Annotated in this window: 56 protein-coding genes and 1 other RNA gene (2 of these 57 cut by a window edge); 34 read left to right on the forward strand and 23 right to left on the reverse strand. The window is 66.8% G+C overall.

What is annotated here, in order from left to right; all coding sequences use genetic code 11:
- Positions 1-376: the 5' portion of a ribonuclease P protein component gene (gene rnpA, locus ACSQ3M_RS24365; protein WP_436152661.1), read on the reverse strand. 8 nt of this gene lie to the left of the window's left edge; only the first 376 of its 384 coding nucleotides appear in the window; the start codon lies at positions 374-376; its stop codon lies beyond the left edge, outside the window.
- Between the two features lie 55 nt (positions 377-431).
- Complete coding sequence (gene rpmH / locus ACSQ3M_RS24370; RefSeq protein ID WP_038364779.1) at positions 432-566, reverse strand: 50S ribosomal protein L34; 135 nt, start codon at positions 564-566, stop codon at positions 432-434.
- Between the two features lie 233 nt (positions 567-799).
- Here rpmH and ffs point away from each other — a divergent pair.
- From ffs to recR, 4 genes are all read left to right on the forward strand, one after another.
- An RNA gene (gene ffs, locus ACSQ3M_RS24375) (signal recognition particle sRNA small type) lies at positions 800-896 on the forward strand.
- Between the two features lie 126 nt (positions 897-1,022).
- Positions 1,023-2,864, forward strand: a complete 1,842-nt coding sequence (locus ACSQ3M_RS24380) for a DNA polymerase III subunit gamma/tau (RefSeq protein WP_436152662.1) — start codon at positions 1,023-1,025, stop codon at positions 2,862-2,864.
- A 19-nt stretch (positions 2,865-2,883) separates the two neighbouring features.
- Positions 2,884-3,204 (forward strand): YbaB/EbfC family nucleoid-associated protein, encoded by a 321-nt coding sequence (locus tag ACSQ3M_RS24385; RefSeq protein WP_284167689.1) that lies wholly within the window; start codon positions 2,884-2,886, stop codon positions 3,202-3,204.
- A gap of 105 nt (positions 3,205-3,309) precedes the next feature.
- Positions 3,310-3,915, forward strand: coding sequence for a recombination mediator RecR (recR, locus tag ACSQ3M_RS24390; RefSeq protein WP_436152663.1), 606 nt, complete (start codon positions 3,310-3,312; stop codon positions 3,913-3,915).
- Positions 3,916-3,922: 7 nt separating this feature from the next.
- Here the strand turns inward: recR and ACSQ3M_RS24395 are convergent, their stop codons facing one another.
- The gene (locus ACSQ3M_RS24395; protein WP_436152664.1) at positions 3,923-4,210 is read right to left on the reverse strand and encodes a hypothetical protein; all 288 of its coding nucleotides are present in this window, start codon (positions 4,208-4,210) and stop codon (positions 3,923-3,925) included.
- A gap of 215 nt (positions 4,211-4,425) precedes the next feature.
- Between ACSQ3M_RS24395 and dapD the strand changes: the two genes are divergently transcribed.
- Both dapD and ACSQ3M_RS24405 read left to right on the forward strand, forming a co-directional pair.
- Complete coding sequence (gene dapD / locus ACSQ3M_RS24400) at positions 4,426-5,268, forward strand: 2,3,4,5-tetrahydropyridine-2,6-dicarboxylate N-succinyltransferase (protein WP_436152665.1); 843 nt, start codon at positions 4,426-4,428, stop codon at positions 5,266-5,268.
- Positions 5,269-5,287: 19 nt separating this feature from the next.
- Positions 5,288-5,881: a hypothetical protein gene (locus tag ACSQ3M_RS24405; RefSeq protein ID WP_436152666.1), complete on the forward strand. Its 594-nt coding sequence runs from the start codon at positions 5,288-5,290 to the stop codon at positions 5,879-5,881.
- A gap of 41 nt (positions 5,882-5,922) precedes the next feature.
- Here the strand turns inward: ACSQ3M_RS24405 and ACSQ3M_RS24410 are convergent, their stop codons facing one another.
- The 3 genes from ACSQ3M_RS24410 to ACSQ3M_RS24420 all read right to left on the reverse strand — a co-directional run bounded on the left by ACSQ3M_RS24410 (position 5,923) and on the right by ACSQ3M_RS24420 (position 8,670).
- Complete coding sequence (locus tag ACSQ3M_RS24410) at positions 5,923-6,477, reverse strand: DUF1269 domain-containing protein (RefSeq protein WP_436152667.1); 555 nt, start codon at positions 6,475-6,477, stop codon at positions 5,923-5,925.
- 86 nt (positions 6,478-6,563) lie between these two features.
- Complete coding sequence (locus tag ACSQ3M_RS24415) at positions 6,564-8,057, reverse strand: MDR family MFS transporter (protein WP_436152736.1); 1,494 nt, start codon at positions 8,055-8,057, stop codon at positions 6,564-6,566.
- 160 nt (positions 8,058-8,217) lie between these two features.
- On the reverse strand, positions 8,218-8,670 hold the full coding sequence (locus ACSQ3M_RS24420; protein WP_436152668.1) for a winged helix-turn-helix transcriptional regulator: 453 nt from the start codon (positions 8,668-8,670) through the stop codon (positions 8,218-8,220).
- Positions 8,671-8,785: 115 nt separating this feature from the next.
- Here ACSQ3M_RS24420 and ACSQ3M_RS24425 point away from each other — a divergent pair, with 115 nt between their 5' ends.
- Positions 8,786-10,063 (forward strand): MFS transporter, encoded by a 1,278-nt coding sequence (locus tag ACSQ3M_RS24425; RefSeq protein ID WP_436152669.1) that lies wholly within the window; start codon positions 8,786-8,788, stop codon positions 10,061-10,063.
- 42 nt (positions 10,064-10,105) lie between these two features.
- On the opposite strand, the gene ACSQ3M_RS24430 is transcribed toward ACSQ3M_RS24425, so the two are convergent.
- The 4 genes from ACSQ3M_RS24430 to ACSQ3M_RS24445 all read right to left on the reverse strand — a co-directional run bounded on the left by ACSQ3M_RS24430 (position 10,106) and on the right by ACSQ3M_RS24445 (position 13,861).
- Positions 10,106-10,594 (reverse strand): GlcG/HbpS family heme-binding protein, encoded by a 489-nt coding sequence (locus ACSQ3M_RS24430; RefSeq protein WP_427360489.1) that lies wholly within the window; start codon positions 10,592-10,594, stop codon positions 10,106-10,108.
- A 98-nt stretch (positions 10,595-10,692) separates the two neighbouring features.
- On the reverse strand, positions 10,693-11,301 hold the full coding sequence (locus tag ACSQ3M_RS24435) for a response regulator transcription factor (protein ID WP_436152670.1): 609 nt from the start codon (positions 11,299-11,301) through the stop codon (positions 10,693-10,695).
- Positions 11,298-12,806 carry a sensor histidine kinase gene (locus ACSQ3M_RS24440; RefSeq protein WP_436152671.1) on the reverse strand — a complete coding sequence of 503 codons (1,509 nt, stop codon included), beginning with the start codon at positions 12,804-12,806 and terminating at the stop codon, positions 11,298-11,300. Before ACSQ3M_RS24440 ends, ACSQ3M_RS24435 begins: the two co-directional genes overlap by 4 nt.
- An 80-nt stretch (positions 12,807-12,886) precedes the next feature.
- A complete protein-coding gene (locus tag ACSQ3M_RS24445; RefSeq protein ID WP_436152672.1) occupies positions 12,887-13,861 on the reverse strand; it encodes an HWE histidine kinase domain-containing protein in 975 nt (324 codons plus the stop codon).
- 200 nt (positions 13,862-14,061) lie between these two features.
- Between ACSQ3M_RS24445 and ACSQ3M_RS24450 the strand changes: the two genes are divergently transcribed.
- The 8 genes from ACSQ3M_RS24450 (at position 14,062) to ACSQ3M_RS24485 (ending at position 22,611) form a co-directional block, all read left to right on the forward strand.
- A complete protein-coding gene (locus ACSQ3M_RS24450) occupies positions 14,062-14,865 on the forward strand; it encodes a DeoR/GlpR family DNA-binding transcription regulator (RefSeq protein WP_436152673.1) in 804 nt (267 codons plus the stop codon).
- 101 nt (positions 14,866-14,966) lie between these two features.
- A complete protein-coding gene (glpD, locus tag ACSQ3M_RS24455; protein WP_436152674.1) occupies positions 14,967-16,502 on the forward strand; it encodes a glycerol-3-phosphate dehydrogenase in 1,536 nt (511 codons plus the stop codon).
- Entirely contained in the window at positions 16,499-17,584 is a 1,086-nt protein-coding gene (locus ACSQ3M_RS24460) for an ABC transporter ATP-binding protein (RefSeq protein ID WP_436152675.1), read from the forward strand. Before glpD ends, ACSQ3M_RS24460 begins: the two co-directional genes overlap by 4 nt.
- A 1-nt stretch (position 17,585) precedes the next feature.
- Entirely contained in the window at positions 17,586-18,680 is a 1,095-nt protein-coding gene (locus ACSQ3M_RS24465; protein WP_436152676.1) for an ABC transporter ATP-binding protein, read from the forward strand.
- Positions 18,677-19,576: a carbohydrate ABC transporter permease gene (locus ACSQ3M_RS24470; protein WP_436152677.1), complete on the forward strand. Its 900-nt coding sequence runs from the start codon at positions 18,677-18,679 to the stop codon at positions 19,574-19,576. Before ACSQ3M_RS24465 ends, ACSQ3M_RS24470 begins: the two co-directional genes overlap by 4 nt.
- Positions 19,576-20,373, forward strand: a complete 798-nt coding sequence (locus tag ACSQ3M_RS24475; protein ID WP_284167673.1) for a carbohydrate ABC transporter permease — start codon at positions 19,576-19,578, stop codon at positions 20,371-20,373. The genes ACSQ3M_RS24470 and ACSQ3M_RS24475 overlap by 1 nt, the downstream gene beginning before the upstream one ends.
- Positions 20,373-20,651: a DUF2160 domain-containing protein gene (locus ACSQ3M_RS24480; protein ID WP_436152678.1), complete on the forward strand. Its 279-nt coding sequence runs from the start codon at positions 20,373-20,375 to the stop codon at positions 20,649-20,651. Before ACSQ3M_RS24475 ends, ACSQ3M_RS24480 begins: the two co-directional genes overlap by 1 nt.
- 247 nt (positions 20,652-20,898) lie before the next feature.
- Positions 20,899-22,611 (forward strand): ABC transporter substrate-binding protein, encoded by a 1,713-nt coding sequence (locus ACSQ3M_RS24485; protein ID WP_436152737.1) that lies wholly within the window; start codon positions 20,899-20,901, stop codon positions 22,609-22,611.
- Between the two features lie 83 nt (positions 22,612-22,694).
- Here ACSQ3M_RS24485 and ACSQ3M_RS24490 read toward each other — a convergent pair whose 3' ends face one another.
- Together ACSQ3M_RS24490 and ACSQ3M_RS24495 are read right to left on the reverse strand one after the other, a co-directional pair.
- Entirely contained in the window at positions 22,695-23,099 is a 405-nt protein-coding gene (locus tag ACSQ3M_RS24490; protein ID WP_436152679.1) for a VOC family protein, read from the reverse strand.
- A gap of 67 nt (positions 23,100-23,166) precedes the next feature.
- A complete protein-coding gene (locus ACSQ3M_RS24495) occupies positions 23,167-23,631 on the reverse strand; it encodes a MarR family winged helix-turn-helix transcriptional regulator (RefSeq protein WP_436152680.1) in 465 nt (154 codons plus the stop codon).
- Positions 23,632-23,699: 68 nt separating this feature from the next.
- Here ACSQ3M_RS24495 and ACSQ3M_RS24500 point away from each other — a divergent pair, with 68 nt between their 5' ends.
- Positions 23,700-24,431: a DUF899 domain-containing protein gene (locus ACSQ3M_RS24500; protein ID WP_436152681.1), complete on the forward strand. Its 732-nt coding sequence runs from the start codon at positions 23,700-23,702 to the stop codon at positions 24,429-24,431.
- Positions 24,432-24,626: 195 nt separating this feature from the next.
- On the opposite strand, the gene ACSQ3M_RS24505 is transcribed toward ACSQ3M_RS24500, so the two are convergent.
- Entirely contained in the window at positions 24,627-26,276 is a 1,650-nt protein-coding gene (locus ACSQ3M_RS24505) for an acyl-CoA dehydrogenase family protein (protein ID WP_436152682.1), read from the reverse strand.
- On the reverse strand, positions 26,273-27,805 hold the full coding sequence (locus ACSQ3M_RS24510; RefSeq protein ID WP_436152683.1) for a 4-hydroxyphenylacetate 3-hydroxylase family protein: 1,533 nt from the start codon (positions 27,803-27,805) through the stop codon (positions 26,273-26,275). Before ACSQ3M_RS24510 ends, ACSQ3M_RS24505 begins: the two co-directional genes overlap by 4 nt.
- A gap of 81 nt (positions 27,806-27,886) precedes the next feature.
- Here ACSQ3M_RS24510 and ACSQ3M_RS24515 point away from each other — a divergent pair, with 81 nt between their 5' ends.
- From ACSQ3M_RS24515 to ACSQ3M_RS24535, 5 genes are all read left to right on the forward strand, one after another.
- A complete protein-coding gene (locus ACSQ3M_RS24515; RefSeq protein ID WP_436152684.1) occupies positions 27,887-28,519 on the forward strand; it encodes a TetR/AcrR family transcriptional regulator in 633 nt (210 codons plus the stop codon).
- A gap of 5 nt (positions 28,520-28,524) precedes the next feature.
- Positions 28,525-29,055, forward strand: a complete 531-nt coding sequence (locus tag ACSQ3M_RS24520) for a hydrolase (protein WP_436152685.1) — start codon at positions 28,525-28,527, stop codon at positions 29,053-29,055.
- Between the two features lie 14 nt (positions 29,056-29,069).
- Entirely contained in the window at positions 29,070-29,711 is a 642-nt protein-coding gene (locus ACSQ3M_RS24525) for a 2-hydroxychromene-2-carboxylate isomerase (protein WP_436152738.1), read from the forward strand.
- 109 nt (positions 29,712-29,820) lie between these two features.
- Positions 29,821-30,828 carry a Vgb family protein gene (locus ACSQ3M_RS24530; protein ID WP_436152686.1) on the forward strand — a complete coding sequence of 336 codons (1,008 nt, stop codon included), beginning with the start codon at positions 29,821-29,823 and terminating at the stop codon, positions 30,826-30,828.
- Positions 30,825-31,196: a c-type cytochrome gene (locus ACSQ3M_RS24535; protein ID WP_436152687.1), complete on the forward strand. Its 372-nt coding sequence runs from the start codon at positions 30,825-30,827 to the stop codon at positions 31,194-31,196. The genes ACSQ3M_RS24530 and ACSQ3M_RS24535 overlap by 4 nt, the downstream gene beginning before the upstream one ends.
- A 4-nt stretch (positions 31,197-31,200) precedes the next feature.
- Here the strand turns inward: ACSQ3M_RS24535 and ACSQ3M_RS24540 are convergent, their stop codons facing one another.
- From ACSQ3M_RS24540 to ACSQ3M_RS24565, 6 genes are all read right to left on the reverse strand, one after another.
- Positions 31,201-32,193 (reverse strand): branched-chain amino acid ABC transporter permease, encoded by a 993-nt coding sequence (locus tag ACSQ3M_RS24540; RefSeq protein WP_436152688.1) that lies wholly within the window; start codon positions 32,191-32,193, stop codon positions 31,201-31,203.
- Positions 32,194-32,202: 9 nt separating this feature from the next.
- Entirely contained in the window at positions 32,203-33,090 is an 888-nt protein-coding gene (locus tag ACSQ3M_RS24545; RefSeq protein WP_436097205.1) for a branched-chain amino acid ABC transporter permease, read from the reverse strand.
- A gap of 188 nt (positions 33,091-33,278) precedes the next feature.
- A complete protein-coding gene (locus ACSQ3M_RS24550; protein WP_436152689.1) occupies positions 33,279-34,484 on the reverse strand; it encodes an ABC transporter substrate-binding protein in 1,206 nt (401 codons plus the stop codon).
- 56 nt (positions 34,485-34,540) lie between these two features.
- A complete protein-coding gene (locus ACSQ3M_RS24555; protein WP_436152690.1) occupies positions 34,541-35,284 on the reverse strand; it encodes an ABC transporter ATP-binding protein in 744 nt (247 codons plus the stop codon).
- Positions 35,274-36,038: an ABC transporter ATP-binding protein gene (locus ACSQ3M_RS24560; protein WP_436152691.1), complete on the reverse strand. Its 765-nt coding sequence runs from the start codon at positions 36,036-36,038 to the stop codon at positions 35,274-35,276. The genes ACSQ3M_RS24555 and ACSQ3M_RS24560 overlap by 11 nt, the downstream gene beginning before the upstream one ends.
- Positions 36,039-36,209: 171 nt before the next feature.
- Positions 36,210-36,845: a TetR/AcrR family transcriptional regulator gene (locus ACSQ3M_RS24565; protein WP_436152692.1), complete on the reverse strand. Its 636-nt coding sequence runs from the start codon at positions 36,843-36,845 to the stop codon at positions 36,210-36,212.
- 195 nt (positions 36,846-37,040) lie between these two features.
- Here ACSQ3M_RS24565 and ACSQ3M_RS24570 point away from each other — a divergent pair, with 195 nt between their 5' ends.
- Genes ACSQ3M_RS24570 through ACSQ3M_RS24580 form a run of 3 tightly spaced genes read left to right on the forward strand, consistent with a single transcriptional unit; the run spans position 37,041 to position 40,312 of the window.
- Positions 37,041-37,502, forward strand: coding sequence for a (2Fe-2S)-binding protein (locus tag ACSQ3M_RS24570; protein WP_436152693.1), 462 nt, complete (start codon positions 37,041-37,043; stop codon positions 37,500-37,502).
- A 3-nt stretch (positions 37,503-37,505) separates the two neighbouring features.
- Positions 37,506-39,683, forward strand: a complete 2,178-nt coding sequence (locus tag ACSQ3M_RS24575) for a molybdopterin cofactor-binding domain-containing protein (protein ID WP_436152694.1) — start codon at positions 37,506-37,508, stop codon at positions 39,681-39,683.
- Positions 39,683-40,312: an Isoquinoline 1-oxidoreductase subunit gene (locus ACSQ3M_RS24580; RefSeq protein WP_436152695.1), complete on the forward strand. Its 630-nt coding sequence runs from the start codon at positions 39,683-39,685 to the stop codon at positions 40,310-40,312. Before ACSQ3M_RS24575 ends, ACSQ3M_RS24580 begins: the two co-directional genes overlap by 1 nt.
- Positions 40,313-40,314: 2 nt before the next feature.
- Here ACSQ3M_RS24580 and ACSQ3M_RS24585 read toward each other — a convergent pair whose 3' ends face one another.
- Positions 40,315-41,769, reverse strand: coding sequence for an AMP nucleosidase (locus ACSQ3M_RS24585; RefSeq protein WP_436152696.1), 1,455 nt, complete (start codon positions 41,767-41,769; stop codon positions 40,315-40,317).
- Positions 41,770-41,933: 164 nt separating this feature from the next.
- Between ACSQ3M_RS24585 and ACSQ3M_RS24590 the strand changes: the two genes are divergently transcribed.
- From ACSQ3M_RS24590 to ACSQ3M_RS24600, 3 genes are read left to right on the forward strand one after another with little or no spacing between them, the layout of a single operon-like run.
- The gene (locus tag ACSQ3M_RS24590) at positions 41,934-42,593 is read left to right on the forward strand and encodes a GntR family transcriptional regulator (RefSeq protein WP_436152697.1); all 660 of its coding nucleotides are present in this window, start codon (positions 41,934-41,936) and stop codon (positions 42,591-42,593) included.
- Entirely contained in the window at positions 42,593-43,075 is a 483-nt protein-coding gene (locus ACSQ3M_RS24595; RefSeq protein ID WP_436152698.1) for an OsmC family protein, read from the forward strand. Before ACSQ3M_RS24590 ends, ACSQ3M_RS24595 begins: the two co-directional genes overlap by 1 nt.
- Positions 43,076-43,103: 28 nt before the next feature.
- On the forward strand, positions 43,104-43,481 hold the full coding sequence (locus ACSQ3M_RS24600) for a nuclear transport factor 2 family protein (protein ID WP_436152699.1): 378 nt from the start codon (positions 43,104-43,106) through the stop codon (positions 43,479-43,481).
- Positions 43,482-43,511: 30 nt separating this feature from the next.
- On the opposite strand, the gene ACSQ3M_RS24605 is transcribed toward ACSQ3M_RS24600, so the two are convergent.
- Entirely contained in the window at positions 43,512-44,729 is a 1,218-nt protein-coding gene (locus ACSQ3M_RS24605; protein ID WP_436152700.1) for a glycosyltransferase, read from the reverse strand.
- Positions 44,678-45,187, reverse strand: coding sequence for a MarR family winged helix-turn-helix transcriptional regulator (locus tag ACSQ3M_RS24610; RefSeq protein ID WP_436152701.1), 510 nt, complete (start codon positions 45,185-45,187; stop codon positions 44,678-44,680). The genes ACSQ3M_RS24605 and ACSQ3M_RS24610 overlap by 52 nt, the downstream gene beginning before the upstream one ends.
- 436 nt (positions 45,188-45,623) lie before the next feature.
- Here ACSQ3M_RS24610 and ACSQ3M_RS24615 point away from each other — a divergent pair, with 436 nt between their 5' ends.
- From ACSQ3M_RS24615 to ACSQ3M_RS24645, 7 genes are all read left to right on the forward strand, one after another.
- Positions 45,624-47,366 carry a type I secretion system permease/ATPase gene (locus ACSQ3M_RS24615; protein WP_436152702.1) on the forward strand — a complete coding sequence of 581 codons (1,743 nt, stop codon included), beginning with the start codon at positions 45,624-45,626 and terminating at the stop codon, positions 47,364-47,366.
- Positions 47,363-48,718, forward strand: a complete 1,356-nt coding sequence (locus ACSQ3M_RS24620) for an HlyD family type I secretion periplasmic adaptor subunit (RefSeq protein ID WP_436152703.1) — start codon at positions 47,363-47,365, stop codon at positions 48,716-48,718. Before ACSQ3M_RS24615 ends, ACSQ3M_RS24620 begins: the two co-directional genes overlap by 4 nt.
- Positions 48,719-49,031: 313 nt before the next feature.
- On the forward strand, positions 49,032-49,826 hold the full coding sequence (locus tag ACSQ3M_RS24625; RefSeq protein WP_436152704.1) for a calcium-binding protein: 795 nt from the start codon (positions 49,032-49,034) through the stop codon (positions 49,824-49,826).
- A 71-nt stretch (positions 49,827-49,897) separates the two neighbouring features.
- Positions 49,898-52,195, forward strand: a complete 2,298-nt coding sequence (locus tag ACSQ3M_RS24630; protein ID WP_436152705.1) for a glycosyltransferase — start codon at positions 49,898-49,900, stop codon at positions 52,193-52,195.
- Positions 52,192-53,025 (forward strand): class I SAM-dependent methyltransferase, encoded by an 834-nt coding sequence (locus ACSQ3M_RS24635; RefSeq protein ID WP_436152706.1) that lies wholly within the window; start codon positions 52,192-52,194, stop codon positions 53,023-53,025. The genes ACSQ3M_RS24630 and ACSQ3M_RS24635 overlap by 4 nt, the downstream gene beginning before the upstream one ends.
- Positions 53,022-54,275 carry a glycosyltransferase family 4 protein gene (locus ACSQ3M_RS24640; RefSeq protein ID WP_436152707.1) on the forward strand — a complete coding sequence of 418 codons (1,254 nt, stop codon included), beginning with the start codon at positions 53,022-53,024 and terminating at the stop codon, positions 54,273-54,275. Before ACSQ3M_RS24635 ends, ACSQ3M_RS24640 begins: the two co-directional genes overlap by 4 nt.
- Positions 54,272-54,335 carry the start of a hypothetical protein gene (locus ACSQ3M_RS24645; RefSeq protein ID WP_436152708.1) on the forward strand. The gene runs 704 nt beyond the window's last position, so only the first 64 of its 768 coding nucleotides appear in the window; it begins with the start codon at positions 54,272-54,274; the stop codon falls past the right edge of the window. The genes ACSQ3M_RS24640 and ACSQ3M_RS24645 overlap by 4 nt, the downstream gene beginning before the upstream one ends.

The following is a 54,335-nucleotide window of genomic DNA, read 5'->3' on the forward strand; positions in this document are numbered from 1 at the left end:
CGGGGCGCGAAGGGGAGCGCCGATCGGGGCGGCGCTTGCCGCCGCTCGGGCGGGCACGGTCGAGCGCGACCGCGATATCATCGACCATGGTCGCGAACGCGGCGTTCACGGTTTCGGGCCGGGCGACGATCACGAGATCGCAGGGCTTGCCGGTCTGCTCCGCCAGAGCGAGCGCAGCGGCGGCGCGCAGGCGGCGGCGGATGCGGTTGCGCACCACGGCGTTGCCGGTCTTGCGCGAGGCGGTGAGCCCGAGGCGCAGGCCGTCCTGGGCCGGCTTGTCGAGCACCTGCGCGGTAAATGCGGACGAACGAAAACGGCGGCCGTGCTCGGCCGCCGCGAGAAAGTCCTTGCGTTGCGTCAGACGGGCGAGGCGCATGGCGGTTTGCCAGTCTTCCGGAACGGGCGCGCCTTGACCGCGCGCCTTGAGCTCATCAGGCCGACAGGCGCTTGCGGCCGTGGGCGCGACGAGCGGCGATAACCTTGCGGCCGCCCTTGGTCGCCATACGGGCGCGGTAGCCGTGACGGCGCTTACGCACCAGCTTGCTGGGTTGATAGGTTCTCTTCACGGTCCGTCTCCGGGGCCTTGATCGGCAGGGCAAGCGCAGCTTTCAAAGAAAGCCGATGCCAGCCAGGCCTGTCGTGCAAAAAGGGTCCGCGCCGCCCGGTAGGCAGCGCAGGTGGCGGGCTTATGGCGGATGGGGCAGCCCAAGTCAATGCCGAAACACCTGTGCCGGACCGTCGCAGCAGCGCCTTCCATCGCAGACTTGCGCTCGCGCGCCAAAGCAACGATATAGCCGGCGGGAGGTTGGCGAGGGACGTCTCACTCGCCAACCCGGTCAGATCCGGAAGGAAGCAGCCGTAACGAGACCGAACGGGTCTTCGTCCAACCTCCTACCTTCGCGCAAGCTTATGTCTTTGCGCGTGCGCGCGAGCCGCGCCTCTCTTCACATTCCTGACGCATTCGCGCCCGTCCATGACAGAGTGGCGTTGACCGCCGCGCCGCGATTGGCGAAAGCAGGGGCATGACCGACGAGACCGTCCCCGCCGACGAGCCGGGTTTTCCCGGCATGGCTCCGGCGCCAGCCCCGGCCGCAGCGCCCACCGGCTATCGCGTGCTGGCGCGAAAGTACCGGCCGGCGCATTTCGGCGACCTGATCGGCCAGGACGCCATGGTCAGGACGCTGACCAATGCCTTCGCGGCGGGCCGTATTCCACAGGCCTGGATGCTGACCGGCGTGCGCGGTGTCGGCAAGACCACGACGGCGCGCATCCTGGCGCGGGCGCTGAACTACCAGAACGCCGACGGCAGCGGTGCCCCGACCACCAACCTCACGCAGTTCGGCGTGCATTGCCAGGCGATCGTCGAGGGCCGGCATATCGACGTGATGGAGATCGACGCCGCCTCGAACAACGGCGTCGACAATGTCCGCCAGATCAACGACGCGGTGCGCTACGCCCCGACCAGCGCGCGCTACAAGGTCTACATCATCGACGAGGTCCACATGCTCTCGGGAGGCGCCTTCAACGCCTTCCTGAAGACGCTGGAGGAGCCGCCGCCGCACGCCAAGTTCATCTTCGCCACAACCGAGATCCGCAAGGTTCCGGTGACGGTGCTGTCGCGCTGCCAGCGCTTCGACCTGCGCCGCGTCGACGCCGGCTTGCTGGTCGGGCATCTCGGCAAGATCTGCCAGGCAGAGGGCATCGAGGCCGAGGAGGAGGCGCTCGCCGCCGTGGCGCGGGCCGCCGAGGGCTCGGTGCGCGACTCGCTCTCGATCCTCGACCAGGCCATCGCCCATGCCGGCGGCAGGATCACGCTGGACGAGGTCCGCAGCATGCTCGGCCTCTCCGACCGGGCGCGCGTCATCGACCTGTTCGAGCTGGTGATGAAAGGCGACATCGCCGGAGCGCTGACCGAGCTCAGGGCGCAATACGACGCCGGTGCCGATCCGGCTGTCGTGCTCTCCGACCTCGCCGAGTTCAGCCATCTGGTCACCCGCCTCAAGCTCGTGCCGGATGCCGCCAAGGACAACAGCCTCTCCCAGGCCGAACGGGTGCGCGGCGCCGACTTCGCCCAGCGCCTGTCGGTCCGCGTGCTGGCGCGAGCCTGGCAGATGCTGCTGAAAGCGATCGGCGAAGTCCGCCAGGCCGATCGGCCGGTGCTGGCGGCCGAGATGGCGCTGGTGCGCCTCGCCCATGCCGCCGACCTGCCGACGCCGGACGAAGCACTGCGGATGCTCCGCGACGGCGGCGGCAGCCTTGGCGGCAACGGCTCACCCGCCCCGCGGTCGCCCTCCGGCGGCGGCGCGACCGCGCTCGCGGCCCGCCCGGTGCTCGCCAGCGCCAATCCCATGCCTGTCGCGCAGCCGCGCGCCAGCGCCCTGCCACAGCCGCAGAACCTGGAAGATCTGGTCGCGCTCGCCTCACGCCAGCGCGACATCACCATGAAGCTGGCGCTGGAACGCGACATCAGGCTGGTGCGCTTCGAGCAGGGCCGGATCGAGTTCGCGCTGGCCGAGAGCGGCAACCGCCTTCTCGCCAACGACCTGTCGAAGCGGCTGAAGGAATGGACCGGCCAGACCTGGCTGGTCGCCGTCGTCAACGCCGAGGGAACGGCGACCCTGCGCGAGCAGGCGGTGGCCGCGCGCGACAAGCGCGAGAACGATGCCGCCAGCCACCCCGCCGTGCGCGCCGTGCTGGAACGCTTTCCAGGCGCGCGCATCGTCGATGTCCGCGATCCGCGCGAGCCGGAACCCGAGGCGCCGGCCATGGCAGCGGGCGGCGACGAGGATCTGCCCGAGGCCGAGCCGCTCTTCGACGACAGCGAGCCGGATTTCGAGGGTGTCGAATTCTGGACCGACAACTGAACGCGAAGGGAACGCCGCCATGCGCGACATGATGGGCCTGATGAAGCAGGCGCAGGACATGCAGAAGAAGATGGCCGACATGCAGGCCGAGCTCGAGACGCTCGAATTCGAGGGTTCGGCCGGCGGTGGCCTGGTCAAGGTGGTGATGACCGCCAAGAACGTGCTGAAATCGGTGAAGATCGACCCGAGCCTGATGGTCCAGGGCGAGGAGGAGATCCTCGAGGATCTCGTCCTCTCCGCCAGCAACGATGCCCGCAACAAGGCCGAACGCTCGGTGCAGGAGAGGATGGCCGAGGTCACCCGCGGCCTGCCGATCCCGCCCGGCATGAAGCTGTTCTGAGCTGGCTCCAGCGTCATGCTCGGGCTTGCCCCGAGCATCTCTCGCAGAAGAACCCTCTTGTCCTGAGATGATCGGCTCAAGGCCGATCATGACGCCCAGAGATCCATGTCCCGCAGCATCGCCGGCCCCGAGATCGAGCGCCTGATCCAGCTCCTGGCCAAGCTGCCGGGCCTAGGGCCGCGCTCGGCCAGGCGCGCGGCGCTCCACCTCGTCAAGAAGCGCGAGCAATTGCTCGGCCCGCTCGCCGAGGCGATGGCGGTGGCGCGCGAGCGCATCGTCGTCTGCTCGACCTGCGGCAATGTCGATACCAGCGATCCCTGCGGGCTCTGCCGCGACCCGCGCCGTGACGACAGCCTGATCGTCGTCGTCGCCGATATCGCCGATCTCTGGGCGCTGGAGCGCTCCGGCGCGGTCAGCGGACGCTATCACGTGCTCGGCGGCGTGCTCTCGGCGCTCGACGGCATCCGGCCGGAGAATCTCTCGCTCGACTCACTCGTCGCCCGCGCCTCGGATCCAGCGGTGAAGGAGATCATCCTCGCGCTCAACGCCACGGTCGAGGGCCAGACCACGGCGCATTTCATCACCGATCTCTTGACCCATCTTCAGGTCAAGGTGACCAAGCTCGCCCATGGCGTGCCGGTCGGCGGCGAGCTCGATTATCTCGACGACGGCACGCTGGCGGCAGCTATCCGCCAGCGGACGGGCTTTTAAGTCCGTCTCAGTCGTCCCAGGGCGAGGCGCTCTTGCAACGATAACCGACGAAGCATTGCGGGGTATCACGGGCGGGCACCCAGGCCGGAAAGGCAGTTTCGTCGAACTGGCAGAAGCTGCGGTCGCGGACGAAGCGGTCATAGGTATAACCGCCGGTGCCGAGCACGATCGCGCCATTGGCGATGACGCTCTGGCGGTTGGCCTCGCAACTGCGCACCGGGGATTGCGGCCGCCCCTGGGCTAGCGCCGTGCCGGCGAAGCTCAGAGTGAGAAGGGCGATCAGGATCCGGGTCATCTTTTGCCTCCGCCGCGTTAAGCCTGTTTGCATTGTAACATGCCGGCGCCGCTCGCGTTCCCGCTTTGCCTTGACGACGCCGCAGGCTTCCGCCATCGCTCACCACCGTCATGCTCGGGCTTGTCCCGAGCATCCACGTCTTCCCCTTTTCATCCACGTCGCAAGACGTGGATGGTCGGCACAAGGCCGACCATGACGAGAGAGAGCGCCGCCCCATGTCCCTGACCGATCTCGCCGCCACCATCGACACCGCCTGGGAGAACCGGGCCGAGATCGGCATCAACACCACGGGCGCCGTGCGCGAGGCGGTCGAACAGGCGATCGAACTGCTCGATTCCGGGCAGGCCCGCGTTGCCGAGAAGGTCGGCGGCGAATGGGTCACGAATCAGTGGCTGAAGAAGGCAGTGCTGCTCTCCTTCCGCCTCGCCGACAATGAGGTGATGGCGCATGGTCCCGGCGAGGGCGTGTTCTGGGACAAGGTGCCGTCGAAGTTCGCCGGCTGGGGCGAGAACCGCTTCCGCGCCGCCGGCTTCCGCATCGTGCCGCCGGCCGCTGCCCGCAAGGGCTCCTATCTCGGGCCGAACGTCATCCTGATGCCGTCCTTCGTGAACATCGGCGCCTATGTCGATTCCGGCACGATGGTCGACACCTGGGCGACGGTCGGCTCCTGCGCCCAGATCGGCAAGAATGTGCATCTGTCGGGCGGCGTCGGCATCGGCGGCGTGCTCGAGCCGCTGCAGGCCAATCCGACGATCATCGAGGACAACTGCTTCATCGGCGCCCGTTCCGAGGTCGTCGAGGGCGTCGTCGTCGGCGAGGGCTCGGTGCTGGCCATGGGCGTCTTCATCTCGGCGACGACCAAGATCGTCGACCGCGCCACCGGCCAGGTCCATGTCGGCAAGGTCCCGCCCTATTCGGTGGTGGTCGCCGGCTCGCTGCCAGGCAAGCCACTGAACGACGGCACGCCCGGCCCCTCGCTCTACTGCGCCGTGATCGTCAAGACGGTCGACGCCCAGACCCGTGCCAAGACCGGCATCAACGAGCTGTTGCGCGATTGAGCCCAACGAGGCGGAGCCCATGAAGGCCCTCCTGAGCGCCGCGGCCCTCTCGCTCTTCACCCTCTCCGCGCAGCAGGTGCGCGCCGAGCCGGTCAACCTGACGCTGAAGCTCATCGACGAGGCCGGAAAGCCGATCGCCGGCCAGACGCTCCGGGTCGCGATCGGCTCGGAAATCGAAGCAAGTGCGCCGGACGCAGGCCAGCGCCTGTCGACCGACGCAGGCGGCGTGGTACGCCTGATCGCCGAGGCGACGATCGACCGCCGCAGCGTCTCCTCGACCAGCGCCTTCACCCGTCATCCTGCGGAGCATCTGGTGATCGGCGTCGAACTCGACCTGATCGGCCGGCGCGCGCTCTATCGCGTCAGGCTCGACCAGACCAGGGCCGGCACGGTCGGCCAGATCAATGCTTTCCTGCCGGGCGCCGGCGGCCGCTTCGACCAGCCATTGACCTTCCACGCCGACACGCAGAGCTGGAGCCTGCCCGACGATCCGGCCGGGCTCAGACTGACGGGCATCGGCGCCGAGCTCAAAGCGCACAGCATGGAAGGCTCGGCCGAAACCGGTCGCAGGGTCGCGCTCACCATCGCCAGGCAGGCCTTCAAGCGGCGGTAGCTGGCGCCAGAACGGCACCAGCATCCGGACTACGCCCGAACTTATACGCCAGGGATCGTGTTCGGCGTCGGCTCGGTCGATGCAGGCGCCCGTTCCGGCCGCTGCGCCGCCGGCGAGCCGGCGAGCGCGTCGCGCAGTTTCTGCTCCTGCGAATGGTCGAGCGAGGTCTTGAGCACGACACCGCCGGTGCCCTTCAACGCTTCGAGCACCTTGTCGCCCGTCATCTTCTGGATCAGCACGAAGAGCGCGGCATTGCCTGGCTGCAGATTGGTCGCGAGCTCCTTCATGAAGCCGTCATTGACGCCGTAATCGGTGAGCGCCCCACCGAGCGCCCCGGAGGCTGCGCCGATCGCCGCGCCGAACACCGGCATCAGGAAGATCGCGCCGATCAGCAGGCCCCAGAAGCCGCCTGAGGCGGCGCCAAGCGCCGTGGTGTTGAGCAGCTGGTTGAGCTTGATCTTGCCGCCCTCGTGCATCACCGCGATCGCAGCATCGCTGATCTGGATCAGGTATTCCTTCTGCAGGCCGATGATCTTCTGCCGCATTTCCTCGGCCTTGGCCTCGGTCGGATAGACGATGACGACGAGATCGGACATGGCGCACTCCTCTGACGCGACGGTTTAAAGCTGACGCCGCTCTGTGACGGGCTTGCGGCAAACGCGCGACGAATGCCGACGTTCCGCTACTCTCCGCCCACCTCCTTGGCGGCAGCGAGTGCCGCGCCGCGCAGCGGCAGCTCCTTCATGCGTATCAGGAAGAACAGCGCCAGGGCGAATCCGGCGAAGCTCGCAGCGAAGACATAGCGGAACAGGCCGACCATGGTCGCCCGGTCGACCCCACCCGCCTTGAGCGTCTCGGCCGAGAGCCCGATGCCGCTTGCGCCCAGGCCGCCGAGCACGATCGCACCGAAGATAGCGACGATCAGCGCCCCGCCGATCTGGCGGAAGAAATTCGCCGTACCAGTGGCCGTGCCGAGCTGGTGCATCGGCACCGCGTTCTGGATCGAGACCGTCGCGACCGGCAACAGCGTGCCGAAGCCGACGCTGATGAAAGCCAACACCAGCCCGAAGCCCCACAGCGGCAGCCGGTCGCCATAGGCGATCAGCGCGGCCGTACCGGCGAGCGCGACAACGAGCCCGATGACCGGCACGCGCTTGTAATGCGTGAGCTTGCCCATCGCTCGGCCCGAGGACGTCGCGCCGAGGACCGTGCCACAGGTCAGCGGAATCAGGCCGAGCCCAGAATTGGCGGCCGACAGGCCCGCCACCGTCTCGAAATAGAGCGGCAGATAGATGGTCAGCCCGATGAAGGTGCCCATGCCGAAGCCGGCGGCGATGGTGCCATTGCGGACCACCGGATTGGCAAGGATCGTGAGCGGGATCAGCGGCTCCTCCGCGCTGCGCAGGCGCCAGGCGAAGCAAAGCCAGAGCAGGGCAGAGCCGGCAACGAGGCCAAGGATCGGCGCAGAGACCCACGGGTAATGCGTGCCGCCCCAGGACAGCGCCAGCAGCAGCGTCATCGTCGCACTGGTCATCAGCAGCGCTCCGAGCACGTCGAGCTTATGCGGCCGCTCATGCCGCGGCAGGCGCTGCAAGGCCTTGTCGGTCATCCAGTAGGCGCCGAGCCCGAGCGGGAGGTTGATCCAGAAGATCACCGACCAGTGCAGCGCCTCGGATATCAGGCCTCCAAGTACCGGCCCAAGCAGCGAGGAGGTGAAGAAGACGGTGGCGAAATAGACCTGGTACTTGCCGCGCTCCCGGGGCGGGACCATGTCGCCGACGATGGTCTGCGCCATGGCGATCAGCCCGCCGCCGCCGAGCCCCTGGACGAAACGGGCGGCCACCAGCAGCCAGAGCGAGGAAGCGAGCGCGCAGGCGACCGAGCCGATCACGAAGATCCCGATGCCGCCGAGCATGGTGACGCGCCGGCCATGGATATCGGCGAACTTGCCATAGAGCGGCGTCACCGCTGTCGAGGCAAGCAGGTAGGAGGTGACGACCCAAGGCAGATGGGCGACGTCGCCGAGCTCGCGGCCGATCGTCGGCATGGCGGTGGCGACGATCGTCTGGTCGAGCGCCGCCAGGAACATGGCGAGCATGGTCCCGATCAGGATCGACCGGATATCGGCATGGGAAAGCGCCGCCTGCGCCGGCGGCGTCTCGACCCGCTTGTCCATCGGCACGTGCCTGTCCTGTGCGTGGGGAATACCGGAGGATAGAGCGCAGGCTCGTCATGCACCAGAGGCGGGGACGCAAGGCCGCCGCGAGGTGAGCGCAGCCCGCGCTGACCTCGACACTTTTGGCGTGGGCGAAGCGGCCGGAACAGCCGGTTTCGTCTCAGCCCGTCACCGGCACCTTCAGGATCATGGCCTCACCCGCGCCGATCGGCCGGCCATCCTCGGTCTGCACGGTCAGCGTGACCTTACGGCCGCTGTCGCGCTCGATCAGCGAAGAATGCTTCTCGCCCGGCGCGAACAGATGCTGCTCGCCCCATTGCCTGAGTGCCACCATCACCGGGAAGAGGTCGCGACCCTTGGCGGTCAGCCGGTATTCCTGCCGCGTGCCGCCGGCCGCGGCCGGGACGGTTTCGAGGATGCCGCGCGCTGTCAGCGTGCGCAGCCGCTCGGAGAGGATGTTCCGGGCGATGCCGAGGCTCTTCTGGAACTCGCTGAAGCGGGTCATGCCATCGAAGGCGTCGCGCACGATCAGCATTGACCACCAGTCGCCGATCGCATCGAGCGCCCGCGCGCTCGGGCAATAATCGCTCACCAGGCTGCGGCGTTTCACCATCGTCTCCGGTGTTCTCCTCAAGGCTCCGTGATCGGCATAACGGTTGCAAGATAAAACCGTGGCTGCTATTCCGCAATGAGTTTCATAATGAAACTCTTCTAGCGGAGACCTGCCCATGCGATTGGATCCCGAGGCGGCGCCTGCCGGCGCCGCCAGCGCTGACGCACGCCCATTGCCTCCCCCTGCGACGACACCGCTATCGGCCGGCATGATCCTGCTCTTTGCCGTGGCGAGCGGGCTCGCCGTCGCCAACGCGTATTTCGCCCAGCCGCTGCTCGACATCATCGCCGACGATCTCCAGCTGTCGCGGGCGACGGTCGGCCTGGTCGTCGGCGCGACGCAGCTCGGCTACGGGCTCGGGCTGATCCTTTTGGTGCCGCTCGGCGACCTCCTCGACCGCCGCAAGCTCGTCGTCCTGCAATCCCTGCTCTCGGTCGCGGCGCTGATCGGCGTCGCGTTCTCGGGCTCGGGCGCGATGCTGCTCGCGGCGATGGCGGCGATGGGCTTCCTCGCCGTGGTGACGCAGGCCTTCGTCGCCTATGCGGCGAGCCTGGCGCGGCCGGAGGAGCGCGGCCAGGTGGTTGGTGCCGTCACGAGCGGGATCGTGCTTGGCATCCTGCTGGCCCGCGCCATCGCCGGCGCAATGGGCGATCTGTCGGGCTGGCGGGCGGTCTACGTCCTGTCGGCGGCGGCGACACTCGCCATTGCGCTGGTCCTGTTCAAGGCGCTGCCGCCTGAACGCAAACCCGCGACGCGGCTCCCCTATCCGCGCCTGATCGCCTCGCTTTTCGCCCTGTTCCGCGAGGAGCGCGTCCTGCGCATCCGGGCGATCATCGCCATGCTGATCTTCGCCGACGTCACCACGCTGCTGACGCCGCTGGTGCTGCCGCTGGCCGCCCCGCCCTTCTCGCTGTCGCATACGGCGATCGGCCTGTTCGGCCTCGCCGGTGCGGCGGGTGCGCTCGGCGCGGCGCGGGCCGGCGCCTGGACCGATCGCGGCCACGGCCAGCGCGTCACCGGTATCGCGCTCGGACTGATGCTGTTCGCCTGGCTGCCGATCGGGCTCTTGCCGCAGTCGATCCTGTTCCTGATCGCTGGCGTGCTGATCCTCGATTTCGGCCTGCAGGCGGTGCACGTCACCAATCAGGCGATGATCTACCGGGTCCGACCGGAGGCGCAGAGCCGGCTGACCGCGGGATACATGGTGTTCTATTCGATCGGTAGCGCGTTCGGCTCTTCGAGCTCGACGCTGATCTATGCCTGGGCTGGCTGGACCGGTGTCAGCCTGCTCGGCGCGGCAATCGCGGCAATCGCGCTGGTCTTCTGGGCCGCGACGCTGAAGGCGATGCCGATCGAGGCGACGCGGGCGCTGGCTTCGACCCGCGAAGCCTGAACGAGCAGGGCCGTAGCCTTCCGGCAACGGCCCTGTCTCATCTCACTTCAGTTTGGCGGCGATCGCCTGCAGGCCGGCATTGGCGCATTCCTCGTCGAGGTGACCGCCGGGCGCACCGCCGACGCCGACCGCGGCGATGACCTCGTCGCCGACCTTGACCGGCACGCCGCCGCCGAGCAGCAGGAAGCCCTGAATGTGGACGAGATTGCGCGCGCCGGCATTGTTTGCCGCGGCCTCGGCCATGGCGCCGGTGTTGTTCTTGGCCGAAACCGAGGTGAAGGCCTTGGCGCGACTGGCGTCGATGGTATGCGGGCCGGCGCGGTCGGCCCGGATCGTCGCGAGCACGACGCCGCCGCGGTCGACCACGGTCGCGGCGACGTTGAAGTTCTTGGCGGCGCAGGCGGCGACAGTCGCCTGGGCGAGCTCGACGGCGAGCGCGGTCGGCAAAGCGCGGACCTGGGCGACCTGGGCCTGGGCAAGCGTCGGCAGGGCGATGGCGGCAGACATGATGGCGAGGCGGGCAAACGACATGGCAATCCCTCTGGTGACCACCGTTATGGTGTGAGGGGACGATGCCAAACCCGGCTTGGCGCGTGCATCCGGGTGATCCGCGCGCGGCCTCGGTAATTCTACCGATCTGAGCCGATAAGATGCAGCCGGACCATCTCGGCGACGGAGGTCGTCTCCAGCTTCTCGGCGAGATGGGCGCGGTGCGTGTCGACGGTGCGTGGCGAGATGGCGAGGGCTCGCGCGATCTCCTTGGTCGAGCGCCCTTCGGCGATCAAGGCGAGGATCTCCGCCTCGCGCTGGGACAGGCGTTCGAGCCTCACCCGGAGCGAGGCCGTTCCGCTCTCGGCGGCGAGCATGCCGTCGAGCGTCGCGAGCGCCGCCTGGACGGTATCGATCAGCACCTGCTCGTCGACCGGCTTGGTCAGGAAATCGGCGGCGCCATTGCGGAAAGCGGCACGGCAGGCCTCGACATCGCCATGGCCGGTGATGACCACGACCGGCCAGCGGCAGCGGGCGGCGGCCAAGCGCTCCTGCAGCTTCAGCCCGGTCAGGCGCGGCATGCGGATATCGGTGACGATGCAGCCGGGCGCCAGGCTTGGCAGCGCCTCCAGAAAGGCGGCTGCGTCGACATGCTGCTGGACCTCGAGCCCGACGGTTCGCAGCAGAAAACCGAGTGCCTCGCGTACCTCCCAGTCGTCGTCGATCAGATGGACGAGCTGCCGGCTCATTCGGCGGCCTCCCGTTGGGCCTCGCTGGCGATGCGTGGCAAGCGAACACTGAAGACCGCACCGCCGCCCGCAACATTCTCGCCGGTGATGACGCCGTCGAAGCGCTCGACCAGTCTCGCGCAAAGGGCAAGACCGAGGCCGAGCCCTGCCGGTTTGGTGGTGAAGAACGGTTCGAACAGGCGCGCTTGCACCTCGGGCGACAGGCCTGGACCGCTGTCGCGAACCGCGAGCACAGCGTCGCCGCCCTGCGTGCCGATCTCGATGGTCACGGCTCGCTCGCCGTCGCGGCCCTCGACCGCCTCCAGCCCGTTGCGAGCGAGGTTGAAGACGACCTGTTCGAGCTGAACCCGGTCGGCCCGCACCAGCGGCCGGCTGCCGTCGCCGCTGACCCGCAGCATCGCGCCGGCTCCTTGCGCGTTCGCCGCGAGAAGCTGAACGACCTCGCCGGCGAGCTCCGTCAGGTCGACCGTCTCGACGACGGGCTCGGACTTGCTGATCCAGGCGCGCAGCCGCCCCAGGATATCGCCGGCACGCCGGGCGTTGCGCGCGATCGCCTCGAAGGCGCCGGCCAGCGTCGCCTGGTCAGGCTCCGGCTGCGTCAGCAGGCGCCGCCCGGCTTGGGCTTGGCTGAGGATTGCGGTCAAAGGCTGCGTCAATTCATGGGCGATGCCGGAGGCGAGCTCGCCCATCGCGTTGACGCGCCCGGCATGGGCAAGACGGGCGTCTTGCTCGGCCAGAACGGCCTTCCGCGCCGCCTCGCGCGCCGCAATGCGGGCCTCGAGCAGGCGATCGACCAGCAGCGTGGCGAGCGCGATGAGCACGCCCGCCAGCGCCAGGAAGGTCGGAGGCGGCAGCGGCCAGTCCGGCGCGCTGGTTGTCAGCGTCAAGCGCAGCGGTTGGGTGCGGCTCGCGATATCGGCGCTGAAGTCGGTCGCCGGCTCGTTGCTCGCCTGATCCCTTTCTATCAGGCGCAGATGAGCTTCAACCCCCTCCGGCAGCGGGGTGTCGCTCGCCGAAAGCCGGACCATGTCAATGACGAGGGCAAGCGCATAGCGGCCGACGCCGTCGGTCAAGGCGCGCTTAACCAGAAGCACCTTGCGTCCATCGTCGAAGGCGCGCGTCCGCAGATTTGATCCGACCGCCTGCTGCGCCTCTGCCGCGACGATCGCAGGATCGGCGGCGTTCAGCAGCGAGCGCGGCGGGCTCAGCGCGAGGTCGACGACATCGATACCGACGATGCGCGGATAGAAGCGGATGATGCTGGCCGCCACCTGCTCGACCGTCGCGACCGGGGCGGGATCAGCCGCCTGGACCAGGGCCGAGAGACTGGTCAGATGCGCATCGTGCTGGTCGACCCGCTGCGAGATCAGCCGATGCAGCGTCCGGCCGGCGTCTTCCAGCTCGGCCGCGGCGTGGCTGCGGCGGTTCAGCGAGTAGGCGGCGCAGGCGAGCCCGAACGCGACCAGGCCCGCTACGAGGATGGCGGCGCGGCGCGACCTGATCATGCGCGTGTCGATCTCCTGCTGGAACCCGGCAGCAAGACTAGCCGGTTTCGTGCCGCCATACACCGACTTGCCGACCTGCCCTACCCTTCCGCCAGAGCTGCAGTCGTCGTGTCGAGGGCGAGCACGATCCCGTCCGGCGCGAAGTCGATCCGCGCGGTGCCGCCGAGATAGCCGCCGAGCACCTTCTCGATCATCTGCGAACCGAAGCCCCGCCGCTGCGGCGCCGTCACGCGAGGTCCGCCGCTTTCCTGCCAGCGGAAGTGGAATTCCCCGTCCTCGCTACGCCAGGAGACGTCGACGTGCCCGCCATCCTGCGAAAGCGCGCCGTATTTCACCGCATTGGTCCCGAGCTCGTGCAGAGCAAGCGCCATTGCCAGCGCGCATTTCGAGGAGAGCGTCACCGACGGGCCATCGAAGGCCAGGCGCTCGCCGGAGCGATGCGGCGCCAGAACGACCTCGACTAGCTGCCTGAGATCGGCGCCATGGCGGCTCGCCATCATCAGCACATCCTGTGCCGCCGCCAGCGCCTGCAGCCGATCGGACAGGCGTCGCTTCACCGCATCGAGCGGCTCGTCCTGGCCGCGCAGCGACTGATTGACGATGCCGGAGACCATGGCGAGCAGGTTCTTGATGCGATGATTCAGCTCGGCAGCGAGCAACTGGTAGCGCTCCTCGCCGGCCCGCAAAGCAGTGATGTCGCGCGAGACCGAGAGGATGGCTTCGAGCTTGCCGTCGGATGCGACGATCGGCGAGACCTGCACGTCCCAATAGCGCGGATTGCCCGCAGCGGTATTGGCCGGGCCCTGGAACCTGTAACTCTTGCCGGCCCGCGCCGCAGCCAATGCCGCCTGGGCGTCCGCATTGCCGGCGCCATCCCAGAATTGCAGCCACGGACAACCGCGGATCGCCTCGAAATCCTGGACCTCCATCACACGCTGGCCGCCTTCGCTCATGAATTCGAGCGCGCCGTCGAGGCCAATGACCTTGATGCAGTCGTCCGAGGCCGCGAGCACGGCGCGCAGGAAGCGGACATCCTTGTCGAGCGGTGTCGGCACGGGCAGGCTTTCGAGTCGGGAGTGAGGTGGCACACTTCGACCGCTAGCCCAGCCGCTGTCAAACGCACATGTCTTTTGACAGGTTGCCCGGCAGACGGCACCAGTTGCGATCGCGCGATGATCCTTAGCCGCCGAATGATGCACGGTTGACGCTGCCGGCCGGCGCGGTCAGCTTGGCGCCACGTCACGAGGAGCCGGATATGGAGACCATCACGCCGCGCCAGCGCGAGATCGTGGCGCTGGCCCGGGCACAGGGGCGCGTCAATGTCGAGGAGCTGGCGACGCGCTACGAGGTCAGCGCCCAGACGATCCGCAAGGATCTGAACCAGCTCTGCGACCAGCGCATCATGTCGCGCATTCATGGCGGGGCGGTGGTGGCGTCGGGCGTCGAAAACCTCGCCTATGAGGCGCGCCGCTTCATCGCCCGCGACGAGAAGGCGGCGATCGGACGGGCCGCGGCAGCGTTGATCCCGAACGACGCCTCGCTCTTCATCAACATCGGCACGACGACCGAGGAGGTGGCGCGCGCGCTCGCCGACCATCACGGCCTGCTCGTCATCACCAACAACCTGCATGTCGCGACGCTGCTCTACCCGCATGAGAATATCGAGGTGATCGTCGCCGGCGGACCGGTCCGGCGCTCGGATGGCGGCGTCATCGGCGCTGCCGCCGTCGACCTGATCCGCCAGTTCAAGGTCGACTATGCCGTGATCGGCACCTCCGCCATCGACGAGGAGGGGGCGCTGCTCGATTTCGACTATCGCGAGGTCAGGGTCTCGCAGGCGATCATCGAGAACGCCAGGCAATGCCTGCTCGTCGCCGACAGCACCAAGTTCGAGCGCTCCGCGCCGGTGCGCATCGGCCACCTGCGCGATGTCGACGTCTTCGTCACCGACCGGCTCGATCCGCCGCCCTTGCGGGAGCTCTGCCGCAGCGAGGGCATCACCGTGGTCGAAACCGAAACGCTGGCGGACGCAGCCCTGCGCGCCGAAAGTGAAAGCTAGAATTTTCACTTTCACTTTCGTTTTGCCGTTGCACGCAAGAAAATCACGCTCTACCGTGCGTTGAAGGGGCGCCCGCCAAGGGCGGCCTGCGGGAGGAATGCGTGACGGCTCCGGTGTTCGACATCGCCATTATCGGCGGCGGCGTGAACGGCTGCGGCATCGCGCGCGATGCGGCCGGCCGCGGCGCCTCGGTCGTGCTGTTCGAGCAGGGCGACCTTGCCAGCGCGACATCCTCGGCCTCGACCAAGCTGATCCATGGCGGGCTGCGCTATCTCGAGCACTATGAATTCCGGCTGGTGCGCGAGGCGCTGACCGAGCGCGAGGTGATGTGGCGTGCCGCGCCGCATATCATCCGCCCCCTGCGCTTTGTGCTGCCGCACCATGCCGGCCTGCGGCCCTGGTGGATGCTGCGCCTCGGGCTCTTCCTCTACGACCATCTCGGCGGCCGCAAGCTGCTGCCGGCGACGCGCTCGCTCGACCTACGGCGAGACGCCGCCGGCGAGCCCCTGCAGCCGCGCTTCGACCGCGCTTTCGAATATTCCGATTGCTGGGTCGAGGACGCCCGCCTCGTCGTGCTCAATGCGCGCGACGCCGCCGAGCATGGCGCCTCGATCCTGCCGCGGACCAAGGTCGTTGGCGCGCGCCGGCAGAACGACCATTGGGTCGTCTCGACCGAGAGCGCCGACGGCAGCCATGCCGAGACCAGCGCGCGCGTCTTGGTCAATGCCGCCGGCCCCTGGGTCGCCGATGTCCTCAACGGCATCGTCGCCAGCAACCGTCCGGCTGCGGTGCGCCTGGTCCAGGGCAGCCATATCGTGGTGCCGCGCCTGTTCGAGCACGAGCGCTGCTACATTTTCCAGAATGTCGACGGCCGCATCATCTTCGCCATCCCCTATGAGGGCGACCTGACCCTGATCGGCACCACCGACAAGGACTATGACGGCGATCCGGCCAAGGTCGCCGCCAGCGAGGACGAGATCGCCTATCTCTGCGCCGCGGCGAGCGAGTATTTCCGCAAGCCGATCAAGCGCGAGGACGTGGTCTGGACCTATTCCGGCGTGCGCCCGCTCTACGATGACGGCGCCAGCAAGGCGCAGGAAGCGACGCGCGACTATGTGCTGACGCTGGACGAGCCGGCGGGCTCCGCGCCGCTGCTCTCGGTCTTCGGCGGCAAGATCACCACGGCGCGCCGGCTCGCCGAGGCGGCAGTCGAGAAACTTGCCGCAGCCGTGCCGGCGCTGCGGGCTGCCCCCTGGACGGCTGGAGCGCATCTGCCCGGCGGCGATTTCCCGGTCGAAGGTTTCGAAGGACTGGTCGAGCGCATCTGCGCCGCCCGCCCCTGGCTCGAGCGCAAGCTGGCGCGCCGGCTCGCCCGTGCCTATGGCACCCGTACGGAAGCCCTGCTCGAAGGCGCCAAGGCGATGGCTGATCTCGGGCGCGTCTTCGGCGCCGATCTCACCGAGCGCGAGGTCGCCTGGCTGATAAGCCAGGAATGGGCCGGGAGCGCCGAGGACGTGCTGTTCCGGCGCAGCAAGCTCGGCCTGCGCTTTTCGCCCGAGCAGCGCCGGGCGCTCGACGAGTACATGGCGACGAAGGCCTCGCCACCCGCTTCCGTTAGGATGGAGGCGCGCGGATGAGCCTGACGCTCGACAGCATCGGCCTGACACGCGGCGCGCAAACCCTGCTCGCCGACATCTCGCTGACGCTGGAGAGGGGCTCGCTCAATGTGCTGCTCGGCGCGACGCTGGCCGGCAAGACCTCGCTGATGCGATTGATGGCCGGGCTCGACGCGCCGAGCACCGGCAAAGTCCTGGTCGAGGGCCGCGACGTCACCGGGCTGCCGGTGCAGAAGCGCAATGTCGCGATGGTCTACCAGCAGTTCATCAACTACCCGGCGCTGTCGGTCTACGAGAATATCGCCTCGCCGCTACGCGTCGCCCGCTTGCCCGCGAATGAGATCGACGCCCGGGTCAAGAGCGCGGCGGCTCTGCTGCGGCTCGAGCCCTATCTCCAGCGCAAGCCGCTCGAGCTTTCCGGCGGCCAGCAGCAGCGCACCGCGATCGCCCGCGCGCTGGTGAAGCAGGCCGAACTGGTGCTGCTCGACGAGCCGCTCGCCAATCTCGACTACAAGCTCCGCGAGGAACTGCGCGAGGAGTTGCCGCGCATCTTCGCCGAATCCGGCGCGATCTTCGTCTATGCCACCACCGAGCCGAGCGAAGCGCTGCTGCTCGGCGGCAACACCGCGACCCTGTTCCAGGGAAAGGTCACGCAATTTGGACCGACCGCGCAGGTCTATCGCCAGCCGCACGACCTTACGACCGCGCAGGTCTTCTCCGACCCGCCGCTCAACACGCTCGCCAGCACCAAGCAGGGTGGCGAAGTCAGGCTTTCGACTGGCCAGAGCATTCCGGCCACTGGCGCCTTCGCGAGCGTGCCTGATGGTGTCTACACGATCGGCTTCCGCGCCCATCACCTTGCGCTCGATGCGCTGCCCGCGCCGGCGATCGCGTTGCAGGCGAGCGTCTCCGTCTCCGAGATCACCGGCTCGGAATCCTTCGTCCATCTTGATGTCGGCACGCACCGCCTGATCGCGCTGGTGCCGGGCGTGCGCCGTCTGGAGCCGGGTGCGGCCGTCACGGCCTGGCTCGATCCCGCCCGGATCTTCCTGTTCGATGCCGCAGGCTCACTCGCCGTGGCAGCTCCGGCAAAGGCGGCGTGACATGGCCAGGATCACGCTCGACAAGCTGGCCCACGCCTACAAGCCCAACCCGCAGGGACCGCAGGACTATGCCCTGCGCGAGGTCGACCATGTCTGGCGCCAGGGCGGCGCTTACGCCCTGCTCGGCCCCTCCGGCTGCGGCAAGACCACGCTGCTCAACATCATCTCCGGCCTCGTCGTGCCGACGCGTGGGCGCATCCTCTTCGACGACAAGGACGTGACGCAAGCACCGACCGAGGCGCGCAACATCGCCCAGGTCTTCCAGTTCCCGGTCGTCTACGACACGATGACGGTGCGCGAGAACCTCGCCTTCCCGCTGAAAAATCGCGGCGTCGCGCGGGCCGAGATCGAGACCCGTGTCGCCGAGATCGCCGGCCTGCTCGATCTGACCTCGGCGCTCGACCGCAAGGCGAGCCGGCTCGGGGCCGACGCCAAGCAGAAGATCTCGCTCGGGCGCGGGCTGGTCCGGCCCGACGTCGCCGCGATCCTGTTCGACGAGCCGCTGACCGTCATCGATCCGCATTTGAAATGGCAGTTGCGCTCGATGCTGAAGGAGCTGCACCGCAAGCTCGACCTCACCATGATCTACGTCACCCACGACCAGACGGAGGCGTTGACCTTCGCCGATACCGTGGTGGTCATGCATGATGGCGGCGTGGTGCAGACCGGCACGCCGGAGGAGCTGTTCCAGCACCCGGCCCACACCTTCGTCGGCCATTTCATCGGCTCGCCCGGCATGAACGTGCTGCCCTGCGCCGTCGAGGGCGCGCGTGCGAACCTCGCCGGACAGGAAATCGCGCTGGCGCGGCATTATCCGGCACTCGTCGGCAAGGTCGAGCTCGGCATCCGCCCGGAATACGCGACGCTCGCCCCGCGCGGCGCCGGGCTGCCGGTCAGGATCACCAGGATCGACGATATCGGCCGCGCCCGTATCGCCCGCGTCGAGCTCGGCGGCCTCAAGCTCGCCGCGAGCGTGCCGGAGGATGCCCGCTTCGATGGCGATCAGGCCGCGCTCGCGCTGCAGGCGGGCCAGATCCACATCTACAGCGACGGCCATCTGGTCAAAGGCGAAGCGCTATCGGGGGGCCAGCCATGAAGCCGGTCAACCAGAAGGCCTGGCTGCTCGTCCTGCCGGTGCTGCTGATCGTCGCGTTCTCGGCGGTGATCCCACTGATGACGGTGGTGAATTACTCCGCCCAGGATTCCTTCGGCAACAATCAGTTCTTCTGGAACGGCGTCGGCTGGTTCGCCGAATTGCTCGATCCCAAGAGCGATCTCGGCTCGCGCTTCTACGACTCGCTCTGGCGCAACCTCGCCTTCTCCGCGATCATTCTCGCCATCGAGATCCCGCTCGGCATCGTCGTGGCATTGTCGATGCCGCGCGAGGGTTGGACGGTCTCGGCGACGCTGGTGCTGATGGCGCTGCCGCTGCTGATCCCGTGGAACGTGGTCGGCACGATCTGGCAGATCTTCGCGCGCGGCGACATCGGCCTGTTCGGGGCCGCGATCAACGGGCTCGGCATCCGCTACAACTACGTCTCCGACCCGATCGCCGCCTGGATCACCATCGTCGTGATGGATGTCTGGCACTGGACCTCGCTGGTGGCGCTGCTCTGCTATGCCGGCCTGAAGTCGATCCCAGACGCCTATTACCAGGCGGCGCGCATCGACGGCGCCTCGCGCTGGGCCGTGTTCCGCACCATCCAGCTGCCGAAGATGAGCCGCGTGCTGCTGATCGCCGTGCTGCTGCGCTTCATGGACTCGTTCATGATCTACACCGAGCCCTTCGTCGTCACCGGCGGCGGCCCCGGCAATTCAACGACCTTCCTGTCGATCGAGCTGGTCAAGCTCGCGCTGGGCCAGTTCGACCTCGGCAAGGCCGCGGCGCTCTCGATCGTCTACAACCTGATCATCCTCGCGGTCTGCTGGGTGTTCTACACGGTGATGACCGCGGCCGATGCACGGGCCGACGTTGACGCGGGGAGGGGCTGATGCGCGGCGGCCGATTGATCCTCTCGCTCTACCTGATCGCGCTGATGTTGCCGATCTACTGGCTCGTCAACATGAGCTTCAAGACCAACACCGAGATCACCAACGCGCTGACGCTTTGGCCGCGGACCTTCACCTTCGACAATTACGCCAAGATCTTCACCGACCCGAGCTGGTACAACGGCTACATCAACTCGCTGCAATATGTGGCGCTGAACACCCTGCTCTCGCTCGCCTTCGCGCTGCCGGCGGCTTACGCTTTCTCGCGCTACCGCTTCCTCGGCGACAAGCACCTGTTCTTCTGGCTGCTCTCGAACCGGATGGCGCCGCCGGCGGTGTTCGCGCTGCCCTTCTTCAACCTCTATTCGGCGATCGGCCTGTTCGATACGCCCTGGGCGGTGGCGCTCGCGCACTGCCTGTTCAACGTGCCGCTCGCGGTCTGGATCCTCGAAGGCTTCATGTCCGGCGTGCCGCGCGAGATCGACGAGACGGCAGCGATCGACGGCTATTCCTTCCCGCGCTTCTTCGTGAAGATCTTCATGCCGCTGATCGCGTCCGGCATCGGCGTCGCCGCCTTCTTCTGCTTCATGTTCTCCTGGGTCGAGCTCTTGCTGGCGCGCACGCTGACCAGCGTCAGCGCCAAGCCGATCGCCGCGACCATGACCCGCACCGTCTCAGCCGCCGGCATGGATTGGGGCGTGCTCGCGGCAGCCGGCGTGCTGACGCTGATCCCCGGCGCGCTCGTGATCTGGTTCGTCCGCAACTACATCGCCAAGGGCTTCGCCCTGGGGAGGGTGTGATGGAACTCGCCTGGATGGCCTGGACCTGGCAGACCGGCCTCTTCTTCGCCGGTATCGCCAGCCTGCTCCTGATCCTGACGCTGCTCGCGGTCTTCCGGCCCGAGACCGAGCGCGTCGGCGTGCTCGGCATCGCCACCACCCGCGGCGACCGGCTCTTCATTTCGCTGCTCGGCAGCGCCTTCATTCACCTCGCCTGGCTCGGGATCGTCGGCCAGCCGCTGTGGTGGGCTTCCGGCCTCGCACTCCTCTATGCCGCAGCGGTGTTCCGCTTCGTCTGAGAGGGCCGAGCAGGAGGCGAAAAAGTGGGAACCGGTTTTTCGCGTCGGCTCCTGCTCTGACTTTTAGGTGGGAGACGGATTCAGCTTTCAGGAAAAATCGCGAAGCGATCCTTCCTGAGAGCATCCGGCTCCAGCCCAACAACAAGAAACGACCGGCCCGGAAGAACGGGCGGCACCCCAAGGGAAACGTCGGAGGACAACGATGACGATGCTCAGCAAGACCCTTACCAGCCTTTCCGGCGCGAGCATGTTCGCGCTCGCGCTCGCCGCCGGACCGGCCCTCGCCGGCCCCGAGGAGGCACGCAAATGGATCGACAGCGAGTTCCAACCCTCGACGCTCGACAAGGCGGCCCAGCTCAAGGAGATGGAATGGTTCATCAATGCGGCGAAGCCCTTCGCCGGCATGGAGATCAACATCGTCTCGGAGACGATCACCACGCATGAATACGAGGCCAAGACCCTGGCCAAGGCCTTCAGCGAGATCACCGGCATCAAGCTGACGCACGACCTGATCCAGGAAGGCGACGTGGTCGAGAAGATCCAGACGCAGATGCAGTCCGGCAAGAACATCTATGATGGCTGGATCAACGATTCCGACCTGATCGGCACGCATTTCCGCTACAAGCAGGCGACCAACCTGACCGACTGGATGGCCGGCCCAGGCAAGGACGTCACCAATCCCAGCCTCGACATCGACGACTTCATCGGCAAGTCCTTCGGCACCGGGCCGGACGGCAAGCTCTACCAGCTGCCGGTGCAGCAGTTCGCGAACCTCTACTGGTTCCGCTACGACTGGTTCCAGCGCGCCGACCTCAAGGAAAAGTTCAAGGCCAAGTACGGCTACGAGCTCGGCGTTCCCGTGAACTGGTCGGCCTATGAGGACATCGCCGAGTTCTTCACCAACGACGTCAAGGAGATCGACGGCACCAAGGTCTTCGGCCATATGGACTATGGCAAGAAGGACCCGTCGCTCGGCTGGCGCTTCACCGACGCCTGGCTCTCCATGGCCGGCAATGGCGACAAGGGCATTCCGAACGGCCTGCCGGTCGATGAATGGGGCATCCGCATGGAAGGCTGCCGCCCAGTCGGCTCAGCGGTCGAGCGCGGCGGCGACACCAACGGCCCGGCGGCGGTCTACTCGATCACCAAATATGTCGACTGGCTGAAGAAATACGCCCCGCCGCAGGCGCAAGGCATGACCTTCGGCGAATCAGGGCCCGTGCCGGCGCAGGGCACGATCGCCCAGCAGATGTTCTGGTACACCGCCTTCACCGCCGACATGGTCAAGCCCGGCCTGCCGGTGATGAGCGCGGACGGCAAGCCGAAATGGCGCATGGCCCCCTCGCCCAAGGGTGCCTACTGGAAGGACGGGATGAAACTCGGCTACCAGGACGCCGGCTCGGCGACCCTGCTGAACTCGACCCCGGTCGAGCGCCGCAAGGCGGCCTGGCTCTATCTGCAGTTCATCGTCTCGAAGACGGTCAGCCTGAAGAAGAGCCATGTCGGCCTGACCTTCATCCGCGAGAGCGACATCTGGGACAAGAGCTTCACCGAGCGCGCCCCGCAGCTCGGCGGGCTGATCGAGTTCTACCGCTCGCCGGCGCGCGTGCAGTGGACCCCGACCGGCAACAACGTCCCGGACTATCCGCGCCTCGCCCAGCTCTGGTGGCAGAACATCGGCGACGCCTCCTCCGGCGCCAAGACGCCGCAGGCGGCGATGGATGCGCTCGCCGCAGCGCAGGACTCGGTGATGGAGCGGCTCGAGCGCTCCGGCGTGCAGGGCGATTGCGGGCCGAAGCTCAACCCGCGCACCACGGCGGAAGAGTGGTTCGCCAAGGCCGAGAAGGCCGGCACGCTCGCGCCGCAGCGCAAGCTCGCCAATGAGAAGCCGAAAGGTGAAACGATCGACTATGACACGCTGATCAAGAGCTGGCCGGCGTCTCCTCCTAAGCGCGGCTGAGCCCCCTCCTCCCGGCTCGGAAGCGCGAAAGGGGCGCGGCAGCAATGCCGCGCCCCCGAATTTCCCTAGGTCCCACTCGCTCGCTATTGCTGGGTGGCGGCCTCGTCCATCCACATCACTTCCCAGACATGGCCGTCGAGGTCCTGGAAGCCGTGGGCGTACATGAAGCCGTAATCCTTCGGCTCGCTATAGGTCGTGCCGCCAGCGCCGAGCGCCGCCTTGACGATCGCATCGACAGCCTCGCGGCTGTCGCGCGAAAGCGCGGTGAGGACCTCCAGCGACTGGCTGGTGTCGGCGATCGGCTTGGGCGAGAAGCCTGCGAATTTCTCATGGGTCAGCAGCATGGCGAAGATCGTCTCGCTGATCACCATGCAGGCGGCAGTCTCGTCGGTGAACTGCGGGTTGAAGGAGAAGCCGAGTGCCCCGAAGAAGGCGATCGATTTCGGCAGGTCCTTCACCGGCAAGTTGACGAAGATCATCTGGGGCATTTTGTGCTCCTTAGGTCGGCACCATCTGTCGGATGCGTCGGCAATGGGCCGGGGCGATGTGGCGTGGCTATGACACGGCCAGGAGCGCCTGCCTGAGCTTGGCCGGCTCGATGTCGGTGAGGCGGGCATCGACTGCGTCATGTGTGCGCTGCCAGATCGGCAGGGCGCGGGCGAGCAGGGCAATTCCGTCCGGTGTAATTGCCAGGAGCCGGCTGCGGCGGTCTTTCTCGCCCGCGGCCACGACAACGAGGCCGCGGCGCTCAAGCGGCTTCAGCGCCGCGGTCAGCGTGGTCCGGTCCATGCCGAGCAGATTCGCGACCGGGCCGATCGGCGGCGGCTCCGGCCGGTTTAGCGACATCAGGAGCGAGAATTGCTGATTGGTGAGATCGACCGGACGCAATGCCTCGTCGAACAGCCGCGCCAGTGCGCGGGCCGCACGCTGGACATGCAGGCACAGGCAATGGTCGCGCACGTGCAGCGTCGTGGCGAAGGGGACGAGGGTTTCGAGCGGTGCTTCCGGTGATTTTGACATCGTTCAGATATGTTGATATCAACTCAGCAAGCTTAGGCTGAAGGGCTGGGTGCTGCAAGGAGGCGATGATGGAACATCATGTGGTTCCCCGATCCGAATGGCTGGACGCGCGCAAGGCCCTGCTCAGCCGCGAGAAAGAGTTCAGCCGGCTGCGCGATGAGATCAATGCCGAGCGCCTCGCTTTGCCCTGGGTCAAGGTCGATAAGGACTACGTTTTCGATACGCCGGGCGGCAAGAAGACGCTCGCCGAGCTGTTCGACGGCCGCAGCCAGCTGGTGATCTACCATTTCATGTTCGGGCCGGACTGGGAGGCGGGCTGCCCCGGCTGCTCCTTCATGGCCGACCATTTCGACGGCACGCTGGCGCATCTCAACAATCACGATGTCACGCTGGTCGTGGTCTCGCGCGCGCCGCTCGCCAAGATCGAGGCCTACAAGCAGCGCATGGGCTGGAGCTTCCCCTGGGTCTCGTCCTTCGGCAGCGAGTTCAACTTCGACTTCCATGTCTCCTTCACCAAAGACGAGCTCGCCAAGGGCCCGGTGCTCTACAACTTCACGCAGACACCGGCCGAGCAGGCTCATGACGAGCTTCCGGGCACGAGCGCCTTCATCCGCAACGAGGCCGGCGAAGTCTTCCATACCTACTCGTCCTACGCCCGTGGCGGCGAGGAGATGCTAGCGACGCTGATGATCCTCGACCGGGCGCCGAAGGGCCGCAACGAGAGTTCGACGCTGAGCTTCATCAAACGCCATGACGAGTATGAGGACCAGCCGAAGGTCCATGCCTGCTGCGCCGCCTAAAGGCGCAGCGGGCCCCGAACACGCGCATAGGGTTGGTGGGATGCCCATTCCCGCGAGGGAATGGGCTTGGGGCGCGTGTTTTTCTGGTAGTCCGGCCGCCTACCGTCATTGCGAGGGGGCGAAGCCGAGGAAGCAATCCAGGGGACGGCAGAGTTTCACGTCTTCTGGATTGCTTCGTTTCGCTCGCAGTGACGACTAGCCATGCGCCACGGTCGCACGCCGCACGATCCCCGCCAGTTCCGGCGAAGGATCGAGCGTGCCGAAGACATAGCCCCAATCGGCGTCGAGCCGCGAGCGGCAGAAGGTCTCGAACACCGCCTCGTCGGCGTGCTTTTTCAGCTCCGAGGCCTGCAGCGCATAGGCCATCAGATTGGCGAGCCGGCGGCCATGGCCGTCATCGTTGCGCGGCCTGGCGGCCTCGTCGCCGAGTCGATCGAGCCAGCGGTCGAGGGCGCGGTTGGTGCCGCGCGCCTGACCGACCTCGGCCATGAAGGCCTCCTTGGTGCGCGGTTCGCGATTGAAGGCGCGCAGCACATCCATGCACATCATGTTCGAGGTGCCCTCCCAGATCGCGTTGAGCGGCGCCTCGCGATAGAGCCGCGCCATCGGGTTCTCCTCGATGAAGCCGTTGCCGCCATGGCACTCCAGGGCCTCGACGACGAACGCGGCGGCGCGCTTGCAGTTCCAGAACTTCGCCAGCGGGGTGGTGACGCGGGCGAGATGACGCTCCTCCTCGGAGGTCTCCATCGCATCGGTTGCAGCGGCGACCCTGAAGGCCAGCAGCGTCGAGGCTTCTGAATCGATCGCGAGATCGGCAAGGATATTGGTCATCATCGGCTGCTCGGCCAGCGAGGAGCCGAAGCCCCGGCGCGACTGGGTGTGGTTGAGCGCCAAGGTGAGCGCCTGACGCATCAGCCCGGCCGAGCCGACGGCAAAGTCGAGCCGGGTCAGATGGGCGTGGCTGAGGATTTCCTTGATCCCGCCGCCCTCCTCGCCGACGAGCCAGCCCAGGCAGTCGCGGAACTCGACCTCCGAGGAGGCGTTCGAGCGGTTGCCGGCCTTGTCCTTGAGGCGCTGGATCTGCAGGCGGTTGCGGCTGCCATCGGGCAGGAAACCCGGGCAGAACAGGCAGGAGACGCCGCTTTGCGTCTGCGCCAGGGTAAAGAACCCGTCCGATTGCGGCACCGAGAAGAACCATTTGTGCCCGGTGATCAGGTAGACGCGGCCTTCCGGCGTATCCTCCAGGAAGCGAGCCGTGGTCTGGGTCTGGCGCAGGTCCGAGCCGCCCTGCTTCTCGGTCATCGCATAACCGATGCTGGCGCCGCTCTTCTGCGCCACCGGCAGCGGACGCTTGTCGTAGCGGCCCGAGGTGATCTTCTGCCGCCAGAGCACGAACTCCGGCTGGGCGAGGCCGGGAAAAGCGGCATAGGTCATGCCGGTCGGGCAACCGACGCCGTGCTCGATCTGGTTCCAGAGATAGGACAGGACGGCACGGCCGAGGTGGCCGTTCGGCTCCTTCGTCGTCCAGGCGAGCGAAGGCACCTCATGGGCGAAGGCGAGCGCCATCAATTCGTGCCAGGCCGGGTGGAACTCAATCCAGTCGGTGCGGTTGCCGTAGCGGTCATGGCTCCGAAGCTCCGGCCCATGGCGATTGGCGAGACGGGCGAGCTCCTGCACCTCGGCATCGCCGGCATGAGCGCCCAATGCAGCAGCCTTGGCGGCGACCCAAGGTGCCCCACGGGCGACGATGCCCTGAAGCACGGCGTCGCCGGAAAAGGCATTCCAGCCCGTAGCCGGCCGGGCCTGGTTGAGGACCTGATGAGTGGCGCTCGCGTGGATGTTCATTCCGCCGCCTCCTCTATCGTCATGCGCTCGGGCACCTCGCAGCCGGTCACGCAGCAGCGGCCGGGCTGCTTCGAGGCGCGCGAGCCATCGGCGAGCACGCCGCGATCGAGCAGGCTCTCGACCAGCGCGACCTTCTCCATGACGGGGTAGTTGCGCCAGATTTCGCGCTTCATCGCCTCGGGCGAACCGCCGCCATGCAGCGAGATCACTGAGTACCAGCCGGCCTCCTTGGAGACGGTGAGGTCCTCGATGAAACGGGCGACCTCGGCGCGCTGCTCATAGGGGATGTCCGGCCGCCCGGTCAGCACGGCCGAAAGCGAGGCGGAGGTCTCCGGATTATGGTCCTCGTCCGGGCCGGGCAGCGCCACGATCAAACCTCCCGAGACGTAGTGAGCGATCCTGTGCATGTCGTAGATCTTGGTAGCGAGCAGCAGCTTGCCGATATTGGCGAAAACTGCGTCCGGCATCGCCACGCCGGACGCGTCCTTGCTGCAATAGACCGAAGCCGCCACGCCACAGGCGAAGAAGCTCTCGGTGATGGTTATCAATTCGACCAGCTGCTCGCGGACATGGGAATGCCTGTCGGCATCGAGCCCATTGGCCTCGACCATCAAGGCGCCGGCGCCGATCAGCAGGTCGCCGAAGCCGGCTCGCGCGGCGATGCAGCTATGGCGGTGATGGGTGGCGTAGCTGGTGGTGAGATAGCCGGCCTCCTCGATCTCGCCGGCAAGGAACACCCGTTCCCACGGCACAAAGACGTCGTCGAACATCACCGCGCCGGTCGACTGGCCGTATTTCGCCGAGAATTTCGCCGCGGGATCGCCCGGCCGCCCGGCCGGACGCGCGACGATGGTGACGCCCTCCGCATCGCAAGGCACGGCGCAGCAAACGGCGAAATCCTCGTCGCCCTCGACGTGGGTGCGGCATGGCATCACCAGGAACTCGTGGACGTAAGGCGCACCGGTGACGATCGCCTTGGTGCCGCGGATGACGATGCCGTCGCGCCTGCGTTCCTTGATGTGGACGTAAGAATCGCGATTGGCCTGTGCGCCCGGCCGCAGCGAGCGGTCACCCTTGGCATCGGTCATGGCGATGCCAAGGGTAAGATCGCGCTCCTGCACCTCGTGCAGAAAGGCCTGGAAGCGCTGGGCGTAGTCGGTGCCGTGGTTGGCATCGGCCCGGACCGTCGCCTGGCCCAGCCCGTTGAAGGCGTCGTGGGTCAGGTAGCGCACGGCGCAACCGGCGATCTTGCACATCAGCCGGACGGCCTCGAGCTTGGCGAGGAGATCGCTGGAGCTCTGGTTGAGATGGAGCATCCGGTTGACCGTCTTGCCCGAACTCGCGTCGACCGCCGTCATGATCGGGGCATGGGCCGGGTCATGGGCGAGGTCGTAGCCGACGCCGATACCGTTGATGCCGGGCAGCAGCATCGGCTCGTCGGCGACGTTCTCGACCCTGCGGCCGTTGACGAAAAGGCGCGGAGAATAGGCCCGCAGGGATTCGCGATAGCCGGCGGCGTCCATCAGCATGCTAGCCTCCTCCCGAGCGGTTGTTGCTCCTAAAATTGAACGGCGTTAGATTTTCGTCAAGAGGGTTGGAGGCGTTCCAGAGTGAGCGAGGGATCCGCAGAGCGGAAACGCGGCCGCTATGCCGCGACGGACGCCAAGCGCGAGGGCATTCTCGCTGCGGCGCGCACGGTGTTCGAACGCGAGGGGCTGGACGGCGCTTCGCTGCGAGCGATCGCGGCCGAGGCCGGCTACACGCCGGCAGCGCTCTATTTCCATTTCGACTCGAAGGAAGCGCTCTATGCCGAGGTGCTCGGCCGCTCGATCGCCGTGTTGCAGGCGGCGGTCGATATAGCGGTCGCTGCCGCCGGTACCCCGGCCGAACGCTTCTCGGCCGCCGCGCTCGCCTTCTTCGACTTCTATGCCGAAAACCCGCGCGATCTCGATCTCGGCTTCTACCTGTTCCGCGGCGGCATGCGCCCGCATGGCCTCGGCCGCGAGCGCGACCGGGCCCTGAACGAGGCGCTGGAAGCGAGCCTTGCGCCGATCCGCGCGGCGGCGCAGGCGCTCGGCGCGGATGAAGCGCAGGCCGACTTGATCATGGCCGATGCTTTCGCCCATGCTTCCGGCGTGCTGCTCCTGGCGCATACGCGGCGCATCCGCATGTTCGGGACACCGCCGCGCGCGTTGATGGAACGCCATGTCGACACCGAACTCGACCGGCTCCAGCGGAGATGAAAGCGATGCCTCTGATGAGCGCCCGGCGATCCCGCCTCGTCATCATCGACTTCCAGACGCGGCTGATGCCGGCGATCCATGACGGGCCGCGCCTTCTCGCCAATGCCGGCAAGCTGGTCGCGGCGGCGAAACTGCTCGACGTACCGATCGTGATGACCGAGCAGAACCCGGCCGGGCTCGGCGCGACGGTGCCCGAGCTTGCCGAAGCCGCGCCGGCCATCGCCAAGATGAGCTTCGATTCCTGCGGCGCGCCAGGCTTCATCGACGCCATCACCGGCGACGATGATCTCATCCTCTGCGGCTGCGAGGCGCATGTCTGCGTCGGCCAGACCGCGCTCTCGCTGCTCGAGAACAAGCGCCGCGTCTTCGTCGTGCAGGACGCGATCGGCTCCCGCATGCCCGAGAGCAAGGAGGTGGCTCTGCGCCGGCTCGAACGTAACGGCGCCGAGATCGTCACTACCGAGATGGTGGTGTTCGAGTGGCTGCGCACGGCCGAGCATCCCCAATTCCGCGCTGCTGCCAAGCTGATCAAGTGAGCCCGACTGTGCCTATGCCCGTGCTTGCGCCTGCCTTCTGGTATTTCGACATCATCTCGCCCTTCGCGCATCTGGCGCTGACGCGGCTCGACGCGATCCGCGCGCACCGGCCGGTCCTGCTGAAACCGATCGTCTTCGGCGGGGTCCTCAAGGCCTGGGGCCAGCTCGGGCCAGCCGAGGTCGCACCCAAGCGCGTCCATACCTATCGCCTCGCGACGCACACAGCGCAGGCGATGGGCGTGCCCTTCCGCTTCCCGCCGGCCCATCCCTTCAACCCGCTCGCCATGCTGCGCCTGTTGACCGCGCTCGACGGCAATGAAGCGGCCGTTGCGGCCGCCTTCCACCTCGTCTGGGGCGAGGGACGCGAAGCCAACGATCCGGCGGTTCTGGCGACGGTGGCGGAAGCTGCCGGCCGGCCCGATGCGATGGCGCTGATCGCGGAGCAGGAGATCAAGGATCGCCTGCGCCAGGCGACCGAGGAAGCGGTCGCCGCCGGCGTCTTTGGTGTGCCGAGCCTGGTGATCGACGGCGAAGTCTTCTGGGGCGCCGACGCGATGGCGATGGCGCAGGACTATCTCGCTGATCCCACCGCCTTCCGCAGCGGCGAAATAGCGCGTGTCTCGACCTTGCCCGAAGGCATCCAACGGCAACGTTAGAACGACCTAGGGAACCGTCCGGCCGCAGCCACAGTTTCACGATGTTGTCGGTTTACGTCTGTCTTGGACAGGCAGACCATTCGCTGGCCGACAACGAAAGGAGACGCCCATGCTGCGCCGTTCGTTCCTGAAATTCGGCCTCGCCGGCCTGGCCGCGCCGAATCTGATCCTGCGCAGCGCCGAAGCGACCGGGCAGCCCCAGCCTGGCAGCCCGTTCATCGTCACTTATTTCGAGGTGCCGGAGATCAAGGGCTCACGCGACGTCACCGACGCCGGCGACGGCACGCTCTGGGTCTGCGGCCAGCGCAACGGCGTCCTCGGCCGTTTCGATCCGCGTACCAGCCAGACCAAGGTGATTCCGCTCGGCGATGGCGCCGCGCCGCACGGCGTCGTGCGCGGGCCAGACGGCGCGGCCTGGGTCACCGAGGGCGGCCAGAACGCCATCGCCCGCATCGACGACAAGACGCACAAGGTCGAGCTGTTCAAGCTGCCTCAGGGCCGCGAGCGCGCCAATCTCAACACGCCGGTCTTCGACAAGGCCGGCATGCTCTGGTTCACCGGCCAGAACGGCATCGTCGGCCGGCTCGATCCGAAATCCGGCAAGATGGAGATCTTCGACGCGCCGCGCGGCGCCGGCCCCTATGGCATGACGCGCACGCCGGCCGGCGAAATCTGGTTCGCCTCGCTCGCGGGCAACTACATCGCCCGGATCAACACGCAGAGCGGCGCCTTCACCGTGGTCGACCCGCCGACCGAGGGCCAGGGCGCGCGCCGGGTCTGGTCGGATTCGAAGAACCGGATCTGGGTCAGCGAGTGGAATTCCGGACAGGTCTCATCGTTCGATCCCGAAAGCGGCAGCTGGAAGGGCTGGAAGCTGCCGGGCAACAAGCCGCGGACCTATTCGGTCTATGTCGACGACGCCGACAAGGTCTGGCTGACCGACTTCGCCCTCAACAGCATCGTCCGCTTCGACCCGCTGAACGAGGAATTCAACAGCTTCCCGAGCGACAAGCCCGGCGCCAATGTCCGCCAGATGGATGGGCGCTCCGGTGAGGCCTGGGGCGGCGAGAGCGGCACCAACCGGCTGGTGCGCATCCAGACGGTGAAGCCGGCGTGAGAGCCGGCCTTGCGGCGCTGCTTGCACTCGCGCTGACCCGGACCGAACCGCTTCAGGCGCAGGAGCCGGCAGGAGCGATCGTCTTCAAGACCTGTCAGTCCTGCCATAGCCTGGACCCGGCCAAGACCGGCATGGCCGGGCCGCATCTTGCCGGGTTGAAGGGGCGCGTGCTCGGCTCGGCTGATGGCTTTGACTACTCGCCGGCGTTCAGGGCCGCGAGGGCGCAAGGGCTCAGCTGGGACGACGAGAAGCTGAAAGCCTACCTCGCCGATCCCGACACGATCGTGCCGGGCGGCTGGATGAGTCCGCCCGCCGGTTTCAGCGTGGCGGACCGGGTGGCTGTGGCGGACTATCTGCTGAGCAAATAGCCGCTCACAGCGGCTTCTTGATCCATTTGGCGATCATGCCGACGATGCCTTCGCGGAAGAGCAGGACGCAGATCACGAAGACGACGCCCTGCACGACCGTGACCCAGGCTCCGAGCGTCGCCAGGAAGTTCTGCATCGAGACGATGACGATGGCGCCGACGATCGGGCCGAAGACCGTGCCGAGCCCGCCGACCAGCGTCATCAGCACGACCTCGCCCGACATCGACCAATGCACGTCGGTGAGCGACGCCAGCTGGAAGACGATCGCCTTGGTCGCGCCGGCGAGCCCGGCGATCCCGGCCGAGAGCACGAAGACGGCGAGCTTGTACTGGCTGGCGCGATAGCCGAGCGAGATGGCGCGCGGCTCGTTATCGCGGATCGCCTTGCAGACCTGGCCGAAGGGCGAGTGGATGACGCGGTAGATCAGCAGGAGTCCACCCATGAAGACCGCGGCGACGAGCCAGTAGAGTGCACGGTCGTCAGCGAGGCTGAAGAGGCCGAAGAGCTTGCCGCGCGGCACTGCCTGGATGCCGTCCTCGCCGCCGGTGAAGCGCGGCGTCTGCAGCGAGAAGAAGAACGCCATCTGCGCCAGCGCCAGCGTGATCATGGCGAAGTAGATGCCCTGGCGGCGGATGGCGAGCGCGCCAAAGGCGAGCCCGAGCAGGGCAGCGATAAGCGTGCCGGCGAGGATGGCGAGTTCCGGCGTCAGTCCCCAGTTCTTGGCCGTGTAGGCGCTGACATAGCTCGCCATGCCGAAATAGGCGGCGTGGCCGAAGGAGAGCAGGCCGCCATAGCCGAGCAGAAGATTGAAGGCGAGCGCGAACAGCGCAAAGCACAGCACCTTCATCACGAAGACCGGGTAGGCGACGAAGGGCGCGATCACGAGCGCGATCGCAATGCCGATCATCAGGTTGCGGTGCAGCCGCGCCGTGCTGTCGTCGACCTCGCCAATGGCGAGAGCGGCGGCGGGAGCCTCGGTGGAAGCGATGTCTGCCATCTCAATTCCTCACGCGGCGCGGCCGAACAGGCCGGCCGGCTTCACCAGAAGCACGATCGCCATGATGATGAAGATCACAGTCGCCGAGGCTTCCGGATAGAATACCTTGGTCAGCCCCTCGACCAGACCGAGCGAGAAGCCGGTGACGATCGCGCCCATGATCGAGCCCATGCCGCCGATCACCACCACAGCGAAGACGACGATGATCAGGTCGGCGCCCATGTTCGGGTTGACCGAGTAGATCGGCGCGGCGAGCACCCCGGCGAAGGCGGCGAGCGCGACTCCGAAACCGTAGGTCAGCGTCACCAGCAGCGGCACGTTGATGCCGAAAGCCTGGGTCAGGGTCGGGTTCTCGGTCGCGGCGCGCAAATAGGAGCCGAGCTTGGTCTTCTCGATCATGAACCAGGTGGCGAGGCAGACGATGAGCGAGGCGATCACGACCCAGGCGCGATAGGTCGGCAGGAACATGAAGCCGAGATTGTAGCCGCCGCGCAATTCGGCCGGGATCTGGTAGGGCAGGCCGGAGGAGCCATAGTTGTTGCGGAAGACGCCCTGGATGATCAACGCCAGACCGAAGGTCAAAAGCAGCCCATAGAGATGGTCGACATGGGCGATGCGCTTCAGCAGGAAGCGCTCGATCACCACGCCGGTGATACCGACCGCGATCGGCGCCAGCAGCAGCGCCGCCCAGTAGTTGATGCCGAGATAGTTCAGGCACATCCAGGCGACGAAGGCACCCATCATGTACTGGGCACCGTGGGTGAAGTTGATGATGTTGAGCAGACCGAAGATCACCGCCAGGCCGAGGCTTAGGATCGCATAGAACGAGCCGTTGATCAGGCCGAGCAGAAGCTGGCCGAACAATGCCTGCGGCGGGACACCCAAGAGCTCGAACATGCGATCGACCATTCCGTGAAAGCTGATCCGGGGCTGGAGCCGGATCCGATCAGGTTGGAAACAACCTGATCGGTGAATCCGTCTCCAACTTGGAGATAGAGACCGTTTTTCCGATCGCTTGCGATGCAAGCTGATCGGAACTGGCTCTACCGGCCCCGGCAGAGTGTGTCGTGGGGCTTTTCAGCCCGTCACTTCTTGACGAGCGGGCACTCGCTCTCGGCCAGCGGCTTGAAGGCCTCGTCCGCCTTCAGCACCGCGATCTGCTTGTAGTAATCCCACGGCGCCTTCGATTCCGACGGCTTCTTGACCTCGAACAGGTACATGTCGTGCATCTTGCGGCCGTCGACGCGGACCGAGCCCTTGCCGAACAGCGGATCGTCGGTCGGCAGTTCCTTCATCTTGGCCATGACGGCCGCCGAATCCTTGCTCTTGGCCGCCTCGACCGCCTTCAGATAGTGCAGCATGCCGGAATAGACGCCGGCCTGGACCATGGAAGGCTTCTTGCCGCCGTTGAGCTTGGCGAAACGCTCGGACCAGGCGCGGGTCTGGTCGTTCATGTCCCAGTAGAAGGACTCGGTCAGGACGAGGCCCTGAGCCGTCTGCAGGCCGAGCGCATGCACGTCCGTGGCGAAGACCAAAAGGCCGGCCAGCTTCTGCCCGCCGGCGACGATGCCGAACTCACCCGCCTGCTTGATCGAGTTGATGGTGTCGCCGCCGGCATTGGCGAGGCCGATGACCTTGGCCTTGGATGCCTGCGCCTGCAGCAGGAAGGACGAGAAGTCCGTACCGGGGAACGGCGTGCGGACCACGCCGAGCACCTTGCCGCCGGACTTGGTCACCACTGCCGAGGTATCGCGCTCGAGCGCATGGCCGAAGGCGTAGTCGGCGGTGAGGAAGAACCAGCTGTCGCCGCCGGCCTTGGTCATGGCACCGCCGGTGCCCTGGGCGAGCGCGTAGGTGTCGTAGGTCCAATGGACCGTGTTCGGTGAGCAGGCCTTGCCGGTCAGGTCCGAGGAGGCGGCGCCGGAGTTGATGTGGACCTTGTTCTTCTCGCGGGTGATCTGGTTGACCGCGAGCGCGACCGAGGAGGTCGGCACGTCGAGGATCAGGTCGACGCCGTCCTGATCGTACCATTGCCGGGCGATCGTCGAGCCGACGTCGGGCTTGTTCTGGTGGTCGGCCGAGACGATCTCGACCTTGATGCCCTTATCGGCCGCCTTGAAGTCCTCGACCGCAAGGCGCGCGGCGATCACCGAGCCCTCGCCGGAGAGGTCGGCATAGAGGCCGGAGCGGTCGTTGAGCACGCCGGCCTTGACCGAGATCTGCTGCGCCAGCGCCGGCGAGGCCATCAGCGCGCCGAGCGCCGTGGCCGCGAGCAATGTCTTGAGCTGCATGTTCCTGTCTCCCTGAGATGTCTGGTGTTCGTTAGGTTCTTGTTGGACGCGTTGCGTCAGACGCCGAGATAGCTGTGGAGCTTGTCGATATTAGCGTCGAGTTCCGGATTGGGGATCATGTCGACGATTTTGCCCTGCTCGACGACATAATGCCGGTCCGCCACGGTCTGGGCGAAGCGGAAATTCTGCTCGACCAGGACGATGGTGAAGCCCTTCTGCTTCAGCATGCGGATGGTGGCGCCGATCTGATCGATGATGACGGGCGCCAGCCCTTCGGTCGGCTCGTCAAGCAGCAGCAGATTGGCGCCGGTGCGCAGGATGCGGCCGATCGCCAGCATCTGCTGTTCGCCGCCCGAGAGCTTGGTGCCCTGGCTCTTCAGCCTCTCCTTGAGATTGGGGAAGAGCGTGAAAATCTGCTCGACCGGAAGCCCGCCGGGCTTCACCTGCGGCGGCAGCAAAAGGTTCTCCTCGACCGAGAGCGTCGAGTAGATGCCGCGCTCTTCCGGCACATAACCCAGGCCGAGCCGGGCGATGGCGCGTGAGGGCAGCCCGATCGTCTCCTGCCCAGCGAAGGTGACCGAGCCCTTGCGCTTGCCGATCACGCCCATGATCGACTTCAGCGTCGTGGTCTTGCCGGCGCCGTTGCGGCCGAGCAGCGTCACCACTTCGCCCTCGCTGACATGAAGCTCGATGCCGTGCAGGACATGGCTCTCGCCATACCAGGCCTCGAGCCCGCGCACCGCGAGCAGGGGCTTGGCTCCCACCGTCGCAGGGCGCTCCAGCACCGCTTCAGTGACCATGGCCGACCCCCGATCCGATATAGGCCTCGATCACGCGCGGATCCTTCGAGACGGCGGCATAGTCGCCCTCGGCCAGGACCTGGCCGCGAGCGAGCACGGTGATGCGATCGCAGAGCGAGGCGACGACAGAGAGATTGTGCTCGACCATCAGGATGGTGCGGTCCTTCGAGACCTTGCGGATCAGCGCCTCGATGCGCTCGATGTCCTCGCGGCCCATGCCGGCCATCGGCTCGTCGAGCAGCAGCATCTCGGGCTCGAGCGCCAGCGTCGTCGCGATCTCGAGCGCGCGCTTGCGGCCATAGGAGAGCTCGCCCGCCGGCAGATCGGCGAAAGCCGATAGGCCGACCGCCTCGACCAGGCGCAGCGCCTCGGCATCGAGCGGGGAGAGCACCTTCTCCGAGCGCCAGAAATCGAAGGAGTCGCCGCGCTTTCTCTGCAGCGCCACCCGGACATTGGTCTTGACCGAGAGCTGCGGGAACACCGCCGAAATCTGGAAAGAGCGCACCAGCCCGAGCCGCGCGATCTCGGCCGGCTTCTCACGGGAGATATCGCGGCCGTTATAGACGATCTGGCCCCGTGTCAGCGGCAGGAACTTGGTCAATAGGTTGAAGCAGGTCGTCTTGCCCGCACCGTTCGGGCCGATCAGCGCGTGGATCGACCCGCGCCTGACCTTCAGATCGACGCCATTGACGGCTGTGAAGCCGGCGAATTCTTTTGTGAGGCCTGAGGTCGATAGAATAATATCCTCAGACATCCGCCCTTAACCTTAGTCATTGCTGGATTGTTCGTTTCCCCGGGCGGCATGCTGCACCGCGCATATCGCCCATGTCAACGGCGCGGGTGTGCGCAAAAGCCCATGCCGGGCACGCGAAGCGCTCGCTTCTAGACGAAAGGCTTATGCCTAAAGACCAAGATGCCCCGGGGATCAGGCCCGACGCGCCCCGTCCCTGACAACCGCAGCCGCGAAGACCGAGGCGATCTCGTGCAGGCGGAGCAGATAATCCTCGCAGGACGGCTGCTGGCCATATTTCGCGCCAGCGGCGGCACGCATGATCGTCGCGATCAGGGTGTCCAGCGGAAGGCCGCTGCGTTCGATCGTAATCTCGCCCTGCGCGGCGGCATCCTCGAATAGTTGGCGGGCGAGGTCGATGAAGATCGCCTCGAAGGCGACGAGCTCGGCTCCGGCAATGCTGACCATCACCGCCTTGAGCTCGCCGAGATGTTCGCCGGCGCTGAAAGCACTGAAGGCGGTGCCGTGATGGGCGGCCATCAATGCGGCCAGCCGTTCAGAGAACGGGCCCGGCGTCGCCAACGCCTCGCGGCAACGTGTCTCGACTTGGCCCCCAAGGCCCGCGAGCATGGCCCGGAAGACGTCATCCTTGCCTTTGAAATGGAGGTAGAGCGTGGCGCGGGCAACGCCGGCCTCGCGCGCGATGTCGTCCATCGAGGTGCGCTTGTAGCCATAGCGGGCGAAGAGACGCAGAGCCGCCTCCGCGATCTGCTCGATGCGGCCCTTGCCGTCCTCGCCGGACGTTATGGAACTTTCGCTGCGGTCGCTCATTTGCAGTCTTGACAGAATCCAAACTGTCGGCGACTATTCTAGTTAGACGCAAAACGTCTAACTCGTCTAGTCGCGCGACCCAAGACGACGGATCACCGCCCGCCTTCTGATATGTCAGAACGGGCCTGCGAGCGAGCCTCGATCCGGCTGCCATGGTGCCGCGCTGCGTCATGACCGCGATCCTGCGAGGCAGCCATGGTCCACTCAATCAATATCAACGGCACGACGCATCGCGTCGACGTCGACGACGACACCCCTCTGCTCTGGGTGCTGCGCGACAATCTCGGCCTGACCGGCACCAAGTTCGGCTGCGGCGTCGCCCAATGCGGCGCCTGTACCGTCTACATGGACGGCCAGCCGCTGCGCTCCTGCTCGATACCCGTCTCCGCCATAGGCGAGGCCAAGATCACCACGATCGAGGCGCTCGCCGGCAAGGAGGCGCAAGCCGTGCAGGCCGCCTGGGTCAAGCACGACGTGCCGCAATGCGGCTATTGTCAGTCCGGCCAGGTGATGAGCGCGATCGCGCTGCTCACCGAGATCCGCAAGCCGACCGATCGCGACATCGACCTCGCGATGAACGGCAATCTCTGCCGCTGCGCAACTTACGTCCGCATCCGCGCCGCGATCCACGACGCCGCACGCACGCTGGAGGGCTGAGCCATGACCGCGCACGACATCTCCCTCTCCCGCCGCAATCTGCTGAAGGGCGCCGGCGCCCTCGTCATCGGCCTCAGCCTGCCACAAGCCGGCCGAGCGCAATCGGGCGCCGCGCAGGCCTTCCGGCCGGGCGGTGCCGCGACTTTCGCGCCGAACGCCTTCGTCAGGATCGCCGCCGACGACACGGTCACCGTCCTCGTCAAACATATCGAGTTCGGCCAGGGCCCATTCACCGGCCTCGCCACCCTCGTTGCCGAGGAACTCGACGCCGATTGGGGCCAGATGCGGGCCGAGCACGCGCCGGCCGACGTCAAGCTCTACGCCAACCTCGCTTTCGGCGTGCAGGGCACCGGCGGCTCGACCGCGATCGCCAATTCCTATGAGCAGATGCGCAAGGCCGGCGCCACCGCCCGCGCCATGCTGGTGCAGGCCGCCGCCGAGGCCTGGAAGGTTCCGGCCGGCGAGATCACCGTCGAGAAGGGCGTGCTGAAGCACGCCTCCGGCAAGCAGGGTCGCTTCGGCGAGTTCGCCGAGGCCGCCTCCAAGCTCCAGGCCCCAGCCGACGTCAAACTCAAGGACCCCGCGCAGTTCCAGCTGATCGGCAAGGAAGGCGCGGTCAAGCGCCTCGACAGCCAGGGCAAATCGACCGGCAAGACGCAATTCACCATCGACATCCGCACGCCCGAGATGCTGACCGTCGTCGTCGCCCGGCCGCCGCGCTTCGGCGGCAAGGTCGCCTCCTTCGACGCGACCGAAACGAAGAAAATCAAGGGGGTCGTCGACGTCCAGCAGATCGGCTCGGGCGTCGCCGTCTACGGCACCGGCATGTGGCCGGCACTGAAGGGCCGCGAGGCGCTGAAGGTCACCTGGGACGAGAGCGGCGCCGAAAAGCGTGGCAGCCGTGAGCTCATCGCCGAGTACCGGGCGCTCGCCCGCACACCAGGCACGCTCGCGGGCAAGCACGGCGATGCCGATGCCGTTCTCGCCAAGGCCGAGAAGGTGATCGAAGCGGAGTACGTCTTCCCCTATCTGGCGCATGCGCCGATGGAGCCGCTCGACGGCTACCTCGAATGGAATGCACAGGGCGCACTGGCGCGCTTCGGCAGCCAGTTCCAGACCACCGAGCACCTGACCATCGCCACCGTCCTCGGCCTGCCGCCGGAGAAGGTACAGATCGAGACCATGCTGGCTGGCGGCTCCTTCGGCCGGCGCGCCCAGGTCAGCCAGCATCTGGCGGCGGAGCTCGCCATGGTCGGCAAGGCGATCGGCCCGAACCGGCCGGTCAAGCTGGTCTGGACCCGCGAGGACGACCTCGCTGGCGGCTACTACCGGCCGCTCTTCGTGCATCGCATGCGCGGCGCGGTGAAGGACGGAAAGATCACCGCCTGGAGCAACAGCATCGTCGGCCAGTCCTTCTTCCTCGGCACGCCCTTCGAGGCGATGACGGTGAAGGACGGCATCGACGCCACCATGGTCGAGGGCGCCAATGAACTGCCCTACGAGGTCGCCGATTTCCGCTGCGAGGTGCACGCGACCAAGGTCGGCGTGCCGACGCTGTGGTGGCGCTCGGTCGGCCATACCCACACCGGCTATGCCGTCGAGTGCTTTATCGACCAGCTCCTGCAGGAGGCCGGGCAGGATCCGGTCGCCGGGCGGCTCGCCTTGATGGGCAAGCATCCGCGCCTTGTCGGCGTGCTGAAGGCGGTGGCCGAAATGGCGAAGTGGAACGGCCCGGGCCCGGTCGATGGCCGCGCCCGCGGTGTCGCCGTGGTCGAGAGCTTCAACTCCTATGTCGCGCAGATCGCCGAGGTCTCGCTCGGCGAGGGCGGCGAGCCCAAGGTGCACAAGGTCTGGTGCGCGGTCGATTGCGGCGTCGCGGTCAATCCCGACATCATCCGCGCCCAGATGGAGGGTGGCATCGGCTTTGGGCTCGGCCACATCCTCTATGGCGAGTTGACGCTCGATCAGGGCCGACCGGTCCAGACCAATTTCGACAGCTATCGCTCGCTGCGCATCCACGAGATGCCCGAGGTCGAGGTCAGGATCATAGCCTCGGTCGAGAAGCCGACCGGCGTCGGCGAGCCCGGCGTGCCACCGATCGGGCCGGCTGTCGCCAACGCGCTGGCGCGGCTCGGCCGCGGGCGGCCGCTCTCGCTGCCGATGGTTGGAGGAACGGTGTGATGCGTGGCCTTGCTGTTCCCGTCGCCCTCGCCGGCCTCGGACTGGCGCTCGCCGGCAGCGCGCTGACCTTCGCGCAGACCGCGCCGGCGCCGCAGCCGGGCGGGGCCAGCTTACGCCCGGCTGCGAGCTTCGCCGGCATCGCCAATCAGCGCGACCGCTCGGTCGCGCTGTTCAACGAAATCGGCAAGGTCCTGCAGCATCCGCGTTGCATGAATTGCCACCCCGCAACCGAGCGGCCGCGTCAAACCGACACGAGGCAGCTGCACCAGCCGATGGTGGTGCGCGGCAAAGACGGGCACGGCGCGCCCGGCCTCGCCTGTACCACTTGCCACGGCAAGCAGAACTTCGACCCGGCCGGCGTTCCCGGCGACGGTCACTGGGCGCTGGCCCCGGCTTCGATGGCCTGGGAAGGCAAGACGCTTGGCCAGATCTGCGAGCAGCTCAAGGACCAGAACCGCAACGGCAGCCGGGACCTCGCCGCGATCGTCAAGCACGTCACCAGCGACACGCTGGTGCTCTGGGGCTGGAATCCCGGCAAGGGACGCCAGCCGGCGCCGGGGACGAATGCCCAGTTCGGCGAGTTGATGCAGGCCTGGGCGAATAGCGGAGCAGCCTGCCCGGCGGCTTAGGACTAGCGGAACGGCGGCTCGTCGAAGCTCCTGAGCTTGCGCGAATGGATCTGTGAGCCGGCTTCCTTGAGCTTCTCAAGCGCGGCGAGGCCGATCTTGAGGTGCTCGCCGACGGCGCGCTCATAGAAGGCGTTGGCGGCGCCGGGCAACTTGATCTCGCCGTGCAGCGGTTTGTCGGAGACGCAGAGCAAGGTGCCGTAGGGCACCCGCAAGCGATAGCCCTGCGCCGCAATGGTGCCCGATTCCATGTCGACCGCGATGGCGCGCGAGAGGTTGATGCGCTTGCGCTCCTTGGTCCAGCGCAGCTCCCAGTTGCGATCGTCCTGCGTCACGACGGTACCGGTGCGCAGGCGCTGCTTCAGCCTGTCGCCCTTCTCGCCGGTGACTTCGGCCGCCGCCTCTTGCAAGGCGACCTGGACCTCGGCCAGGGCCGGGACCGGCACGTCGGGCGGCACCAGCTCGTCCAGGATGCCGTCCTGCCGGAGATAGGCGTGGGCGAGGACGTAGTCGCCGATGATCTGCGTCTGGCGGAGCCCACCACAATGGCCGACCATCAGCCAGCAATTGGGTCTCAGCACCGCAAGATGGTCGGTGATGTTCTTGGCGTTGGAGGGGCCGACGCCGATGTTGACGAGAGTCACGCCCTCGCCGCTCTCGCGGAGCAGGTGATAGGCCGGCATCTGGAAGCGGTGCCAGGGCGCCGACATCACCCGCTCGGCGGCGCTGACGTCGATGCCATCACGGTCGATGCGAATGCCGCCCGGAGCGACCAGCGCCTGCGCCGTGCCGGCCTCGATCTCGGCCAAGGCGAGCCGGACGAACTGGTCGACATAGCGGTGATAGTTGGTCAGCAGCACCCAGGGCTGCACGGCGCGCCAGTCGGTGCCGGTATAGTGCACCAGCCTCCGGAGCGAATAATCGACCCGGACCGCATCGAACAGCGAGAGCGGGCGCGGCTCGCCCTCGACGATCTCGAAGGTGCCGTCGGCAATCTCGTCGCCGACCAGCGCCAATAGCGGCGTCGGGAAATGCCGGGCGAGCTCGGCGGCCGTGACGGTTCCGCGGCCGAGCTCGTCGCCGCCGTCGAGCGCGTAGGGGTAAGGAATCTCCTGGCTGCTGATGCCGGTCTCGATGGTCGCGCCGTATTCATCGACCAGCGGCTGGAGCTGGTCGAGCAGATAGGTGCGGAACTCGGCCGGCTGCGTCACCGTGGTCGAGTAGATGCCTGGCGCGGCGAATTTGGCGTAGCCGCGCCGCGTCGCCGCCGGCAGCTTCGACGGTTCGTAGGTGACGCGCAGCATCGGGTAGCGATAGAGCGCCCGCTCATCCAGCGTCGGCGGCTGCGCCGTCTCGAAGAAGCGCTGCAGGTCATTGCGCAACGCCGTCCGCGCCTGGTCGTAGAGCAGCTCCAGCCGGTCGACGGCCTCCTGCGGCGTGGCGGCGATCTCGAATGTCATGCGCGAACGACCTCTCGTTCGCCGTGCTTGTAGCGGTGAGCACACGTCGCTGACAACAGTGCGCACAGAGCCGTGGTCATCAAGCAGGGATTGCATTGGCCAGGCGGCGCGCCATGCTTCCATCGGCTCCTTGTGTGTCTATCATTTTTGGATACAATTATCCTATGACGACTACGCGCCTTGCCGCCGCCACAACTGCCTCCGCCCTCGCGCAGCGCCTGCGCGACGCGATCGATGCAGGTCACTGGCAGCCGGGCGATCTGTTGCGTCAGGAGCAACTCGCGGCCGCGTATGGCGTCAGCCGCATCCCGGTGCGCGAGGCGCTGGCCCAGCTCCAGACTGAAGGATTGCTGGAGGTCGCGCATTATCGCGGCGCGCGCGTGAGCCGGCCGCAGGCGCAGGAGATCGACGAGCTCTTCGACCTCAGGCTGATGGTCGAGGGCGATCTGCTGGTACGGGCGCTCGGCCAGCACGACCAGCGCTCGCTGCGCGAGCTCAAGCGACTGCAGGATGCTCTAGAGGATGCCGACGGCCGGCTCGGCTGGATCGCCGGCGACATCGCCTTCCACGAAGCACTGTACGGGCCAGCAGAACGGCCGCGCAGCCTCGCTCTGTTCCGCCAATTGCGCGCGCCGATCGATCGGTTCAGCGCCCAGGCGCTCGGCCCCGGCGCGCGCAAGCAGGGCTGGGCGGATGAGCACCGCCAGTTGATCGCCGCCGTCGCAGCCGGTGACGGGATGGCAGCCCAAAATATCCTCTCGCAGCATCTGCAGGCGACGCGTGCGGTCGTGCTCGCAGCCTGCTCGGAACAGGGAGAGAGTTGATGGCGACGCATGGCGCGACGGTCACCTGGCAACGCGGCGAGGAGGTTTTCCTCGATCGCCGCTACAGCCGCGCCCATCTCTGGCGCTTCGATGGCGGGTTGGAGGTGCCGGCGTCGAGCTCGCCGCATGTGGTGCGCGTGCCCTTCTCGAACCCGGCCAATGTCGATCCCGAGGAAGCCTATGTCGCGGCTCTGTCGAGCTGCCATATGCTCTGGTTCCTCGACCTGGCCTCCCGGCGTGGCTTCCGCATCGACAGCTATGCCGACGACGCCGAAGGCGCGATGCTGAAGAATGCCGACGGGCAAGACTGGATCGCGACAGTGACGCTCATGCCGCATGTCGTCTTCAGTGGCCCGCTGGCGCCGGACGGGGCCGTCGTCGAGGCGCTGCACCACGAAGCTCACGCGAACTGCTTCCTGGCCAATTCGGTGCGCTCGACGATCGAGACTCGCGGTAGCTGGGACTATCGGGGCGGGGCCTGAGATGGGCACCGCATAGGAGGGATCGGGCATGTCGATCGAAGCGACCATCGACCGTTATTGCGAGGCCTGGTCCGATCCTGAGCCGGCAGCGCGCGCCGCGACGCTGGCCGAAGTCTGGGCAGAGGGCGGGCGCTACACCGACCCCAGGGCCGATGCTTACGGCGCCGAGGCACTGCTCGGCCATATCGCCGGGGTGCAGGCGCAGCGCCCTGGCGCCCGCGTCGTCAGGACGAGTGCGGTCCAGCATCACCACGGCTTTGCCCGCTTCGCCTGGCGAGTAATCGAGGCTGACGGCACCATGCTGCCGGAAGGGCTCGACCTCGCGATGATCGGCGATGACGGCCGGATCACGCAGATCATCGGCTTCTTCGGCGCATTACCCTCCAAGGCTCCGACTGCCAGCTGACCGAGCCGCCTAACGGATGGGCAGCGCCAATTACTGCGCCGCCAGCAGGCCGTCTTCGGCAACGAGCCGGCCGATGAAACCGAGCTGGCGGTCGACGCAGGCGTCGCGCTCATAACGCGCAATGATCGTCTGGCGCGCAGCCGCGCGCAGCGGCACCAGCTCGGCCTTCCTGTCGACTGCGGCGATCACCGTCTTCGCCAGCCGCGCCTCGTCGAAGAAGGGGGCGAGCAGGCCGTTGACGCCGTGGCGGATGACCTCCTGGACCGGCGGCGTGGCCGAGCCGACGATCAGGGCACCGCAGGCCATTGCCTCCAGCATCGACCAGGACAGGACGAAGGGAACGCTCAGATAGACATGGGCGGCGGAGACCTGGAACAGCCTGACCAGATCGGCATGGGCGAGCCAGGGAATATGGACGATGCGATCGGCAAGCCCGGTTTCCGCCAGCATCACCTCGCGCCAGAGGCGCCCGTCCGGGCGCGGCCGGCCATAGCCCGGGCCATCGCCGCCAACCGCGACGAAGAGCACATCGGGACGTTCCTGTGCGATGCGGGCGGCCGCCCGCATGAATTGCGGATAGCCGCGATAGGGGTCGAGATCGCGGGCGGCGAAGGTGACGACCGGATCGCCTGGGCGGAGCACGCGCCCGTCCGGCAATGTGAATACCGCCTGCGCATCTGGCCGGCAGGCGTTAATATCGATGCCGTCATGGCAAACCGCGATGCGCTGTTGCAGCGCGCGGGGATATTGCAGCTGCTGCCAGCGGGTCGGCGCATAGGCGAAGTCGAGCGTCTGCAGCGTCACCAGTTGGGCGGCGTTGCGCATGCGGATACGCCGCCTCTCCGGCTCCGACACGGTGAAGGCCGGGTCGAAGTCGAGATCGGAGCCGGTCGCGTTGTAGAAGTACTCGCAATAACCGATCAGCGGCACGCCCGGCATCGCATCCTTGGCGAAGAGCATGCCGCCCCAGCCGACATGACCGAGGATGGCATCCGGCCGGTCGTGCCGGTGCAGCTGCGCCAGCTCTGCTGCGACCGCCTCGCCGGTGCGGACATGGTAGTCGGTCGCCGCCAGCGTCGCATGCGCAGTCGCCGGTTCGCCTACCGAATAGGCGATCTGCCTGATCCCAGGGCGGTCCGGCTCCGGCCTCTCCGTCACCAGCGTGACCTCGCCGCCCTCAGCGACGAGGCGCTGGATCAGGTGAGCGAACTGACCAGATCCTGAACGATGAACGAATAGGACGTGCATGAGGCCAGCAGGATCCCGCCATAGCGCAGGGCGTCGCCCCACCATTGTTCGAGGCGCCGCAAGGTGTCGTGGGTGGTCTGGAGGTCGGCGTCGAGATCGATGTCGAGGCCCTGCCCGAACTGGCTGGTCTCGTCGACGAGCTTCAACCGCTCGACGAGAAGCTGCCCTTTCGGCGAGAGCGAAATCCGGGCGAGACGGCGGTCTCGTGGCGAGGCCCCGCGCTCCAGATAACCGCTCTCGACCAGTTGCTTGAGGTTATAGGAGGCGTTCGAGCCGACATAATGGCCGCGATCGAGCAGATCGCGCACTGCGATCTCGCCCGAGCCGATGGTGAACAGCACCATCACTTGCGAAGGCGAGATGTCGTCGACGCCAAGCTTGGTGAGCTCGAGCCTGAGATAATCGAGGAAGCGCCGACTCGCCCGCTCGATCATGCGCGCCAGATCGAGCTGCGACACCGGCGCCCGCGCCGGAGCCGATTCGGGCTCGAGACGGCGGACGCCGTCTCGATGATCTCCATTGAAGCCATTGCCTAGGAATCGAGCGCCGTCATGGGGTTTTAGATGCATTCCCTACTCCGCCTGATCTCGAAATGAGCAGTCAGCCCTCCGAGCCCCTTTGGCTGACGAATAGCCTATACGCAAAGCACATGCCACCCCGAACGGAATGAATTTAAGCTTTTATCGATCCATACATAGTCATGAACTGTTTCAAAATTTGAAATAAAGCACGGTTCCGCCATATTCTTAGCAATTGTCTATATTTCGCAAGGCATCATCTGTCATAATATGGACACGACTTATGTGAGACGCTTTAGACAACGCTCATAATCCGTTATCATCCGCTTTGGCGCATGCGGCGCCCGCTGATGGCCGCCCCCATTCGGAGACCTGCATGAAGGTTGCCACCCAACCTGCCGACGCATTGATTCGAGGTCTGCAGCGCGGTTTTGCCGGCGGGCTGGCCTATGCCGGCTTCCTCAGCTTCTGCGTCAACATCCTGCTGCTGACCGTGCCGCTGTTCATGCTGCAGGTTCAGGATCGCGTCATCGTCAGCCGCAGCTTCGACACTTTGACCATGCTGCTCGTCATCGCGGTCGGAGGGCTCGCGCTCTATGGCGCGGTCGAATTCATCCGCTCGCTGACCTTCCAGACAATGGCGAGCATCTTCGCGCGGCGGCTCAACCTGCCGGCAATGCAGGCCGCCGTCTCGACCTCGTTGGAGAAGGGCTCCGGTCAGGCAACGCAGGCAATCCGCGACCTCAACGAGATTCGCTATTTCATCGCGAGTTCGGCGATCGCGACGCCGCTGGAGGCGATGTGGTCGCCGATCTTCCTCGCCGTGCTCTTCGCCTTCCACTGGGTCTACGGGCTGGTCGGGCTGGCCTCGCTCCTGATCCTGCTGCTGCTCGGCGTCCTCTCCGACATGCTGACCCGGCGCGCGTTGAAGGACGCCAACGAGGAAGGCGTCGCCTCGATCAACGAGATCAGCGCGAGCCTGCGCCATGCCGAGACGATCGAGGCGATGGGCATGCTGCCGGCGCTGTCCAGCCGCTGGCGCGCCAAGCAGGTCGCGATGCTGGAGCATCTCGATCTCGGCACGCGCCGCGGCAAGTTCATCGCAGCCCTGACCCGCTCCAGCCGCATGACCATGCAGCTCGCCATCTATGCGACCGGCGCAGTGCTGATCATCAAGCATGAGGTCACGATCGGGACGCTGATGGCGGCCAGCATCCTGCTCGGCCGGCTGCTCGCTCCATTCGATTCGATGATCTCCGACTGGCGGCAATGGGTCCTCGCCGCCGCGGCCTGGAAGCGCGTGCGTGACCTCCTGCAGTCGCAGAGTTCGCAGCGCCAGAGTGTCCCGACCCCGGCGACGGAAGGCGATCTGGTCATCGATCGGCTGGTCTACGCCCCCAAGGGCGCCGAGCAGACCGTGATCAAGGGCGTCTCCTTCACGCTCCAGCCGGGCGAGGTGCTCGGCCTGGTCGGGCCGTCCGGAGCCGGCAAATCGACGCTGGCCCGCCTGCTCGTCGGCGTGCTCAGGCCGAATGTCGGCGGTGTCTATCTCGACGGCCACAACACCTATCTGTGGGAGCGCGGCTCCTTCGGCGACATGGTCGGCTATCTCCCGCAATCGGTCTCGCTGCTGGACGGCACCATCGCCGAGAACATCGCCCGGATGCGGAAGCCCGATCCGCACGCCATCCTCGAGGCCGCCCGCATCGCCGGCGTGCACGAGCTGATCGGCCGGCTGCCGCTCGGCTACGACACCAATGTCGCCGACGGTGACTTCAAGCTGTCGGGCGGCCAGCGCCAGCGCATCGGCCTGGCGCGGGCGCTCTACGGCATGCCGCGCCTCATTGTGCTCGATGAGCCCAATGCCAACCTCGACGCCGAGGGTGAGCAGAGCCTGATCCGGGCCATCAACGCCGCCCGCGAGAGCGGTGCCATCGTCGTCCTGATCGCGCATCGGCCGTCGGTGATGCAGGTCGTCGACAAGATCCTGGTGCTGCGCGAGGGCCGCGTCGCCCAATTCGGCCCGCGCTCGGCCATCGCCGGCATGATCACGCCCGGCGGCATCGTCGAGCTCGACCCGGCCAAGCAAACATCTACCCCCCGCGAGGTGAGCGCATGAACGAGCTCCCGATGCTGCGCCGACCCGACCGTGCGCTCGTCCCATTGAAGATCGAGGCGGAGCCCGAGGAGCGCATGCCCTCGCTGCGCAATCTCGTCCTCGCCGGCGTCGCCGCGGTGGCGATCGGCTTCGGCGGCTTCGGCGCCTGGGCGGTGACGGCCCGGCTCGACAACGCCGCCGTCGCACAGGGAACCGTCATCGTCGACAGCCGGCGCAAGACGGTGAGCCATCTCGAAGGCGGCATCCTTAAGACCCTGCTCAAGGCCGAGGGCGAGCGCGTCGCCAAGGACGAGCCCCTGCTCAAGCTGGAAGATGCCCGCGCCCGCGCCGAGCTGCAGCAGCTCCAGGCCAAGCGCGTCGGCCTCGAAGCTCGGCTCGCCCGGCTGCGGGCAGAACAGAACGAGACGACCGCGATCGATTTCCCCGACGATATCGCGAAGGCGCTGACGCCGATCGCACGGGAGGTGATCACGGCCGAACGCGTGCTCTTCCGCGCCCGCACCCAGGTCTATGACGGCAAGATCCGCATCCAGCAGCGGGTGATCGAGCAGCATCAGGCCGAGGCCGAGGCGCTGCAGGCGCAGATCGACGCCGTGCGCAACCAGCGCACGCTGATCGACGAGGAAGTGAAGACGATCGCGGACCTCTACGAGAAGCGCTACGCCAAGCGCTCCCAGCTCGTCGAGCTGCAGACCAGGCAGAGTGAGCTTACCGGGCGCGCCGGCGAGATGAAGGCCCGCATGGCCAAGGCCGGACAGGCCGTCGCCGGGGCGGAGCTCGAGATCAAGTCGATCAGCCTCGAACGTCAGAGCGAGATCGCCAAGGATCTGCAGGACAGCCAGCTCCAGCTCTCCGAGGTGGTCGAGCGCATCGTCCAGGCGCAGGACGTGCTGCGCCGGCTCGTGCTGATTTCGCCGCAGGAAGGCATCGTCGCCAATATCCGGATGCGCACTGCCGGCAGCGCCGTCGCCGCGGGCGAGGCGATCCTCGACATCGTGCCCGAGCAGGAGCCGCTGATCGTCGAAGCCAAGGTCGACCCGCGCGATATCGATTCTGTGCGTGTCGGCGCCGACACGCAGGTCAGGCTGACCGCCTTCAATGCGCGGCTCCTGCCCCCGCTTCAGGCGAAGGTCAGCTATGTCGCAGCCGACCAGCTGGTCGATGAGAAGACCGGCATCGCCTTCTTCGTGGTCCGCGCCGAGATCACGCCGGAGAGCCTGCGCGAGAACAAGGTGACGCTGCACGCCGGCATGGCTGCCGAGGTGCTGATCGTCAACGGTCGGCGTTTTGCGGCCGATTACCTGCTCTCGCCGCTCAGGGACAGCTTCAACCGCGCCTTCAGGGAGGATTGAGCTCGCCGGTCGTCCCCGCCCGATGAACGATGCAGCGAAAGCTGCAACGATTATTGCAGAATAAACACTTCGAATTTCGTAGCAACTTCAGGCAATAATCCTTGTTTCAACAATATATAAATAGATAGTAACTTTGCTGCATCGCAAAAAAGTCATAATAGATTGCTTGATAAGAAGAATATCTTGGCTACTCTCTCGCTTGTCGACGATGGCGTCCTTTGGGTTCGCCGTCAGAACCGCACCGTGATCCAGAGAATGCGGGAAACGAATTCCGCAAATCTGGAGGTGCTCTCTGATCACCCAGGAGGTGACAATGGCCACGATCGAAGGCAGTGCATTCGATGATTTCTTGATAGGGACACGTTTCAGCGACGTGATTCTCGCGGGCGCCGGCGACGACATCGTCAAAGGCGGCGCCCAGGTCGACTCGCTCTTCGGCGAGGAAGGTGACGACCTGATCTACGGCGACGGCGGCAACGATTTCCTCTCTGGCGGCGAAGGCGACGATTCGCTCTTCGGCGGCCAGGGTGACGACATCGTCGCCGGCGGCGACGGCAACGACAACCTCTTCGGCGGCGAGGGCGACGACGTCCTCGAAGGCGGAGCGGGCAACGACATCCTGCGCGGCAATGCCGGTGACGACGTGCTGCGCGGTGGCGACGGCGACGATCTGCTCCAGGGCGGGCCGGGTGACGACATCCTGCTCGGCGGCGAAGGCAACGACATCCTGCAGGGTGGCGCCGGAGCCGACGTGCTCGAGGGCGGCGCCGGCAACGACCTCATCCAGGGCGGCGCGGGCGACGATCTGCTCTTCGCCGGTGCGGGCGACGACATCCTCTCCGGCGGCGCCGGCGATGACGTCTTCGTCTTCAATGGCGGCGGCGGCAACGATGTCGTGCTCGACTTCGACGCCGGCCACGATCTGCTGCAGGTCGCGTCGGGCATCAACGGCACCGATATCGGCTCGGCCGAGGACGTGGCGGCACGCGCCACCACGGTCGGCGGCAACGCCGTCATCGACCTCGGCAACGGCGACACCGTGACGATCGTCGGCGTCACCGCCGAAGACATCCAGGCCGATCCGAACTCCTACTTCGCGGTCGCCTGACGCAGCGCGGCGCCGGCCGGAGTTCTCTCTGGCCGGCGCCGCATCCCTGCCCTTTTCGGAACATGGTACCCATGCTCTCTCTCGCACCTGCGCCGGTCGCGGACGGCCTGAGCCCGCAGCTGCATCTGTCCCGGCTGAGCGGCTCGGTCTTCCTGCTGAGCTGGACCATCGAAGCGCCCGTGCTCTCCCGTCCGCGTATTGCGCTGACGGCGCACGAGAAGCGCCTTGCCTCCGGCTCGATCGCGCTCGCCCTCGGCGACGGCCGCATGCGCGTCGTCGTCGTCTTTCGCCATGCCGGCACCGGCGACGTTATAGCGACCTTGTCGGACGACAGCCCGGACGGCGATATCACGGCTCGGTTCGACCCAGACCTCGTCCATGGCATGGCCGATGCGGACGAGCTTGTCCGGGACGCCACGCCGGATGCGCGACGCACACTCGCCAACGCCCTGATCGGCCATTGGCCCAGCCTGTTCGGCCTCAGCGAGAGCGCGAGCTATCTCGGCTTCCTGCGCCAGTTCCTGCTGATCCTCGCCCGCAAGCCGGGCACGGCGACACCTGTCGCCAAGCTCGTCGAAGGCAAGATCCTGCTGGAATCGGCAGTTCCCGGCCGCCTCTCCGGCGTGCGCACTGCCTACAGGCTCGATTCAGGCGGGCTTTCGCGCCTCTCCGCCCGGCCGCGGCTCGGGCGTCCGGATCGTGCCGGCAACCGCCCCTTGCACCTGATAATCGATGAATTTCCGCCGCAGGCAGGTGGCCTGCTGGTCCTGCAGGCCGAGTCCGGCCTGATCGTGCGCGCGGTCACGCCGCGGCAGGACATTCCTTCGCTGGGACGCTGGTGGGCGGGCAAGGCCAGCCAGCGCGACGGCCTGCGCAGCTGGCTCGTCGAGCAGCTCAGCGGTCTCTCCGAGCAGGGCCGCCTGCTGGCGATCGAGATGCAGCGTCGGCTGCCGCTCGCAGTGCAAACCGTGCGGCGCAATGACGACGTCCCCTCGGCCGAACTCGACCTTGCCATCACGACCCCGGCCGGTTTGCTGCTCGGCGGCTGGTATCGCGATGCCGAGGGCGTACTCGACGAGGTGCTGTTGCACCGCGCCGAAGGCGAGCCGACACCGATACTCGATCGGCTGGAAGGTTTCCCAGCTCTGCTGCCGGCCGGCTCCAACGGCGACGTGAAGCGCGCCACCGGCTTCGCGGCGCTGGTCCCCGGCTACGCTTCGGGCGCACCTGTGCTGCAGCCGCGGGTCGAGCTCAGGCTGAAATCCGGCACCGTCCTGTCGCTGCGCCCCGCCGTGCAGCCGGCCGACGCCGTCGCCATCCGCGCCCGCGCCTTGGCGGCGATCCCGCCGCAGCATCTCAGCGCGCAGATGCTGGAGCGGACGATCGCGCCGGTGCTGGCAGAATGCCAAAAGACGCTGCGCGAAAGCCTGCCGGAGCCGCAGGTCAGAAGCTTTGGCAAGGCGCCGGCCAATCCGACGGTCTCGGTCGTGATCCCGCTCTATCGCGTCTACGAGTTCCTGCGCGTGCAGGTCGCCGCCTTCGCGGCCGATCGCTGGTTCGGCGAGAAGGCCGAGCTGATCTACGTGCTCGACTCGCCCGAGCACGAGGCCGAGGTCTCCCATCTCCTCGGCGGGCTCTTCCTCGCCTATGGCCTGCCGATGCAGCTCGTCGTGATGGGCCGCAATGGCGGTTTCTCCGCCGCCTGCAATGCCGGCGCGGCCGCCTCGCGCGGGCCGGTGCTGGCCCTCGTCAACTCGGACGTGATCCCGGACAGCGAAGGCTGGCTGCCCGCATTGGTCCAGCGGCTCGACCGGCACAAGCGTATCGGCGCGGTCGGTCCCAAGCTGCTCTACGATGACGGCTCGCTGCAGCATGCCGGGCTCTACTTCAAGCGCGATAGCAAAGGCACCTGGCTCAACCATCATTACTTCAAGGGCATGCCGAGCCATTACGGGCCGGCCAATGTCGAGCGCCCGGTCCCCGGCGTCACCGGCGCCTGCATCGTCCTGTCCCGAGCGCTGTTCATGGAGGTCGGTGGCTTCGACGACAGCTATGTCATCGGCGACTACGAGGACAGCGACCTCTGCCTCAAGATCGCCCGGGCCGGGCTCGGCATCGTCTACGTCCCGAGCGTCTCGCTCTATCATCTCGAGCGCCAGTCGATCTCGAAGAGCCTCGACTACACCCGCGGCGTCGCCTCGCAGCATAATTCCTGGCTCCAGACGAAGCGCTGGGACGGCCAGATCGAGGCACTGATGGCGGCGGTCGACACACCCGCGCCGCAACAGCCCGTGCCGGCGTCGGACTTTCGTTCGGACCCTGAATTTCTCCTCTCCCGCGCCAACCTCAGGAGGGCGACAGCGGCATGACGGCGACCCTGGCCTTGCAACAGACCACGCCGGAACCGGCTCCCGCGATCGGGCCAGCGACCCCCGAGCTCGCCTGGCTGATGGCCCATGTCCAGACGAACCGTTTCCTGCCGCACCCACCGCTGGATTCGATCTTCGTCGGCGACGGCGACTATCGCGCCATCGGCGCCGAGTTCCTCGGCCATTTCGTCCGGATCGGGCGGCTGAAGCCAGATGAGCGCGTCTTCGACATCGGCTGCGGCATCGGCCGCATGGCAGTGCCGCTGACGCAATATCTCGACCCCGAGCGCGGCAGCTATGACGGGATGGATCCCGTCATGGACGGCATCCTCTGGTGCGCCCAGACAATCACGCCGGCCTATCCGCGCTTCCGTTTCCAGCGCCTCGACATCGCCCATCCGCTCTACAATCCGCAGGGTTCGCTACCGGGCAACGAAGTGCGCTTCGGTTTCGCCAACCAGAGCTTCGACTTCATCGCCATGACCTCGGTGGCGACGCATCTGCCGCCGGACGAGCTCGTGGTCTACCTGCACGAGGCGGCGCGCCTGCTCGCACCGGGCGGAAGGCTGTTCCTGACCGCCTTCGCCCTCGACGGGCAGGCGACCGGCCAGGAGCGGCTGAAGTTCCGGCGCTGGGGCGAGGGCCCCGGCTGGTATGCGATCGAGGAGGCGCCGCTGGCGGCCGCCGGGATCGATGCCGGCTTCCTGCTCGAACACGCGACGCAGGCCGGCCTTGCCGTCGAACGGCTCGACCCCGGCCATTGGCGCGGCCAGAGCGCGGCCCACTACCAGGACCTGCTGGTCGCGGTGAAACCGGGAGTCCGCCGATGAGCCGGCGCATCCTCGTCGTCGCCCATAATCATCCGGATTTGCATCCCGGCGGCACCGAGATCTTCGCCCACGATTTGGCGAAGGCCTACCGCGCCGAGGGCTGCGAGGTGCTCTTCCTCGGCGCGACCAATGCGATCCATCGCCAGCCGCATCCCGGTACCGCCTTCCAGGCGACCGGAGCGGATGGCGACCTGCTGTTGTGGAGCGGCCATTTCGACCGCTTCCATCTCAGCCAGATCGACCATTACGGCACTTTGCAGGATCTCGGTTCGCTGCTGACCGAATTCCGGCCGGACGTGATCCACGTCCACCATCTCGTGCTGATCGGCGCCGAGTTCCTGGCGCTGGCGCGGCGGTTGCTGCCACAGGCGTCGATCGTGATGACGCTGCACGACTACTATTCGATCTGCCACCATGACGGGCTGATGGTGCGGGCGAGCGACAAGCAGCGCTGCACCGGCGCCACGCCCGGCAAATGCCATGGCTGCTTCCCCGAGATCGGGCCGGACCGCTTCCTGCTGCGCGAGCGCTTCCTCAAGACGCATCTTGCCGCCGTCGATCGCTTCGTCGCGCCGAGCCGTTTCCTGCGCCAGCGCTACATCGACTGGGGCCTGTCGGGCGAGAAGATCGAGGTCGTCGCCAATGCAAGGCCAGGACAGGTCCCGGTGCCGCACCGGCACACCCATGGCGCCCGCAATCGCTTCGGTTATTTCGGCAACCTCAACCCATGGAAGGGCGTGCTGCCCCTCCTTCAGGCCGCCAGGCTCCTGCGTGAGCAGGGAGTGGACGGGTTCGAGCTGCGCATCCATGGCGGCGCGCCATTTCAAAGTGAAAGCTTCACCTCCGCCCTGAACAAGGCGCTGGCAGAGGCTGGCGCAGAAGTCATCCATTGCGGCCCCTATCGCCGCGACGAGATGCCGGCGTTGATGGCCGAGATCGACTGGGTGGTGATGCCGTCGATCTGGTACGAGAACGCCCCTCTCGTCATCCAGGAAGCCTTTCAGCACCGGCGGCCGGTGATCGCCAGCAATATCGGCGGCATGGCCGAGATGGTGCGCGATGGCGTCGACGGACTGCATGCCCGTCCCGGCGATCCCCGCCATCTCGCGCAGATAATGGCGCGCGCCGCGAGCGAGGACGGGCTCTGGCGCCGCCTAAGCGAGGGCATCGCGCCCCAACCAGGCATGGACGACTGCGCGCAGGCGCACCTTGCCCTGTTCGATCAACTCAAACTGGCGGAGGCGGCATGACCAGCATGACGACGATGCACAGTCCGGATGGGACCGTGACCGAAGCGAGCATCATCCCGG

The organism is Allobosea sp. LjRoot90, assembly GCF_964254315.1.
In the GTDB taxonomy this organism is placed as follows: Bacteria; Pseudomonadota; Alphaproteobacteria; order Rhizobiales; family Beijerinckiaceae; genus Allobosea.

Excerpts from the sequence above, each read along its gene's own strand:
- ACSQ3M_RS24380 (WP_436152662.1), top strand. The coding sequence starts at position 1,023 with ATGACCGACGAGACCGTCCCCGCCGACGAGCCGGGTTTTCCCGGCATG.
- ACSQ3M_RS24385 (WP_284167689.1), top strand. The coding sequence starts at position 2,884 with ATGCGCGACATGATGGGCCTGATGAAGCAGGCGCAGGACATGCAGAAG.
- recR (WP_436152663.1), top strand. The coding sequence starts at position 3,310 with ATGTCCCGCAGCATCGCCGGCCCCGAGATCGAGCGCCTGATCCAGCTC.
- ACSQ3M_RS24395 (WP_436152664.1), bottom strand. The coding sequence starts at position 4,210 with ATGACCCGGATCCTGATCGCCCTTCTCACTCTGAGCTTCGCCGGCACG.
- dapD (WP_436152665.1), top strand. The coding sequence starts at position 4,426 with ATGTCCCTGACCGATCTCGCCGCCACCATCGACACCGCCTGGGAGAAC.
- ACSQ3M_RS24405 (WP_436152666.1), top strand. The coding sequence starts at position 5,288 with ATGAAGGCCCTCCTGAGCGCCGCGGCCCTCTCGCTCTTCACCCTCTCC.
- ACSQ3M_RS24410 (WP_436152667.1), bottom strand. The coding sequence starts at position 6,477 with ATGTCCGATCTCGTCGTCATCGTCTATCCGACCGAGGCCAAGGCCGAG.
- ACSQ3M_RS24415 (WP_436152736.1), bottom strand. The coding sequence starts at position 8,057 with ATGGACAAGCGGGTCGAGACGCCGCCGGCGCAGGCGGCGCTTTCCCAT.
- ACSQ3M_RS24420 (WP_436152668.1), bottom strand. The coding sequence starts at position 8,670 with ATGGTGAAACGCCGCAGCCTGGTGAGCGATTATTGCCCGAGCGCGCGG.
- ACSQ3M_RS24425 (WP_436152669.1), top strand. The coding sequence starts at position 8,786 with ATGCGATTGGATCCCGAGGCGGCGCCTGCCGGCGCCGCCAGCGCTGAC.
- ACSQ3M_RS24430 (WP_427360489.1), bottom strand. The coding sequence starts at position 10,594 with ATGTCGTTTGCCCGCCTCGCCATCATGTCTGCCGCCATCGCCCTGCCG.
- ACSQ3M_RS24435 (WP_436152670.1), bottom strand. The coding sequence starts at position 11,301 with ATGAGCCGGCAGCTCGTCCATCTGATCGACGACGACTGGGAGGTACGC.
- ACSQ3M_RS24440 (WP_436152671.1), bottom strand. The coding sequence starts at position 12,806 with ATGATCAGGTCGCGCCGCGCCGCCATCCTCGTAGCGGGCCTGGTCGCG.
- ACSQ3M_RS24450 (WP_436152673.1), top strand. The coding sequence starts at position 14,062 with ATGGAGACCATCACGCCGCGCCAGCGCGAGATCGTGGCGCTGGCCCGG.
- ACSQ3M_RS24460 (WP_436152675.1), top strand. The coding sequence starts at position 16,499 with ATGAGCCTGACGCTCGACAGCATCGGCCTGACACGCGGCGCGCAAACC.
- ACSQ3M_RS24465 (WP_436152676.1), top strand. The coding sequence starts at position 17,586 with ATGGCCAGGATCACGCTCGACAAGCTGGCCCACGCCTACAAGCCCAAC.
- ACSQ3M_RS24470 (WP_436152677.1), top strand. The coding sequence starts at position 18,677 with ATGAAGCCGGTCAACCAGAAGGCCTGGCTGCTCGTCCTGCCGGTGCTG.
- ACSQ3M_RS24475 (WP_284167673.1), top strand. The coding sequence starts at position 19,576 with ATGCGCGGCGGCCGATTGATCCTCTCGCTCTACCTGATCGCGCTGATG.
- ACSQ3M_RS24480 (WP_436152678.1), top strand. The coding sequence starts at position 20,373 with ATGGAACTCGCCTGGATGGCCTGGACCTGGCAGACCGGCCTCTTCTTC.
- ACSQ3M_RS24485 (WP_436152737.1), top strand. The coding sequence starts at position 20,899 with ATGTTCGCGCTCGCGCTCGCCGCCGGACCGGCCCTCGCCGGCCCCGAG.
- ACSQ3M_RS24490 (WP_436152679.1), bottom strand. The coding sequence starts at position 23,099 with ATGCCCCAGATGATCTTCGTCAACTTGCCGGTGAAGGACCTGCCGAAA.
- ACSQ3M_RS24495 (WP_436152680.1), bottom strand. The coding sequence starts at position 23,631 with ATGTCAAAATCACCGGAAGCACCGCTCGAAACCCTCGTCCCCTTCGCC.
- ACSQ3M_RS24500 (WP_436152681.1), top strand. The coding sequence starts at position 23,700 with ATGGAACATCATGTGGTTCCCCGATCCGAATGGCTGGACGCGCGCAAG.
- ACSQ3M_RS24505 (WP_436152682.1), bottom strand. The coding sequence starts at position 26,276 with ATGAACATCCACGCGAGCGCCACTCATCAGGTCCTCAACCAGGCCCGG.
- ACSQ3M_RS24510 (WP_436152683.1), bottom strand. The coding sequence starts at position 27,805 with ATGCTGATGGACGCCGCCGGCTATCGCGAATCCCTGCGGGCCTATTCT.
- ACSQ3M_RS24520 (WP_436152685.1), top strand. The coding sequence starts at position 28,525 with ATGCCTCTGATGAGCGCCCGGCGATCCCGCCTCGTCATCATCGACTTC.
- ACSQ3M_RS24525 (WP_436152738.1), top strand. The coding sequence starts at position 29,070 with ATGCCCGTGCTTGCGCCTGCCTTCTGGTATTTCGACATCATCTCGCCC.
- ACSQ3M_RS24530 (WP_436152686.1), top strand. The coding sequence starts at position 29,821 with ATGCTGCGCCGTTCGTTCCTGAAATTCGGCCTCGCCGGCCTGGCCGCG.
- ACSQ3M_RS24540 (WP_436152688.1), bottom strand. The coding sequence starts at position 32,193 with ATGGCAGACATCGCTTCCACCGAGGCTCCCGCCGCCGCTCTCGCCATT.
- ACSQ3M_RS24545 (WP_436097205.1), bottom strand. The coding sequence starts at position 33,090 with ATGTTCGAGCTCTTGGGTGTCCCGCCGCAGGCATTGTTCGGCCAGCTT.
- ACSQ3M_RS24550 (WP_436152689.1), bottom strand. The coding sequence starts at position 34,484 with ATGCAGCTCAAGACATTGCTCGCGGCCACGGCGCTCGGCGCGCTGATG.
- ACSQ3M_RS24555 (WP_436152690.1), bottom strand. The coding sequence starts at position 35,284 with ATGGTCACTGAAGCGGTGCTGGAGCGCCCTGCGACGGTGGGAGCCAAG.
- ACSQ3M_RS24560 (WP_436152691.1), bottom strand. The coding sequence starts at position 36,038 with ATGTCTGAGGATATTATTCTATCGACCTCAGGCCTCACAAAAGAATTC.
- ACSQ3M_RS24565 (WP_436152692.1), bottom strand. The coding sequence starts at position 36,845 with ATGAGCGACCGCAGCGAAAGTTCCATAACGTCCGGCGAGGACGGCAAG.
- ACSQ3M_RS24570 (WP_436152693.1), top strand. The coding sequence starts at position 37,041 with ATGGTCCACTCAATCAATATCAACGGCACGACGCATCGCGTCGACGTC.
- ACSQ3M_RS24575 (WP_436152694.1), top strand. The coding sequence starts at position 37,506 with ATGACCGCGCACGACATCTCCCTCTCCCGCCGCAATCTGCTGAAGGGC.
- ACSQ3M_RS24580 (WP_436152695.1), top strand. The coding sequence starts at position 39,683 with ATGCGTGGCCTTGCTGTTCCCGTCGCCCTCGCCGGCCTCGGACTGGCG.
- ACSQ3M_RS24585 (WP_436152696.1), bottom strand. The coding sequence starts at position 41,769 with ATGACATTCGAGATCGCCGCCACGCCGCAGGAGGCCGTCGACCGGCTG.
- ACSQ3M_RS24590 (WP_436152697.1), top strand. The coding sequence starts at position 41,934 with ATGACGACTACGCGCCTTGCCGCCGCCACAACTGCCTCCGCCCTCGCG.
- ACSQ3M_RS24595 (WP_436152698.1), top strand. The coding sequence starts at position 42,593 with ATGGCGACGCATGGCGCGACGGTCACCTGGCAACGCGGCGAGGAGGTT.
- ACSQ3M_RS24600 (WP_436152699.1), top strand. The coding sequence starts at position 43,104 with ATGTCGATCGAAGCGACCATCGACCGTTATTGCGAGGCCTGGTCCGAT.
- ACSQ3M_RS24605 (WP_436152700.1), bottom strand. The coding sequence starts at position 44,729 with ATGCACGTCCTATTCGTTCATCGTTCAGGATCTGGTCAGTTCGCTCAC.
- ACSQ3M_RS24615 (WP_436152702.1), top strand. The coding sequence starts at position 45,624 with ATGAAGGTTGCCACCCAACCTGCCGACGCATTGATTCGAGGTCTGCAG.
- ACSQ3M_RS24620 (WP_436152703.1), top strand. The coding sequence starts at position 47,363 with ATGAACGAGCTCCCGATGCTGCGCCGACCCGACCGTGCGCTCGTCCCA.
- ACSQ3M_RS24625 (WP_436152704.1), top strand. The coding sequence starts at position 49,032 with ATGGCCACGATCGAAGGCAGTGCATTCGATGATTTCTTGATAGGGACA.
- ACSQ3M_RS24630 (WP_436152705.1), top strand. The coding sequence starts at position 49,898 with ATGCTCTCTCTCGCACCTGCGCCGGTCGCGGACGGCCTGAGCCCGCAG.
- ACSQ3M_RS24635 (WP_436152706.1), top strand. The coding sequence starts at position 52,192 with ATGACGGCGACCCTGGCCTTGCAACAGACCACGCCGGAACCGGCTCCC.
- ACSQ3M_RS24640 (WP_436152707.1), top strand. The coding sequence starts at position 53,022 with ATGAGCCGGCGCATCCTCGTCGTCGCCCATAATCATCCGGATTTGCAT.